The sequence below is a fragment of the Micrococcus sp. CS26 genome (assembly GCF_055522295.1).
This window is the reverse complement of sequence record NZ_JBVFVY010000015.1, coordinates 1-55,456: the sequence shown is the minus strand read 5'-3', so window position 1 is coordinate 55,456 and position 55,456 is coordinate 1. Positions and strand designations below refer to the sequence as shown.

Sequence of the window (55,456 nt, the reverse complement as noted above, 5' to 3'; positions counted from 1 at the left end):
CCGGCGGCCATCATCTCGAGCTCCACGAAGTTCAGCGAGTCGTTGTCGAACACGAGCGTCTTCACGGGCAGGTCGTTCTGCACGAACGACAGCAGCTCGCCGAGCATCATGGCCAACCCGCCGTCGCCGGCCATCGCCACCACCTGGCGGGTGGGGTCGACCGCCTGGGCGCCGACCGCCTGCGTGACCGCGTTGGCCATGGAGCCGTGGGACAGGGAGCCGATGATCCGGCGGCGCCCGTTCATCGTCAGGTACCGGGAGGCCCAGACCACCGGGGAGCCGACGTCGGGCAGGAACACCACGTCGTCGTCGGCCAGCTCGTCGAGGAGGCGGGCCACGTACTGCGGATGCACGCGTCCGCGTCCCGGGGAGGCCAGCTGGTCGAGGTCCTTGCGGGTCTTGGCGTAGTGCTTGAGCGCCTTGTCCAGGAACGCCGACGACGAGTTCCCGCGCAGCAGCGGCAGCAGGGCCTGGGCCGTCTCCTTCACGCCGCCCACGAGCGGCACGTCCACGGCCACCCGTCGGCCGATCTGCTCGCCGCGCACGTCCACCTGGATGACCGTGGCGTCCTCGGGGTAGAACTGCCGGTACGGCAGGGAGGAGCCGAGGATCAGCAGCGTCTCGGCCTCCTTGAGCGCGTGGTAGCCGGAGGCGAAGCCGAGCAGGCCGGTCAAGCCGACGTCATACGGGTTGTCGTACTCGATCCGGTCCTTGCCGCGCAGCGCGTGGACGATCGGGGCCTGCAGGCGCTCCGCCAGGGCCACGACCTCGTCGTGGGCGCCGGCCGCACCCGCGCCGGCCAGGATGGTGATCCGCTTGGACGAGTCCAGGGCCTCGGCGGCCTCGCGCAGCACGGAGTCCGCCGGGATGACGCGGGACGGCGTGTGACGGATCACCTCGGGCTTCGCGGAGAGCTCGGTGAGGGCCACGTCGCCCGGGATCACGAGCACGGCCACGCCCCGCTGCTCGACGGCGGCCCGCATCGCGGTGCGCAGCATGCGGGGCATCTGGTCCGCCGAGGAGACGTGCTCCACGTAGACGGAGCACTCGCGGAACAGGTCCTGCGGGTGGGTCTCCTGGAAGTAGCCCGAGCCGATCTCCTCCGAGGGGATGTGCGCGGCGATCGCGAGCACCGGAGTGCGCGAGCGCTGCGCGTCGAACAGGCCGTTGATCAGGTGGAGGTTGCCCGGACCGCACGAGCCCACGCAGACCGCGAGCTCGTCCGTGAGCTGGGACTCGGCGGAGGCGGCGAAGGCCGCGGTCTCCTCGTGCCGGGTGTGCACCCACTGGATGCCGCCGTGGGAGCGCAGGGCCTCGGTCAGCCCGTTGAGGGAGTCCCCGGGCACGCCGTACATGCGGCGCACGCCCGAGGCGTGGAGGGTCTCGACGATGTTCTGGGCGACGGTGGCCACGGTGGAACCTCTCTCTGGTCGGGAGGCGCCCGGGCCGGTTCGGCAGGGGCGCGGCATTCCCTTCCACGCTAGGGGTCGAGGTCCAGGCCCGGGGAGGGTCGGCCGCCCGCAGAGGGGGCGTCCGGCCTGGTCAGCGCAACAGGTCGCGCTCCACCCAGCGCAGCAGGGACTCGCCCGCCCGCTCGTGGACGTCGTCGGCGTCGCCGATGCCGCGTTCGGCGAGGATCGCCGCCGTCACCACGCCGTAGGGCTTCTCGGGGACGCCGTCGGCGGGCCGCACGTCCATGTGCTCCACGGCGAGTCCGCGCTCGTGCAGCCGGTCGGCCATGGCGTAGTCGCTGCGCGAGTCGCCCGCGGTGAGCCAGCGTTCGGGCACCGGGGTGCCCGCCTCCGCCAGCAGGTCGAAGCAGCGCTCGACGCCCAGGTCCTTGCCGGAGGAGCGGTGCTCGACGTCCACCGAGATCACCGAGGGGGCCACGCGCACCTCCTCGGCGAGTCCGCGCTCGGCGAGCAGATCCTCGACGCGCGCGGCGACGTCGTCGCGCACCCGCTCGTACTCCGTCTGGTCCGCGCCCACTGTCTTCTCGAGGGAGACCATGGCCAGCTTGGTGTGGTCCGTGAACTGCAGGTCCCCGGCGCGCTCATCGTTGAGGGCCCAGATTGCATCACGGGTGTCCGCGTCGATGGCCATGTCCGGGTCGGTGCGGAGCCAGTCCGGGGCGGTGCCGTCCACGGTGACGTCGGGCAGGTCCCCGGAGGGCACCGCGGAGAACGGGAACCACACGGCGCCCTTCTCGCAGATCGCGTGGAAGGGAGCGTCGTCCGGGAGGCCCGCGTCGCGCAGCGGGGCGATCAGGTTGTGCAGGAGGAAGTCCGTGGAGCGGCCCGTGTTGAAGCCGACCGGCACCCCGCGCCTCGCGAGGCGGACGAGCACGTCGATGATCCCCTCCGGCACGGTCCGGGTCTCGGTGGAGGCCACGGGGGCGTCCACGTCCAGCAGGAGTCCTATCGGGGAGGAAGTGCGCATGCCCCCACCCTAGGCCGCGGTGGCCCGTGCCCGCGATGGGCCCGGCGGCTACGCTGACCCTGAGACCCGCCCCGCCCGGGGCACACCCCCGACGATCACCCCACGGGAGCACCCATGAGCACCGCCACCGACCTCGGCCCGTCCCGCAGCCCCTTCGGCCCCGACGCCGCGGCGCGCGTCCCCAGCTCGGGGACGGGGCTGTCCTCGACGGGCGGCCGGGTGGCCATGCTCGTGGTCGTGATCCTCGCGGTCGTGGCCGCGTTCCTGGGCTCCGGCGTCGTCGGCGGCCTGACCCCCGTGGCCGAGGCCGCGGGCGGCTGGCTCGGCCCGGACGCCACCTGGGTCTCCCCGGCGACCCCCGCGTTCGGCATCTGGTCCGTGATCTACGCGGGGCTGCTGGCGTACGCCGTGTGGCAGTTCCTCGCCTCGGCCCAGTCCGCCCGTCACGACCGCCTGCGACCGTGGATCCTGGTCTCGGTGCTGCTCAACGCCGCGTGGATCTGGACGGTGCAGGCCGGGCTGCTGGGGCTGAGCGTCGTGGTGATCGCGCTGCTGCTGACGTGCCTGGCGTGGATCCTGGTGCTCCTCGAATCCGTCCGCGCGCACAGCTGGGGGGAGCGGATCCTCCTGGACGGGGTGCAGGGCCTGCATCTGGGCTGGGTCTCGATCGCCGCCGTGGCGAACCTGGCCGCGTGGCTGGCCTCGACCGGCGTCGTCGGCGATCCGGGGCAGTCGTCCTTCTGGGCGAAGGTGATGCTCGTGGTGGCCGTGCTGATCGGCGCGTTCACGGCCGTGTACAACGGCGGCCGCCCGGCTCCGGCGTTCGCGCTCGCGTGGGGTCTGGTGTGGATCGGCGTCGGCCGCGCGGACGGCACGGGGCTGCTCTCGGGCAGCCTCGCCCTCCTGGCGTGGGGCGGCGCCGCGATCGTCCTGCTGTGCTGGCTGGCCGCGCTGCTGCTCTCCCGCCGGTCCGCGACGGGCGAGGCCCGCGACCTCGTCCTCGACGCCCTCGACGGCGGCGGCGACCCCATCGACGGCCGCCGCTGACCCCCGTCGTCATTGACGGAACGGGGACCGATGTTGTCGTGACGTGCGGCAACACCTGTGCCTCCCACCTGCGATGATGTGGTGATCCGAAGGCCCCGCCTCACGGCGGGGCCTTCGTCATGTCCCCGTCCCTTCCCCTCCAGGATCCTCGTGCCCCTTGCCCGTCTGCGCGCGGCGCTCCCCGCGGCCGCACTGTCCCTGCTCCTGCTCACCGGCTGCACCGCCACCGACGACGGCGTCACCCCGGCGAGCGATGCCGACACCTCCGCGTCGGTCAGCACGATGCCGATCACGTCCACCCCCTCCGTCGACGCGGCTGCGACGAGCCGTGCCGCTGCGTCGTCGCTGGCCGCTTCCTCCTCCGCCGCGCAGAGCTCGCGCGCCGCAGCGTCGTCCTCGAGCGGGGCCGCCGAGTCGCGTGCCGCTGAGGGCTCCCGCAGTGCCGAGCCGGCGGCGCCCGCCGCCCCGGCCGACGTCGAGGGAGACGTGGTCACGGTCGAGTCGATCTCGGACGGCGACACGCTCCGCGTGACCCTCGGCGAGGTGTCCACGCGGGTGCGCCTGCTCAACATCGACACCCCCGAGACCCACCACCCCTCGAAGCCGGTCGAGTGCATGGGACTGGAGGCGACGGCGGCGCTGAAGTCGATGATCAGCCCCGGCGACACGGTGGTGCTGCGGTACGACCGCCGGCTCTACGACCGCTATGACCGCCTCCTCGCCGGCGTGTACGCCGACGGCGTCCTGGTCAACGCCGAGATGGCCCGCCTGGGCTATGGCGAGCCGGCGGTCTTCGACGGCAACGACCGTTTCCTGCCCGAGGTCGAGGCGGCGTGGGAGCAGGCCCGGGCGAACGGCGTCGGCAGGTTCTCCGGGGAGTGCGGCACCGCGGCCGAGCCCATCCCGGAGGCGGCCCCGGCCCCCGCCCCGGAGGCGGCCCCCGCGGCCGGCGACGCGGGGCCGGTGCGCGGAGCCGACTCCGTGTGCCCGGACTCCCACCCGGTCAAGGCCAACGACAACTCGGGCATCTACCACATGCCCGGTCAGCAGCACTACGGCAAGACCAACGCGCGCAACTGCTACGCCTCCGCCGCCGCGGCCCAGGCGGACGGCTACCGGGCGGCCCGGCGCTGAGGGCGCCGCATCGGGTGCGGTCAGCGGCCCTCGTGGACCGCCCGCAGCTCGTAGCCGCGCTCCTCCACGGCCGTCTGCTTCTCGGCGCGCTTCTCCACCCCGGCCACGTCCTTCGGGGGCAGCTGCACCCGAGCCTCGGCGGGCAGGCCGGCCTCGAGCTGGCGGGCACGCTCCACCTCGGCGTCGACCTCCAGGCCGAGCAGCAGCACGATGTTGAAGATCCACAGGGCGAACAGCAGCGCCATGATCGTGCCGATCGCGCCGTACGCCGAGTAGCCGGCGAACTGCGTGAAGTACACGGACAGGGCCACCGCGGCCAGCACCATGCCCACCAGCGCCACGATGTTGCCGGGGCCGAAGAGGTGGAAGCGCGGCTTCTGGACGTTCGGGGTGGTGTAGTACAGGGTCGCGATCAGCACCAGCAGGATCAGGACGACGACGGGCCACTTCACCCACGCCCACACCGGCAGGAACGTGTCCGACAGGAAGTTCACCACGCCGGTCATGCCGAGCGGGCCGGCGATCGGCTGGAGGAAGCCGTCCACGAGCGAGCGGTTCAGCGCCAGCGAGAGCAGCACGACCACGATGCCCACGATCAGGATGAGCGTGGTGAGCAGGTTGGTCAGCGTCAGCTTCACCAGGCCGCGGCCCTCCTCGTAGCCGTACACCGTGTTGGCCGAGCGATTGAACGCCTTCACGTACGCGGAGGCGGACCACAGGGCGGTCGCGATGCCGATGACGAGGGCGATGATCCCGCCGCCTGAGGCGGCCGAGTCGCTCATGGTGGTCACCAGGTTCGTGACGAGCGCCTGGTAGTCGCTCGGGACCAGACCGGTCAGCTGCCCCAGCAGATCGTCGATGGCTCCGCGGTTGGAGGCGAGCACGAGGGACAGGATGGAGAACACGGCCAGCAGCGAGGGGGCCAGCGAGAGCACCAGGTAGTAGGTGAGCTTCGCGGCCAGGTCGGTGCCGCCGTCGTTGCCGAACTCCTTGAGCGCGCGCGTGAGCGCGTACTTCCAGCCGGCGCCGTCGAGCTTCACCCCCTTGAGCCGCTCGGCACGCTGGTCGGGATCGATCTTCGCGGCCTCCAGGGTCGCGTCCACAGGATGAATGGCCACGTCGGTCCTCTCGCGCTCGGGGGCAGGGTGCGGATCGGGCCCCACGCTAGCGGACGGGTGCCCCGTCCGTCCCGACCGGGGCGGCGCTGGGCCGCGGACCCAGGCGATCAGCACTCGATGACGTTCACGGCCAGGCCGCCGCGCGAGGTCTCCTTGTACTTGGACTTCATGTCCGCGCCGGTGTCGCGCATGGTCTTGATGGCCTGGTCCAGGGTCACCCGGTGCGAGCCGTCCCCGAGCAGCGCCAGCCGGGCCGCGTTGATGGCCTTCACCGACGCGATCGCGTTGCGTTCGATGCACGGCACCTGGACCAGGCCGCCCACGGGGTCGCACGTCAGCCCGAGGTTGTGCTCGATCCCGATCTCGGCCGCGTTCTCCACCTGGTCCACGGTGCCACCGAGCACGGCGCACAGCGCGCCCGCCGCCATGGAGCAGGCCGAGCCGACCTCGCCCTGGCAGCCGACCTCGGCGCCGGAGATGGAGGCGTTGCGCTTGTACAGGATGCCGATCGCCGCCGCGGTGAGCAGGAACTCGACCACCTTGTCGTCCCGCTCCTGCTGCGTGGCGCCCTCGGGGAGCACGAAGCGCATGTAGTAGAGCATGACGGCCGGGATGATGCCCGCGGCGCCGTTCGTGGGCGCGGTGACGATGCGCCCGCCCGAGGCGTTCTCCTCGTTCACCGCGAGCGCGAAGAGGTTGACCCACTCCATGGCCCACATGGGGTCGGTGCGGTCGGTGGTCTGCAGCAGGTGCTCCCGCAGCGCGGGGGCCCGACGGCGGACCTGCAGTCCGCCGGGCAGGATCGGCTCGGTGCGGGTCACGCCGTTGTGGACGCATTCCTCCATGACGGCCCAGATGGCCAGCAGCCGGGTGCGCAGCTCGTCGAGGTCGTGCCGGGTGGCCTCGTTGGCGAGCATGAGCTCCGCGATGCTCAGGCCCGCCTCGTGGCAGCGGGCGGCGAGCTCGGCGCCCGTGGAGAAGGGGTACGGTTCGCCGGTGTCGCCGTCGTCGGCGCGGTTGACGTCCTTGGTGGCGTCCAGCTCGGCCTCGAGCTCGTCCGAGGTGACCACGAAGCCGCCGCCCACCGAGTAGTAGTCGCGGGTGTGGAGCTGTCCGCCGGCGTCGTCGTAGGCGGTCAGGCGCATGCCGTTCGGATGCCCGGGCAGGGACTCGCGCATGTGCAGCGTCAGGTCGCCCCGCCGGTCGAAGGCGATCTCGTGGCGCCCGTCCAGGGGCAGCCGACCGCCCGTGACGATCTCCTCCACGAGCCCGGTGCAGGCGTCCGGGTCGATGGTCTCGGGGTCCTGGCCGGCCAGGCCGAGCAGCACCGCGGTGTCCGAGCCGTGGCCCACGCCGGTGGCCGCCAGCGAGCCGAACAGCTCGGCGTGCACGCGGGCCGTGCGCTCGAGGACGCCGTGCTGGCCCATGCTGTCCGTGAAGCGGCGGGCGGCGCGCATGGGTCCCACGGTGTGGGACGAGGACGGGCCGATGCCGATCGAGAACAGGTCGAGGACGCTGAGCGCCATGCAGTGCTCCTAGGGTGCGAGCGGGACGCGCGGAGCCGGGGGTGCGGGCCGGACGCGCGGAGCCGGGTGATCCGGTGCAGACCAGACTAGGGGCACGGGGCCCGGCAGGCCATGGGGTCGCGGGTCGAGGTCCGCGGTGCTCTCCGGCCCGTCGCCCGCCGCACGGACCGGAGCCGGGAGCGCTCAGAGGATGTTGTCCTTGGACTCCTCCACCTGCGCGGCCGCACGGAACGCCGTCAGGTCACGCAGATACTCGTCCGCGTGGCGGAACACGGGCCCCTGCCCGGCCACGAGCATGACCCCCTCGAGGGGCTCGAACCGGGAGCGGCCCGCGTGGAGGTCCTCGCCGGCGTCGACCAGGGTGCGCAGCTGCCACCACGTGGGGGCCATCAGGTTGACCTCGCCGGCCCGGAAGCGGCGCAGCAGCTCGGCGGGCGACGCCCAGCCGTGGCTGGCCGCCTCGGAGGACATCCGCTCGGGGGACTGACCCTGCGGCAGGTGGACGGCGAAGAAGAACGTGTCGTAGCGGCGCGGGCCCCCGTGCGGGGTGATCCACCGGGACCACGGCACGAGCGCGCCGGCGTCGGGGCGCAGCCCCTCGCGGTCGAGCAGATCCCCGAAGTCCACCTCGTGGCGCTCGACGGCGTCGCGCAGCTCGTCGGGGAACGCGGCCACCCGGGCCGGGTCCACGGGGGTGCCGGTGGCGGCGTCCCGGGCCAGGAGCACTCCGGTCTCCTCGAACGTCTCGCGGACGGCGGCGGCCAGCACGCGGCCGGCGCCGTCGGCGGGGTCGAGTTCCGCGAGGGTGCCGTGGGCGTCCGCGGGCTCGTGCGGCAGCCCCAGGCGCCGGCCCCAGTCGGCCAGATCCGTGCCCTCCCACAGCCGGTCCGGCAGGTCGTCCGCGGGGTCCACGCGGCCGCCGGGGAAGGCCGTGGCGTGGGCGCTGAAGGCCATGGTCCCGGCGCGGCGGACCGTGAACACCGAGGTCTCGCCGTCGGCCCCGGGTCGGACCAGCACGAGGGAGGAGGCGGGCACCGCCGGGACCCGGGGCCGGTCCTCGGCGACCGGCGGCTCGGCGGACGGGGCGGCGGGGCTCACGGTGCCTCCTCGGTTCGGGCGATCATGGTCCGGACGCGCGGGCCGACGACGGCGGCCCCGGCCGCTCCCGCGCGGGGGTCATGCGGCCCGGATGTGCGCGGACCCGTAGTCTGTAGCGTAAGTCGCCGCGCTCGGGGCGGAGGCCCCGGGGCGAGACCGCGACCCAAGGAGGAGAGGCCGTGAAGATCCTGGTGCTGGCCAAGCAGGTGCCGGACACGTGGCAGGAGCGTGAGCTGAGCCTGGAGACCGGCTGGGTGGTGCGCGACGGCGCGGCCGAGCCCGTGCCGGACGAGATCAGCGAGCGCGTCATGGAGGTCGCCCTGGGCTGGCGGGACGCCGGCGCGGACATCGAGGTCGTGGCCCTGACGGTGGGCCCCGAGGACTCCTCGAAGACCCTGCGCAAGATGCTGGCCATGGGCGCGGACTCCGCCGTGCAGATCACCGACGACGCACTCGTCGGCTCGGACGCCGTGCAGACGGCTCGCGTGATCGCCGCGGCCGTCGAGAAGGAGGGCGCCGACCTCGTGCTCGCCGGCACGCTGTCCACGGACGGAGGCACCGGCGTGGTGCCCGCCATGGTCGCCGAGCTCCTGGAGCGGCCCTACCTGCCGCACGCCGAGGCCCCCGAGCTGGCCGACGGCGAGCTGACCGGCACCGTGGCGACCTCGGACGCGGACGTGCGCGCCGCCGTCGCCCTGCCCGCCGTGGCGGGCCTGACGGAGAAGACCGCGGAGCCGCGGTTCCCGAACTTCAAGAACATCATGGCGGCCAAGAAGAAGCCGCTCACCGTGCTGTCCCTGGCCGACCTCGGCATCGCCGCGGGCCCGGCCGAGGCCGCCTACCGCTCCGTGATGGTCTCGGCGGACACGCGTCCCGAGCGTGCCGCGGGCGAGAAGGTCACCGACGACGGCACCGCCGCCGAGCGGCTGGTGGAGTTCCTCGCGGGTCGGGGGCTCGTGTGAGCGCGAACGTGGAGGAGACCGAGATGACGACGCAGACCGACGCCGCGAACAGCGGCCAGACCGTGCTGGTGCACGCCGAGATCGGCGCGGACGGAGCGCTCCGCCCGATCGTGGCCGAGCTCCTCGGCGCCGCCGCCACCGTGGGCGTGCCCGAGGCCGTCCTCGTGACCGGCGCGGAGGGCAGGGACGCCGCCGTCGCCCGTCTGGGGGAGTACGGCGCCACGCGCGTCCACGTCCTCGTGGCCGACGACGCCGCCACCACCCTGGGCGACGCCGCCGTGCAGGCCCTCGCCGCCGCGACCGCCCGCACCGCGCCCGTGGCCGTGCTGCTCTCCGGCAGCCCCGAGTCCCGCGCGGTGGCCGGCCGCCTGTCCGTCCGCGCCCGCGGCCCCGTCTGCGCGGATGCCGTGGGGCTGCGCTGGGCCGACGACGAGGTCATCGCCCGCCACTCCGTGTTCGGCGGCGACTACCTCAGCGAGTCCACCGGCGAGGGCGGCCCCCGGATCATCACCGTGCGCCCCGGCGCCGTCGCGGACCGGGCCCCGGCCGTCGAGGCGCCCGAGGTCGTGGAGCTGGCCGCCGCCGAGCTCGGCCCGGTGACCGCCGGCGCCCGGGTGCTCGAGGTGAACGCCCGCACGCAGAACTCCGCCCGTCCGCCCCTGCGCGGCGCGAAGACCGTCGTCGCCGGCGGTCGCGGCGTGGGCTCCGAGGAGGGCTTCGCGATCGTCGAGCAGCTCGCCGACGAGCTCGGCGCCGCCGTGGGCGCCTCGCGTGCCGCCGTCGACTCCGGCTACACCGCGGCCGAGCGCCAGGTGGGCCAGACCGGCGTGATCGTGTCCCCGAACCTGTACATCGCCCTCGGCATCTCCGGCGCCATCCAGCACCTGGCCGGCATGAAGACCGCCAAGACCATCGTGGCGATCGACAAGAACGAGGACGCCGAGATCTTCGAGCACGCCGACTTCGGCGTGGTCGGGGACATCTTCCAGGTGGTCCCGCAGGTCATCGAGCAGCTGCGCACCCGCCGCGGCTGAACCGGTGCGGGCGCGGTCCGCTGCGGACCGCGCCCCTCGGACGAGGAGAAGCATGCCCAAGCAGCGAATGGCCGGCTACGTCCCCCTGAAGGGCGCCCCGGCCGAGACCGAGCCCGCCCCCGCCCCGGCGCAGGACACCACGACGGCGGCCCCCGCCTCGGCCGCGGCCGCCGTCCCGGTGGCGCCGACCGCGCCGACGTCGGGCCTCACGCCCCTGTCCGCGCGACGCCGCATGGCCGGGTACGTCCCGTTCGCCCGCGAGGCCGAGTGGCTCGGCGGCGCCCCCGCCCCGGCCGCGGGATCGATCCCGGCCGCCGCCCCGGCGCGGTCCGTCGCGCCCGAGCCGATCGCCGCCTCGGCGTCCCCGACGCGGGCCCCCGCACCCGCGGAGACCGAGCCCGTCGTGCCGGACGTGGCGGCCGTCGTCGCCTCCGCGACCGGTGCGCCGGCCGCGGCCGGGGTGGGCGCTCCCGTGGAGTCCGACCTCGTGCCGCTCGCGAAGCGGCGACGCATGGCCGGGTACGTGCCGTTCGCCCGGGAGGGGGAGTGGTTCACCGAGCTCGCCGCCGTGGGCGGCCCCACCGCGCCGGAGATGGTGGCGCAGGAGGTCGTCGCCGAGCCGGCCACCGCCGAGCCCGCCGCCGCGGAGCCGGCCGATGCGGAACCGGCCGTCGCCGCCCCCGTGGCCGCGGCGCCGGCTGCGGAGCCGGCTCCCACCGCGCCGGACACCCGTTCGGCCCCGCCGGCCTCCACCGCGCAGCCGCCCCGGGCCGTCCCCGGGGCCGCCACCGGCACGCCCGCTCGGGCCGCGGAGACGGACGCCGCCGAATCCGCCGCCCCGTCCCGCCTGCGCAAGGCGCTGCCGGCGGTGGCCGGCGTCGTCGTGCTGGCGCTGCTCGCAGTGCTGGCCGGACGCTGGCTGCGGAGCCTCGACCCGGTGGCGGACTTCATCGCGACCTACGACGGGCACCCGGTCCTGCCCGAGGGCACCCCCGAGGGGATGCCCTGGTGGATGGGCTGGCAGCACTTCCTGAACATGTTCCTGATGGTGCTGATCATCCGGACGGGCCTGCAGATCCGTCACGAGACGCGGCCTCCGGCCAACTTCACTCCGACGAAGGACGGCCTGTTCTCCGCGCGGGGCAACACCCCGAAGAAGTTCTCGCTCACCATCTGGACGCACCAGGCCCTCGACGCGCTGTGGCTGCTCAACGGCGTGATCTTCGTGGTGCTGCTGATCGTCACCGGCCACTGGGCGCGGATCGTGCCCACGGACCCGCACGTGTTCCAGCACGCCCTGTCCGCCGGCATCCAGTACCTGTCCCTGGACTGGCCCACGGAGAACGGCTGGGTGCACTACAACGCGCTGCAGATGCTCTCCTACGCGCTGGTGGTGTTCGTGGCCGCCCCGCTCGCCGCCCTCACGGGCTGGCGCATGTCCTCGTGGTTCCCCACGGAGGCCAAGGGACTGAACAAGGCGTTCCCCATGGAAGTGGCCCGCAAGGTGCACTTCCCGGTGATGGTCTTCTTCGTGGCGTTCATCGTGGTGCACGTGTTCCTCGTGGCCTTCACGGGCCTGCTGACGAACCTGAACCACATGTACACCTCGCGCGGCGGGGCCACCGACGCGTGGGGCCTCGTGGTGTTCCTCGTGAGCGTGGCGGTCACCGCCGCCGCGTGGTTCTTCCTGAAGCCCGCCTTCACGGCCCCCGTGGCCTCCCGGTTCGGCACCGTGGGCCGCTGAGCCGGCCGCACGACGACGGCCCCTCCTCCTCCCGGGACTTTCGAACGTGATGTCGGGGGAATGAGCGCTTTCGAACGTGAGATAGGCCCTTTCTCACGTTCGAAAGCGCTCGGGTGCTCGGGCGTGCGGGGCGTCAGCTCCGGGCGGCGCGGAAGGTGACCTGCACCTGGACCATCGGCTTGTCGGCCACGGGGACGCCGTCGGCGCCGACCGGCACGAGGTCCACCTCCACGAGGCGCAGGGACCGGCCGGCGTGTCGCACCCGTGTGAGGGCGACCATCTCGCCATGCCCCGGGCGCACGAACACCACGTGCACGGCCTGGACGTCGTAGCGCACGCGGTCCGGCATGGCCGCCTGCGCGGCGATGACCGCCCGCAGCGTCATGGCCCCGCCGTGGACCGCGCCCGACGGGTTGGCCAGCTCTGGCTTCGGGGCGAAGCGGGCGCCCGCGCTCGCCGCGGCAGCGACGGCGGGGCGCACGTCCGGATCGGCCGCCGGCAGCGACTCGGGGCGGGCGGCCAGCAGCCCCGGCATGGGCACGCGGGTCTCGGCCCCGCGGGGCAGCCGTCCGGCGGCGACGAACGCGGCCATCCGCTCCGGCGCTCCGGCGGGCACCGACTGGAACCAGCCGGTCGCCTCGACGACGCGACGCCCGTCCGCGTCCTCGAGCCACGCGCGGGCCACGCCACCGCCGGCATCCCAGGCCAGCGGGCGGGTCCAGCACTCCAGCAGCGGGCCGTCGTCCCCGGCCTTGACGGCCTCCGCGTCGAAGGCGGGCAGCGGGCCGAGCACGTTGACCTGCAGCTCGGTGGTGACCACGGTCTCGATGTCCCGTGCCGCGTGGTGCACGGCCACCGCGGTGGCGTTGTCCATGATCACGGTGGCCGCCGCGCCGGTGGGCCGGCCGTCCAGGTCGAGGCACCACGGGCCGACCTCGAACGCGGCCGGGTTGAGGGCGCCGTCCCGCTCGGTCATCAGCGCGTGGCGGCGGATGCCGAACAGCTGTTCCGTGCGGCCGGAGGGGTGGGAGCGGGGGCCGGTGGGCGAGTCCGCGGTGGGGCTGGTGGTGGTCTGCACGGGGAGCACGCTAGCCCACGGCCCGGCGGCGACACGGCTAATCATTGGATGTCCTATTATCATGGTGATGACAGTCACACCCTGTCGCCGCCCGCGGTGTCACCCCCGCACCACCCCGTCGTGGACCGCCCGCGCGGCCGGCCCGAGCCCCAGGAGGACGAACCCATGTTCCCCATCACCGACGACCAGAAGGCCCTGGTCGACGCCGTCCGCGACTTCGCCGAGCAGCGCGTCGCCCCGCACGCCCTCGACTGGGACGCCGAGTAGCATTTCCCGGTGGACGTCCTCGCCGAGGCCGGCGAGCTCGGCCTGGGCGGCATCTACGTGGGGGAGGAGCACGGCGGCACCGGCCTGGAGCGCACGGACGCGATCCTGATCTTCGAGGAGCTCGCGAAGGCGGACCCGGCCTTCGCCGCCTACATCTCCATCCACAACATGGTGGCCTGGATGATCGACTCCTTCGGCAGCGACGAGCAGCGCGCCCGCTGGATCCCCGATCTCGTGGGCATGGCGCACCTGGCCAGCTACTGCCTGACCGAGCCCGGCGCCGGCTCGGACGCGGCCGCGCTGAAGACCCGCGCCGTCCGCGACGGCGACCACTACGTCCTCAACGGCGTCAAGCAGTTCATCTCCGGCGCCGGCGCGTCCGACTGCTACGTGGTGATGTGCCGCACCGCGGACACGGGCGCCCGGGGGATCTCCGCCGTCGTGGTCCACAAGGACACCCCCGGCCTGTCCTTCGGCCCCAACGAGAAGAAGATGGGCTGGCACACCCAGCCCACGCGCCAGGTGATCTTCGAGGACGTCCGCGTGCCCGTGGCCGACCGCCTCGGCGAGGAGGGCGACGGCTTCCGCATCGCCATGAAGGGCCTCAACGGCGGCCGCCTGAACATCGGCGCCTGCTCGATCGGCGGCGGCCTGGCCGCCCTGGACAAGGCCACCCGCTACCTCAAGGAGCGCAGCGCGTTCGGCGAGCCGCTCACCACCAAGCAGGCCCTCGTCTTCGAGCTGGCGGACATGTCCGTGAAGCTGGAGACCGCCCACACGATGCTCATGCGCGCCGCGGACGCCCTGGACCGCAACGACCCGGACACCGTGCGCCTGTGCGCCATGGCCAAGCTCGTGGCCACCGAGTCCGGCTACGAGGCCGCCGACACCGCCCTGCAGCTGCACGGCGGCTACGGCTACCTGCACGAGTACGGCGTGGAGAAGCTCGTCCGGGACCTGCGCGTCCACCGGATCCTCGAGGGCTCCAACGAGATCATGCGCATGATCGTGGGTCGCGGCCTGATCGGCTGACGCCGGGGGGCCCGCACGGTCGCCCCCACAGCACGGCGCCCCGCGGTCACCACACGTGACCACGGGGCGCCGTCCGTCGGGGCGGGCTCAGCCGAGCTGCAGCGGGTCCACCCCGGTCACGGGCTCGAAGTGCCCAGCCACGTCCTCGGCCGAGACGTCCTCGAGCCGGGCCGGACTCCACGCCGGATCCTTGTCCTTGTCCACGAGCAGCGCACGGATGCCCTCGGCCATGTCCGGCTCGCGCATCAGGTGGGTGCCGATCGTGAACTCCTGACGCAGCGCGTCGGCCACGGTCAGGTCCGCCCCGCGTGCGGCCAGCCGGCGCTGGGCCTCGTGGGCCACGGCGACGGCGGTCGGGGACTTGGTGCGGATGGCCTCGGCGGCCTGCCCCGCGGCCTCGGCATGCTCCCCGCCCGCGGCGGCGCGCTCGTCCAGGGCGGCGAGGACCTCGGCGGCCGACTCCCGGCCGTAGGCGTCCTCGATCCACTCCCGGCCGGCCACCAGCGCGGACGCGGGCCGTGCGTCCTCGGCCACCGCGAACCGGGCCAGCACCTCGTCGGCGGCGGCGAAGGCGGCCTCGTCGCGCCCGCCCGCGTCCGCGGCCGAGCCGAGGGCGCCGAACGCCGCGGCGAGGGCCTGCTCGAGCTCGTCCAGCCGGGCGGACTCCACGAAGACGTCCGCCAGACCCAGGGCCACCGCGTCGGAACCGGAGGCGTGCGCCGAGGTCGCGGCCAGGTGCCGGCCCGCCTGGAAGGGTGCGCGGGCGAGGTGGAAGGAGCCGCCGACGTCGGGGGTGAACCCGATCGCCGTCTCGGGCATGCCGGCGCGGGTCCGCTCGGTGGCCACGCGATGCGAGCCGTGCGCGGACACGCCCATGCCGCCGCCCAGGACGATGCCGTCCATGAAGGCCACGTACGGCTTGGGGTAGGTGGCGATGCGCTCGTTCATCGCGTACTCGTCGCGGAAGAACTGCTCGGCCTCCGCGAACCGCCCGGCCAGGAGCGAGGAGCGCAGGGAGACGACGTCACCGCCGGCGCACAGTCCCTTCTCCCCGGCGCCGCGGATGAGCACGCCGCGCACGGCGGGGTCCGCGGCCCAGTCGGTCAGGGCCGCGTCGATCGCCCGGACCATGTCCTGCGTCAGCGCGTTCAGGGCGCGCGGACGGTTCAGCGTGATGCGGCCGAGGCCGTCGCGGACCTCGAGGAGCACCTCGTCCGCCGCGCCGTCCTGCCCAGCCGCGGGGGCCGTCGTCGCCGTGGTCTGCGCGTCGCTCATCGGTGCTGCCACCCCGCCTCGCGCTTGGCCGTGAACGCGTCCATGCCCTCCTTCTGGTCCGCCGTGGCGAACGCGGAGTGGAACACGCGGCGCTCGAAGGCGATGCCCTGGGCAAGCGTGGTCTCGAACGCGGCGTTGACGGCCTCCTTGGCCATCCAGGAGGCCGGCTTGGACTTGGACGCGATGGTCGCGGCCACCTCCAGCGCCTCCTCGAGGGCCTTCTCGTCGGCCACCACGCGGGAGACGAGCCCGATGCGCTCGGCCTCCTCGGCCCCGATCATGCGGCCGGTGAGGATCATGTCCATGGCCTTCGCCTTGCCCACGGCGCGGGTCAGGCGCTGGGAGCCTCCCATGCCGGGGATGACGCCGAGGTTGATCTCGGGCTGGCCGAACTTCGCGCCCTCGCCGGCCACGAGCACATCGGCCATCATGGCCAGCTCGCAGCCGCCGCCGAGGGCGTAGCCGGTCACGCACGCCACGATGGGGGTGCGGGCACGGGTGAGCCCGTCCCAGCCGGCGAACCAGTCGGCCGCGTACATCTCGGAGAACTCCTTGGTGGCCATCTCCTTGATGTCCGCGCCGGCGGCGAACGCCTTGGGGGAGCCGGAGAGCAGGATCGCCCCGATCTCCGGGTCGGTGTCCAGCTCCTGCACCGCCGCGACGACGGCACGCATCGTCGCCTCGTTCAGCGCGTTCAGGGCCTTCGGCCGGTTCAGGCGGATGTGGCCGACCCGGCCCTGCCGCTCGACGATGATCGGCGACTCGGCGCCGTCCGGGGTGGTCTGCTCGCTCATGCCTCGCTCCTGTCCGTGTGTGATGCTCGGATGTCCTCGATGATGCCGGAAAAGTCGCGGGCGGCGCCTTCTCCGGCGGCGTACTCGGCGTATTTGGCCTGCGCGAGGCGGCCCAGGTCGGCCGCCACGCCCTGCTCGTCCAGGGCCGCGAGCGCGAGCCCGAGGTCCTTGGCCATCAGGGCGCCGGCGAAGCCGGGCTGGAAGTCCCGGTTCGCGGGGGAGCCGGGGACGGGGCCGGGCACCGGGCAGTTGGTGGTCAGGGACCAGCACTGCCCGGAGGCCTTGCTCATCACGTCATACAGGGCCTGGTGCTGCAGGCCCAGGCGCTCGCCCAGGACGAAGGCCTCGGCGACGGCGATCTGCGTGACCCCCAGCACCATGTTGTTGCAGATCTTCGCGGCCTGGCCCAGGCCGGCGGCCCCGCAGTGCACGATCCGCGCGCCCATGACCTCGAGCAGCGGCAGCACCTCGGCGTACACCTCGTCCGAGGCGCCCACCATGAAGGCGAGGGTGCCGGCCTCGGCGCCCACCTGGCCGCCCGAGACCGGCGCGTCGGCCGCCCGCATGCCCGCCGCCTCCGCCGCCGCGGCCGCCTCGCGGGCCTCGGCGACGTCGATGGTCGAGCAGTCCAGGAACACGGTGCCGGGCCGGGCGGCGGCGAGCAGGCCGCCGTCGCCGTCCTCACCCCGGTAGACGTCCAGCACCAGGCGTCCGTGGGGGAGCATGGTCAGCACGACGTCGGCCTCCGCGGCCGCCGCGGCCGTGTCCGTGACGGTCTCGACGCCGGCCGCGCGGGCCTTCTCGAGGGCCTCGGGGACGAGGTCGAAGCCGAGCACGCGGTGACCCGCGGCGGCGAGGTTGGCGGCCATGGGGCCGCCCATGTGGCCGAGGCCGAGGAACAGAACGGTGGTCATGGGGTCCTCCTGGTCAGGACGGGCTGCGGGGCGGTCAGGAGCCGGCCGGCATCACGAAGCTGGCGCCCTCGCGCACGCCGGAGGGCCAGCGCGTGGTGACGGTCTTCGTCTTGGTGTAGAACTTCAGCCCGTCCGTGCCGTGCTGGTTCAGGTCGCCGAAGCCGGAGGCCTTCCAGCCGCCGAAGGTGTAGTAGGCGATCGGCACGGGGATCGGCACGTTCACGCCGACCATGCCGGTGTCCACGCGGGTGGAGAAGTCGCGGGCGGCGTCGCCGTCGCGGGTGAAGATGGCCACGCCGTTGCCGAACTCGTGCTCGTTCACGAGCGTGAGCGCCTCCTCGTAGTCCTTCGCGCGGACCACGGAGAGCACCGGGCCGAAGATCTCCTCGCGGTAGATGCTCATCTCCGGGGTGACGCGGTCGAACAGGGTGGCGCCCACGTAGAAGCCGTCCTCGTGGCCCTCGACGACGACGCCCCGGCCGTCCTCGACCAGGTCGGCGCCCGCCTCGACGCCGGCCGCGATGTAGCCCTCGATGCGCTCCTTCGCGTCCTTCGAGACGACGGGGCCGAAGTCCGAGGACGCCTCGAGCGACGGGCCGACCCTGAGGTCCTTCACGCGCTCGCGGAGCAGTGCGATCAGGCGGTCGGCGGTCTCCTCGCCGACCGGGACGGCCACGGAGATCGCCATGCAGCGCTCGCCGGCGGAGCCGAAGGCGGCGCCGACCAGGGCGTCGGCGGTCATCTCGAGGTCCGCGTCCGGCATGACCACGGCGTGGTTCTTGGCCCCGCCGAAGCACTGCGCGCGCTTGCCCATGCGGCCGGCGTGGGCGTAGATGGACTGCGCGATCGGGGTGGAGCCGACGAAGCCGACGGCCTTGACGCGCGGGTCCTCGATGAGCGCGTCCACGGCGGCCTTGTCGCCGTGCACCACGTTGAGGGCGCCGGCGGGCATGCCGGCCTCGAGGGCCAGCTCGGCCAGGCGCACCGGGACGGAGGGGTCGCGCTCGGAGGGCTTGAGGACGAAGGCGTTGCCCGCCGCCAGGGCGATGCCGGCCTTCCACAGCGGGATCATCGCCGGGAAGTTGAAGGGCGTGATGCCCACGGCCACGCCGAGCGGCTGGCGGATGGAGTGCACGTCGATGCCGGTGCCCGCGTCGGCGGTGAACTCACCCTTGAGCAGGTGCGGGGCGCCCGCGGCGAACTCCACGACCTCGATGCCGCGCTGGATGTCGCCCTGGGCGTCCGGGAAGGTCTTGCCGTGCTCCTGGGCGAGCACGGTGGCCAGCTCGTTCATGTTCTCGTTGATCAGGTCGACCCAGCGCAGCAGGATGCGGCCGCGGCGCTGCGGGTTCAGCCTCGACCACGCGGCGAAGCCCTCCTCGGCGGAGGCCAGGGCGGCGTCGATCTCCTCGGCGGAGGCCAGCGGCACGCGCCCCGCCACGCCGCCCGTGGCCGGGTGGTAGACGTCGCCGTGCCGGCCGGAGGCGCCTTCGCGCCGCTCGCCGTGCACGAAGTGGGGGATCACGGGGGCGGTCTCGGTGGGCGCGGTCTTCTCGGACATGGGGGCTCCTCGCGGGTCCAGGCGGAAGGGCGGACGTCGGTGGGCGCCGCCCACGGCGGGCGGGGCGGGCCCGGCCGTGCGTGTGATCTGGGTTACTCATCCGCTAATCTAAAATGAGAACGTAGGACATGCAACTATCGAACTCGGGGGGTATCCCGAGGAGGAAGGGAGGGTCCGCCCATGGACCTGTCGAACCAGAGCGCGATCGTCACCGGCGGGGCCTCGGGCCTCGGCCATGCCACCGCCCGCCGTCTGGCGGACGCGGGCGCCGCCGTCGTGGTGGTGGACCTGCCGGACCGCGAGGGCGAGACCGTCCGCGCGGACGCTGTGGCCGCCCTCGGTCCCCGTGCGCGCTTCGTGACGGGCGACGTCACCGCCGAGGACACCGCCCGGGAGGCCGTGGCCGCCGCGCTGGAGGCCGGGCCGCTGCGGGTGCTGGTCAACTGCGCCGGGGTGGCGACGCCGGGCAAGCTCGTGGGTCGCGACGGGCCGCTGTCCGCCGAGGTGCTGAGCCGGGTCCTGGCGATCAACGCGGTCGGCACCGTGTCGATGATGGCCCAGGCCGCCGCCGCGATGAAGGCGCAGGAGCCGCTCGGCGAGGACCGCGGCGTCATCGTGAACACCGCCTCCGTGGCGGCCTACGACGGGCAGATCGGCCAGATCGCGTACTCCGCCTCCAAGGGCGCCGTGGTTGCGCTGACCCTGCCCGCGGCCCGCGAGCTCGCCTCCTCGCAGATCCGCGTGGTCACGATCGCCCCCGGTCTGATGGAGACGCCCATGATGGCCGGCCTGCCCGAGGCCGCCCGCGAGGCGCTGTCCACCAAGACCCCGCATCCGGCCCGGCTCGGCCGACCCGAGGACTACGCGCTGCTCGTCGAGCAGATCGTGTCCAACCCGTTCCTGAACGGCGAGGTCATCCGGCTCGACGGCGCCGTGCGCCTCGAGCCCCGCTGAGCCGGACGGTCCGGAGGCCGGAGGGCGCGTCAGGAGGAGGTGTGCTCCGCCGTCGCGGGCGCGCCGGCGTCGGGGCCGTCGGCCTGGAAGTCGCCGGCCTCGGCGCGGAACCGGCCGAGGACGTCGATGAGGGTGTCCACGTCCGCCGGGTCGAAGCCGGAGCGGCCGAAGACCTCTGCGTTGAGCGTCTCCGTGGCGGCGACGGCGACGCGCCGGCCCTCGTCCGTGAGGGCGAGCACGAGCGCGCGGCGGTCCGACTCGTGGGGGGTGCGCTCCACCAGCCCGGCGGCCTCGAGCCGGTCCACCGCATTGGTCACCGAAGTGGGGTGGACCTGCAGGAGCGCGGACGCCTTGGACATCCGCATCCGCTTCTCGCGCGAGAAGTTCAGCAGCGCCAGCAGCTCGTACCGCGCGAAGGTGAGGCCGTAGGGCTTGAGCGCGGCCTGCGTACGACCCAGCAGGATCTGCTGGGCCCGCATGATGGAGGTGATGGCGGCCATCGGGCGGGCGACGTCACCCCATCCGTGACGCTCCCAGTTCCGGGCGGCCTCCCGGATGGGGTCCTGGGCGAGGGGTGGCTTCTTCATGGCGCTCCAGACTAGCGGCGCACCGGGGGTCCCCCGCCACCGCCGGACGAGGACGGGGCGGCGGCGAGGAACGGCCCGGTCAGCGCTGCAGGTCCAGGTCCTCTTCGCGGAACTCGGTGCCGTAGCCGTCCGGAGCGGCGCCCGTCTGGGCGCGCTCGACCTCGGCCTTGCGCAGCTCCACGCGGCGGATCTTGCCCGAGATGGTCTTCGGCAGCTCGAGGAACTCGATGCGGCGGATGCGCTTGTACGGGGGCAGCTGGGTGAGCGTGAACTGCAGGATCGCCCGGGCGGTCTCCGCGGTGGGCTCGTGGCCCGGGGCGAGGGTGACGAAGGCCTTCGGCACGGCCAGGCGCAGCTCGTCCGGGGTGGGGACGATCGCGCCCTCCATCACGGCCGGGTGCTTGACCAGCACCGACTCCAGCTCGAACGGGGACACCTTGTAGTCCGAGGACTTGAAGACGTCGTCCGCGCGGCCCACATAGGTCAGCACGCCGTTCTCGTCGCGGCGGGCGATGTCACCGGTGTGGAACACGCCGTCGCGGAACACCTCGTCCGTCTTCTCCTGGTTGCCGTAGTAGGACTTCAGCAGGCCCACCGGACGCGGGTCCAGGCGCAGGCAGATCTCGCCCTCCTCGGCCTCCTGGCCCGTGAGCGGGTCGAGCAGGGTGACGTCCATGCCGGGCAGCGGGCGGCCCATGGAGCCGATGACGACCTTCTGGCCCGGGGTGTTGGCGATCTGCAGGGTGGTCTCGGTCATCCCGAAGCCGTCGCGGATCGTGGTGCCCCACGCCTTGTGCACCTGGTCGATCACCTCGGCGTTGAGCGGCTCGCCCGCGGAGATGGTCTTGGTCGGCGGGGTCGTCAGCTGCGCCAGGTCCGCCTTGATGAGCATGCGCCACACGGTGGGCGGGGCGCAGAAGCTCGTGACGCCGTAGCGCTCCATGTTGGCCATCAGGGCCGCGGGGTCGAACTTGCGGGCGTTGTGCACGAAGATCGTGGCCTCCGCGATCCACGGGGCGAAGAAGTTGGACCACGCGTGCTTGGCCCAGCCCGGGGAGGCCACGTTGAGGTGCACGTCGCCCGGCTCCAGACCGATCCAGTAGAGCGTCGTGAGGTGGCCGACCGGGTACGAGGTGTGGGTGTGCTCCACGAGCTTCGGCTTCGAGGTGGTGCCCGAGGTGAAGTAGAAGAGCAGCGTCTCGTCGGCGGGGGTCGGCTCGGCCGGGGTCAGCTCGGTGGCGGCGTCGGCGGCGTCGTCGTAGGAGAGCACGGTGTGGCCGGCGACCTCGGGGGCGCGGCGCGCCGGGCCCTCCGCGAAGACGCCCGGCACGTGCACCAGGTGCAGGCCCTCGCCGACGCCGGCGAACTTGGCCAGGTCCTCGGCGCCGGCCACGGCCCACGCGGCGCCGGCGCGCGTCACGCGGTCCTCGAGGTCCCCGGAGGTCATCTGCGTGGTGGTGGGCACCATGACCACCCGCAGCTTGATGCAGGCGAGCATGAACTCCCACAGCTCCACCTGGTTGTTCAGCATCAGGATGAGGCGGTCGCCGCGGCGCAGGCCCTGCGCGGAGAGCCAGTTCGCCACCCGGCTGGAGGCCGCGGAGAGCTCGGCGAAGGTGCGTTCGGTGCTGCGCCCGTCGTCCTCGGCGATGATCAGCGCCGGCACGTCCGCGCGGGCCGGGTCCTGGGCCAGGCGGTCGAACCAGTCGAAGCCGAAGTTGAAGTGCTCGAAGCGGGGCCACTCGAACTCGGCGCGGGCGCGCTCATAGTCGGTCTGGCACTCGACCAGCAGGTCGCGGGCCGCGCGGAACACCTCCGTCGGTGACGGGGCGGCGACGGCGGTGGGGTCCTGGACGGTCATGGGTCCCTCCTCGGGATGGCTGCTGAACGGATCCTTGGCCGGGGGCCTGTGATCTGGAACACTACTGGCAGACCTGGATAGTTGGAAGTCCTACAGTCGGATTCGCGGCGAAACCGCCCGCCGTCGTCGGACCGCCCCCGAAGGAGAGCCATGACCGCCATCGCCGACCGCCCCGTCCCCGACTCCGGCGCGCCCGCCGCCCCTCCCGGCCTGCCCCACGTGGACCTGCTCCGTCTGCGGGACCGCCTCGAGCCGGCCGAGCGTGCCCGGCTCGACGCGATCGAGGACCACCTGCAGACCCGCGTGCGGCCGCACCTGACCCGGTATTGGGACGCCGAGGAGTTCGCGTTCGACCTGCTGCCGGGCCTGGCCGAGCTGGGTCTGGGACGCCTCGTCCTGGACGGCTCGTCCTCGCTGTTCCAGCAGCTCGTGCACGCGGAGATCGCCCGTGTGGACCTGTCCCTGTCCGCCCTCGTGGGCATCCACAACGAGCTCAACCTCGGCATGATCGCCGGCCTGGGCTCAGAGCGTCAGAAGGCCACGTGGCAGGGGCGCCTCGAATCCTTCGACGCCCTGGGCGCGTTCTGCCTCACCGAGCCGGACCACGGCTCGGACATCGCCGGAGGCCTCGCCACCACCGCCACCCGCGACGGCGACGAGTGGGTCATCCGCGGCGCCAAGCGCTGGATCGGGGCCGGCACGATCGCCGACGTCGCGCTCGTCTGGGCGCGCGACACCGCCGACGGCGAGATCAAGGGCTTCGTGGTGCCCACCGACACCCCCGGCTACGAGGCCACCAAGATCAGCGGGAAGATGGGCCTGCGGATCATGCAGAACGCGGACATCACCCTGGACGTGCGCCTGCCCACGGACGCGATCCTGCCCGGCGCCACCACCTTCGCCGCCACCCGCGCCCTGCTGCGCGACTCGCGCATGTGGGTCGGCTGGCAGGGCGTCGGCGCGCAAATGGGCGTGCTGGACGTGCTGCGCTCCTACGCGCTGCGGCGGCAGCAGTTCGGTCGCCCGCTGGCCGCGTTCCAGCTGATCCAGGCCCAGATCGCCGAGGTCGCCGGCAACCTGGCCGCCTCCGCCGGGATGATGCTCCAGGTGGACGCCCTGCGGCAGGAGGGGCGGATGGAGATGATGCACGCGGCGATGGCCAAGGCCACCTCGACCCGGCTGGCCCGGTCCTCGGCGGCGCTCGCCCGCGACGCCCTCGGCGGCAACGGCCTGCTCACGGAGCACGAGATCGCCAAGATCATGGGGGACGTGGAGGCCATCTACTCCTACGAGGGCTCCTACGGCATGAACACCCTGATCGTGGGGCGTGCCCTCACGGGCGTCTCGGCCTTCGTGTGAGCCACGCGTCCTGCAGGTCCTGGATCAGCGGGCGGTGGGCGATGAGCAGCAGCACGCCGGCCACCGGGATGACCACCTCGAAGCCCAGCCAGAGGTAGCCGGCCGCGCCCGCCACCCCGCCCAGGAAGAACAGGGCCACGAGCAGCGCCAGCAGTCCCACGCGCCGCGGTTCCCCGACGACGGGGGCCGCGGCCGCGGGCGCGTTGCGGTACAGGATCTTGCCGAGCTCGACGCCGATGTCCGTGACCATGCCCGTCACGTGCGTGGTGCGGATCGGCCACGCCCCGATGCGGGTGATCAAGGCGTTCTGCAGGCCCATGGTGAAGCACAGCACGGCCACCACGACCAGCGGCCGGTGCGCATCGCGGACGTGCTCGGCGAGCAGGCCGAACACCAGCATGCCGACGCCCTCGAGCAGGAGGATGTTGGCGTAGCGCGAGCGGAGGCCGTTGACCCGGCCCCAGTTGAACACCAGCGCGCAGACGACCGCGCCCAGGATGAACATGGCCAGCGCGAGCAGGCCCGTGCCGACCAGACCCGGGGCGTGGAGGACCGCCGCGTCCGCCATGGACGCCACGATCCCCGTCATGTGGGACGTGTACGTGGCCACGGCGACGAAGCCCACGGAGTTGAGGATCCCCGCGATCGCGGTCAGCACCAGCGCCAGGTGGGTGTTGCGGCGCACGGTGCGCTCGGGGGCGCACAGGTTGAGCACCCCGCCACCCTACGACCGGACGCCGCCGTCGGCGCCGACGCGGGAGGCGCTGTCGTCGACGCCTCCCTCACCGTGCCCGGGCTCAGTAGCTGGAGTAGCCGTCCTCCGACAGGGTGTGCTTCTCGTCGCCGGTGATGGCGGGGTTGAACACCGAGATCAGGTGCATGTCCTCGGTGCCGCCGCGCAGGTCGTGCGGCTCGTGGTCCGGCAGGACGTAGATGACACCCGGCGTGATCTCGTGGACGGTGCCGTCCGGCTCCACCACGGAGCCGTTGCCCGCGATGCAGTAACAGGCCTCCTTGTGGTTGCGGTACTGGAGCTTCGAGGACGATCCGGCGCGCACGATCGTGTGGGCGACGGCGAAACCCATCTCGTCCTTCGCGGTGATGAGGCGTTCGGAGGTGCCTCCGCCCCACTCGACCTTCTCGACGTCGTTCCGGCTACGGGTGTACATGGCGTTCCTTTCGGCGAGCTCTGCGGGTCGGGCAAAGGGCCGTAGCCCTGGCTCCATCGTAGGGATGCCCGTCTCAGACCATAAGGGGCAACACGTGGGGGCTCATATGGGATGAAATAGTCCAGATCCACTATGATGTGCATCATACCCGGCATACGCTTCATCTTGACCCATGCGGGCCGGAGATGGAGGAGACGCGATGGCAACGCAGGCGAGGGATGGCCGGTTCTCCAATGAGGTGTTGCCCCAAGACGAGAGGCCTAGTCGTTTCGGTCCGGGGCTAATCATCGCCGCGTCCTTCATCGGGCCGGGGACCATCACAACCTCCATCGTTACCGGAGCCGAGCAGGGATTCGTCCTGGCCTGGGCTGTCGTCTTCTCAATTTTGGCCACCATCGTCTTGCAGGAGATGTCGGGACGGTTGGGCCTCGCGACCCGCATGAGTCTCGGACACGCTCTGCGCGAGGTGTTCTCCTCGGTGCCGGCACGACTTGTCATGGCGATCCTCGTCGTCGCGGCGATCGGCATCGGAGGGGCGTCCTACGCCGGTGGTGACACAGTCGGCACCGCCCTCGCCTTAACTAGTGTGACCGGACTCAGTCAGCCCGTGGTCGTCATCGGGATCGTCCTCACGATCGGCATTCTGCTCTGGACAGGCAGCTACAAACTGATCGAGCGGGTGCTGACCGTCATGGTCGGGTTATTGGGGCTGCTGTTCATCGTCACTGCAGTCCTAGTTCAGCCTCCGATCGGCGACCTCTTGATGGGCATGTTCATTCCCCGGCTGCCACCCGGCACGGCGTTGCTGGCGGTCGCACTGATCGGGACCACCGTGGTCCCTTACAACCTCTTCCTGCACGCGAGTTTGGTGCAGGAGAAATGGGGGCCGGGTCTGGATTCGCGGGAATCTCTCCGAGCGGCGAGAACGGACACGGCGGTGTCGATCTCCGTCGGAGGTGTAATCACTCTGGCCGTGATGGCGACGGCGTTCGGTGGGATGTACGTCAAGGGCATGCAGGCCGAGACCGGTCGGGACCTCGCCTCCGCCCTGGAACCCCTCCTCGGGGACGCGGCTGGCTGGGTGTTCGCGGCGGGCATGTTCGCGGCCGGGTTCACGTCCGCCGTAGCTGGCCCGCTCGGCGCGGCGTACGCGATTGCCGGCACACTGGGCCAGGACACCGATCTGCGCAGCGTCCCTGCTCGCATCGTGTGGGGCGCAGTCCTTGCGATCGGTGCCCTCATTGCCCTGACGGGAACGAATCCCACGGAGGTCATCGTCATCGCACAGGCGGCGAACGGGCTTCTCCTGCCCATCGTGGCCGTATTCCTGATGGTCGTGATGAACAGTCGTCGGCTGATGGGCTCGCATCGGAACGGCCCACTGGCCAACGCCCTGGGAGGGCTTGTCTGTCTTGTCGTCATCGGGCTCGCGGTTTACCAGCTGGGCGGGCTTGCCGGGCTGTGGGATTGAGGCCCGGCGATGACGCGCGCCGCCGAATGACGTCCCTTACCGACTGTCGTGAGCCGACGGCATGCGACTGAGTCATTCCTCCCGTCACCCGTTTCCTGAACGAAAGCGCTTCGACACGCCGCCGTTTCATCAACGAAAGACCTCGACACGCCCCGTCCGGCCCCTCCCGGTCGCCCTGTGACGCGGCCTACACGTGTGGGATACTGGCGGCACGCCGCATGCCCCGCGCGGGAGAGCGTCGGCGCGCGTCCTGCCCCGGCCGGCCGCGTGAGCAGGCCGCCGAAGGAGCAAACCCTCCCCGGGAATCTCTCAGGCATCCGTACCGCGTGGGGTCAGGCGCTCTGGAAAGCGTCTCACTCCGTCGCGCCCGCGTCCGGACCGAGACCACCGACGGTGCAAGCCGCCCACCCGGGCGTCGGAAACTCTCAGGTCCATGACAGAGCGGGGAGGAGCAGACCCACGCCGTGACCACGGCAGGATCCCCCCGGAGGTACCCCGTGACCAGCCCCCAGACCACCGAGAGCACGACCGCGCTGCCCCACGAGCGCGTCGAGCCCAAGGACACCGCCTCGGCCCCCTTCGTGGCCCGCCACATCGGCCCGCGCCCCGCGGACGTCGAGCACATGCTGCAGACCCTGGGCTACGACTCGCTCGAGGCCCTCGTGGACACCGCCGTCCCCGCCGGCATCCGCCAGCCGAAGCCCCTCGAGCTGCCCGCCCCGCTGACCGAGTCCGCGGTCCTGGAGCAGCTGCGCGAGATCGCCGGCCGCAACGTCATGAAGACCCAGATGATCGGGCAGGGCTTCTCGGACACCGTCACCCCGGGCGTCATCCTCCGCAAGGTGCTGGAGAACCCGGCCTGGTACACGGCCTACACGCCGTACCAGCCGGAGATCTCCCAGGGCCGCCTCGAGGCCCTCCTGAACTACCAGACGATGGTCCAGGACCTCACCGGCCTGGACATCGCCAACGCCTCTCTGCTGGACGAGGCCTCCGCCGCCGCCGAGGCCGTGCTCCTCATGCACCGCGCCAACCGCCGCAGGACCGACGGCGTCACCCTCCTCGACGCGGACCTCTTCCCGCAGACCCTCTCCGTGGTGCGCCTGCGCGCCGAGGCCGTGGGCATCGACGTGCGCGTGGCCGACCTCTCCGCAGGCATCCCGGAGGACGTCCGCGCCGAGGTCGAGGAGAAGGGCCTGTGCGGCGTCGTGCTGCAGCAGCCCGGCGACTCCGGCCGCATCCACGACCACGCCGCCGTCATCGCGCAGGCCAAGGAGGCCGGCGCCCTCGTGACCGTCGCGGCGGACATCCTCTCCCTCGCCCTGATCACCCCGCCCGGGGAGCAGGGCGCGGACATCGCCGTCGGCTCCACGCAGCGCTTCGGCGTGCCCCTGTTCTTCGGCGGCCCCCACGCCGCCTACATGGCCGTGAAGGAGGGCCTGCAGCGCAGCATGCCGGGCCGCCTCGTGGGCGTCTCCCACGACGACGCCGGCAAGCCCGCCTACCGCCTCGCCCTCCAGACGCGCGAACAGCACATCCGGCGCGAGAAGGCCACCTCCAACATCTGCACCGCCCAGGCGCTGCTCGCGATCGTCGCCTCGATGTACGCCGTCTACCACGGCCCCCAGGGCATCGCCCGCATCGCGCGCCACGCCCACGCCCAGGCCGTCCGCCTGGCGGAGGCGCTGCGGGCCGGTGGCGTCGAGGTCGCCGAGGAGCACTTCTTCGACACGGTCACCGTCCGCGTGCCCGGCCGGGCCGAGCAGGTCCTGCAGGCCGCCGAGGAGAACGGCGTGAACCTGCGCCTGGTGGACGCGGACACCCTGCGGATTGCCGCCGATGAGACCACCGTCGACGCCGACCTCGTGGCCGTCCTGACGGCGTTCGGCCTGGACGCGGGCTCCCTGCCGGCCTCCGCGCACGAGGGCGCCGTGGCCACCCCGGCCGTGCCGGAGTCGCTGCGCCGCTCCTCCGCGTTCATGACGCACCCGGTGTTCAACACCCACCACTCGGAGACGAAGATGCTGCGCTACCTGCGCCGCCTCTCCGGCTACGACCTGGCGCTGGACCGCACCATGATCCCGCTGGGCTCGTGCACCATGAAGCTCAACGCCACCGCGGAGATGGAGGCCATCTCCTGGCCCGAGTTCTGCTCCATCCACCCGTTCGCGCCCGACCACCAGACCGAGGGCTGGCGGTTCCTGATCGCGGACCTGGAGGCCAAGCTCGCCGAGATCACCGGCTACGCGGGCGTCTCGGTGGCCCCGAACGCCGGCTCGCAGGGTGAGTTCGCGGGCCTGTGGGCCATCCGCCAGTACCACCTGGCCCGCGGCGAGGGCGAGCGGGACATCTGCCTGATCCCGGCCTCCGCCCACGGCACCAACGCGGCCTCGGCCGTGCTGGCGGGGCTGAAGGTCGTCGTCGTCGCCACCGCCGACGACGGCACGATCGACGCCGCCGACCTGGACGCCAAGATCGCGGCGAACGAGGGCCGCATCGCGGCCATCATGATCACCTACCCCTCCACGCACGGCGTCTACGACGCCGACGTCAAGGAGGTCTGCGCCACGGTGCACGCCGCGGGCGGCCAGGTGTACATCGACGGCGCCAACCTCAACGCGCTCGTGGGCCTGGCCCAGCCGGGCGAGTTCGGCGGAGACGTCTCCCACCTGAACCTGCACAAGACGTTCTGCATCCCGCACGGCGGCGGGGGCCCGGGCGTGGGCCCCGTGGCGGTGGGCGAGCACCTGGTGCCGTACCTGCCCTCCCGCGAGGCCCTGATGACCGCGGCCCCGCACGGCTCGGCCGGCGTGCTGCCCATCTCCTGGGCCTACATCCACCTGATGGGCGCCGAGGGTCTGCGCTCCGCCACCGCGCACGCGCTGCTGGGCGCCAACTACATCTCCCGCCGCCTCGCGCCCCTCTACCCGACGCTGTACACGGGCAACGACGGCCTCGTGGCGCACGAGTGCATCCTCGACCTGCGCGAGCTCACGGCCCGCACGGGCGTGACCGCCGAGGACGTCTGCAAGCGCCTCATCGACTACGGGTTCCACGCCCCGACCCTGGCGTTCCCCGTGGCCGGCACGCTCATGGTGGAGCCCACCGAGTCCGAGGACCTCGAGGAGATCGAGCGGTTCATCGAGGCCATGGAGGCCATCCACGCCGAGATCACCGCCGTCACCCCGGAGACCGTGGCGGACTCCGTCCTGCGCCGCGCCCCGCACACCCTCAACGTCCTGATGGCCGACGAGTGGGATCGCCCCTACTCGCGCGCCCAGGCGGGCACGCCGGTGCCGGGCCTGCGTCTGGACAAGTACCTGCCGCCGGTGGGCCGCATCGACGGCGCCTACGGCGATCGCAACCTCGTGTGCTCGTGCCCGCCGCCCGAGGCGTTCGAGGGCGCCGTGGCCGACACCGCCGACGAGGACTGAGAGGATCACCCCCATGAGCGATTCGACGCGCAACTCCCCGCTGCACCCGGTCCACGAGGCCGCGGGCGCCACGTTCACGGACTTCGGCGGCTGGAACATGCCCCTGAAGTACGGCTCCGAGCTGGCCGAGCACAAGGCCGTGCGCACCTCCGCAGGCCTGTTCGACCTCTCCCACATGGGCGAGATCCGGGTCACCGGCCCGGAGGCCGGGGCCATGCTGGACCACGCCCTCTCGAGCGTGCTCTCCACGTTGAAGCCCGGCCGCGCCAAGTACGCCCTGTGCCTGACGGACGCCGGCACCATCCTCGACGACACGATCGTCTACCGGATGGACGACGGCGAGGCCGGCTCCGAGCCCGACTACCTGGTGGTGCCCAACGCTGGCAACATCGCCGCGGTCCACACCGCCCTGAACCAGCGGGCGTCGGGCTGGGACGCCGTCGTCGAGGACGAGTCCTCGACCACCGCCCTCGTGGCCGTGCAGGGCCCGCAGGCCGAGAGGATCCTCGCCCGGGCCATGCCGGAGGCCGCGGCGCAGCTGGCCGAGCTGAAGTACTACGGCCACCTGACCCTGACCGTGCCCACGGACGCCGGTGACGTCATCGCCGTCGTCGCCCGCACCGGCTACACCGGTGAGGACGGCTTCGAGCTGTTCCTGCCCGCCGCCTCCACCGCCGAGGCCGGCGACCGCGGCTCCGCCGTGTGGAACACGATGCTCTCGGCCGCGGACGAGGCGGGCGTGGAGCTGACGCTGTGCGGGCTCGCCTCGCGGGACTCGCTGCGCCTCGAGGCGGGCATGCCGCTCTACGGCAACGAGCTGGACACCGGGCACCAGCCGCACGCCTCTGGCGTCGGCTTCGCGGTGCCCGCGAGCAAGGAGGCCGACTTCGTCGGACGATCCGCGCTGGTCGGCAGGGACGACGTCGAGGAGGTCCTCGTGGGGCTGCAGGGCGCGGGTCGGCGTGCCGCCCGGCACGGTTACGCCGTGCTGGACGAGTCCGGCGAGCGGGTGGGCGAGGTGACCTCGGGCGCCCCCAGCCCGACCCTCGGACACCCCATCGCCCTGGCCCGTGTCCGCCGCGACGTGGCCGCCGAGGGCACGTCCCTGCAGGTGGACCTGCGCGGCCGCGGCGAGCCGTTCACCGTGGTGGCCACGCCGTTCTACCGCCGGGAGCGCTGAGCCCGACGCAGCCGTCCCTCGGCCCGCCGCTCGGCGGTCCCGGGGCCCTTCGCTAGACTCGGGCTCCGGGCCGTCGTCGCGGCCCCCCGTCCCGCCGTCCACCTGCAGGAAGTCCGCATGACTCACGTCGCCGCCCGTGCCCGGGTCCCCCTGAAGGGGCTGCTGGTCTTCCTCGCCGTCGCCGCCGTCCTGCTCCTGCTGGGCATCGTCACCGTCCTCCGCGGCGTGGCCGCCGACGCCGCCCGCGTGGACATCGTCACCGTGCTGGACGGCAACACCGTGGTGGTGAACCAAGGCGGCACCGAGCGGACCGTGGTCCTCGCCGGCGTCACGAGCGCGGGCCGCAACCCCGAGGGCCTCAAGGTCGGCCCCAACCTCTGCATGGGGGAGGAGTCCTACGCCTGGCTGCGTGATCGGCTCCCGCAGGGGGCGACCGCGAGCATGACCACCTCGGACGAGGGCGCGCCCGAGGGGATGGAGAGCGCGGTCATCTCGATCGGCGGCGGCACCGTCAACGTGGCCATGGCGGAGGCCGGCATGGCCGCCCCCACGGAGGTCGCCGTCGGCAAGCGCCTGGCGGAGGAGATCGCCCAGGCCAATCAGGAGGCCGTGGGTCGCGGCGTGGGGCTCTACGACATCGAGGAGCCCTGCACGTACCAGAACCGGCTCTACGAGGCCCAGTTCGCCCTGGAGCAGATCCCGGAGGACGCGGAGGCGTCCCTGACGAAGATCGACGAGCGAGCGGTGGAGTACGCGGCCGGCCTGGACCAGGTGCGCCTGGTGCAGCAGGAGATCCGGGCCCTCGACCCGGAGAACGGCACGTTCGCCGACCTCGCCTACGGGCCGGCCAAGGAGTCGCTCCTGGCCGAGGCGGACCCGGTGGTGGAGCACGGGATGCAAGTCCTGAAGGACCTCAACACGCGGCGCAACGAGATCGCGGCCCGTGGCTGACCCCGCCGCGCTCAGTCCAGGGCGAGGGTGACGAGCCCGAGCTGGGCCGCCCGGATGATCAGCTGGACGCGGTCGCGGACCTCCAGCTTGGCCATGATCCGCGTGAGGTTGGCCTTGACCGTGGACTCGGAGACGAAGAGGTTCGCGGCGATCTCCGGGTTCGACTGACCCCTGGCCAGCAGCCGCAGCACGCCCAGCTCCCGCTCGGTGAGGTCGGAGCCGTCGGGGCTGCCGGGCTGCACCGAGGTGGGGCCCACCGTCGGCCGGTCCCGCTCGATCGAGGCGAGCAGCTTGGTCGCCACGGCGGGGGAGAGCACGGACTCGCCGCGATGGACGGCCTGAATGGCGCCCAGGATGGCCGGCGGCTCCGCGTCCTTGAGGAGGTAGCCGCCCGCTCCGGCGCGCAGGGCCGGCACGAGGTAGTCCTCGGACGTGAACGTGGTGATCGCCAGGACCCGGATCGCGGGGTGGGTGTCCTTGATCCGGCGTGTGGCCTCCACCCCGTCCATCAGGGGCATCTGCATGTCCATCAGGACCACGTCCGGCTCGATGGCGGCGCACGCCTCCACGGCTTCGACGCCGTTGGCGACCACACCCACGCAGGTCATGCCGGGGGCAGAGTCGACGAGCACGCGGAGCGCGCCGCTCATGAGCGGCTGGTCGTCGGCGATCAGGATGCGCAGCTCTTCGGACACGCAGGTCAGCGTAACCGGTGCTGTGGCGCATGCCACCTTGTCGGCGTCGGGGCGAGGCCGGGGTGCCCGCCGGCCGTCATCTGCGCCATGCCGCGGCGCGGCCTGTGCGCGGCGTGCACCATTTGTGACGGGCGTCATACATACTGGGGCCATGAAGACTCGCGCTCTCCTCGCTTCCGCTCTCCTTCTCGCCTCCACCCTCGTCGGCGCTCCGGCCGCCGCCGCCTCGGCGGCCTCGGCCGAGGACGACGTCGTCACGACCCTGGGCCTCGGCAAAGGCACTGCGGAGTGGACGTGCCGCCACTTCGGCATCTGGTGCGACTGACCCCGGGGCGGTCCGCCCCCGATGCCTGATTCGAGCCCATCGACCCCCTCCGTCCGGAGCGGCGCGCCCTCCCGGGCGCGCCGCTCTTCGGCGTGGCGTCAGGCGCGCAGCCTGCGGTGGCGCGCGTTCTGGGCCGCGGCGCCGCTGAGCCGCGTCTATCTCGCCTTCGGGTCGGCCTTCCTGCTCGCCTCGACCGCGTCCGACATCGGTCTTTTTGGCCCGGGCCACGGCGCCATCCCGGTCCTGGACGGGATCGCCATCGCGTCGGCGACCAGCGCCTTCCTCGCCCAGTGGTGGCGCAGCACGGTGGGCTTCGCCCTGCTCCTGCCCGGGGCCGTCGCGACCGTCGTCGGCGGTTCCGAGGTGCTCTTCGCCGTCGTCGCGCCCGTGGTCCTCGGGGCCGTCGCGGCGACCGCCCGTTCCTGGGGGTTCGTCGTCACGGCCGCCGTCCTGGCACTGACCTGGGGCGTCGCCCAGCCGTTCGCGGTGGGTCAGTCGAACGCGACGTGGTTCATCCTGCTGCTCATGTCCATGGGCCTCGGCGGCGGGCTCTTCATCCGCGAGAGCTTGGCCCGGCGGGAGCGGGATCGCCGCCGGGTGTTCGAGGCGGAGGAGCGGGCCCGGCTGGCCGCCGAGGCCGAGCGTCGCTCCCTGGCCCGCGACCTGCACGACGTGGTCGCGCACAACCTCACGATCATCTCGATGCAGGCTCGGACGGCACGCTACCTCGGCGCCCCGGAGGCGGCTCAGGGCGTGCTGGACGTGGTGGGGGACTCCGCGAAGGACGCGCTGCGGGACCTGCGGCGCATGCTCTCCATCCTCCAGGAGGACGGGATCGTGGACCCGAGCGGTGAGCCGGGCGCCGCGGGGGGCGCGGACGGGGCGACGTCCGCGGATCCGGTGCTGTCCGTGGCCCAACTGGCCGAGGAGCTGCGCAGTCTCGGAATGACGGTGGAGACGGACGTCCGCTGCGACCAGAACGCGATGCCGATCTCCGTGCGCTCCACCCTGCACCGGGTGCTCCAGGAGGCCACCACGAACGTCGCCAAGCACGCCGGCGAGGGCGCGCGCGTGTGCATCGAACTCCGCGACGCGGGGCCGGACGTGGTGCTCGAGGTGGAGAACACCGTCACCGAGCGGTCCGGCCCGCCGCAGTGGAACTCCTCCGGTGTGGGCCTGAACTCCATGCGGGATCGCGTGGCCACCTTCGGCGGCACGATCGAGGCCGGGCCGGGGGGCTGGGGGTGGCGGGTGCGCGCGGTGCTCCCCAGGTCCGTCTGACGAGGCCGACGCCGTCGCAGCGGCGGACCAGACCCATGTGACCTGCATCACATCAGGGCCCGAAAGTCTGCACCTTCCGCCACTGTCGGGGGCGCCGTCGTCCCTCCTAGAGTGGGTCATGCCCCATTGAGACGGTGCACAGTGCGAATCACGAGCCGGGATACATGCCTGAGGGGATGCGGGCCCCGGACGCGGTTCCGAGAAGGACGATGGCCATCCGGCCATCGTCCTTTTCGTTGTCGGGCGTGCTCAGGCCGGCTCGGCGGGCGACGGCTCCGGGGTGACCGTGCGGACGAGGGGACGGGCCGCCGTCCGGCCCAGGGCCATGAGCACGGCGGCCGGGAAGCCGATCACCGGGATGAGCATCGGCAGGATGCCCGCAGCGCCCTGCGTGAGCACCACCAGGCCGTAGAGCATGCCGATCAGCGCGTATGCCAGCACGTGGACCCACTGGTTGAGCACGTGCCGGAACGCCCAGTTCACGAGCAGGCACAGCGGCAGCCCCACCACCAGCCCGGCGACCCCGACCACCGTCAGCAGCGGTGTCAGGCTGCCGAAGGCCTGCAGGCCCGGGACCACGGCCAGGATCGCCACCACGGCGGCCATCACGAGGTTGGGCAGCAGCCAGGCCACGAGGAACCCGTTCAGTCCCATGCGCAGCTGCGGGCGGGGGCCGGAACGGGCCGCGCGGCGACGGGCACGGGCGGCGGACGCGACCGGGGCGGGGGTGGTCATGGCGGGAACTCTCCGGGAGGGGGATCGACGACGTCGGGCGGGTCCCCACTGTAGTGGGCCGGGCTGGACGGGCCCCGGGAGAGTTCCCGGTCAGGCGCGCCGGTCGCCGTCCACGTGGAAGGCCAGGTCCTCGACGCCGGGGAAGGACTCGATCTCCTGGAACGCGTCCCAGGCGTCGCTGTCCGCCTCGGCGTCCGCGGGCAGGGTCACCGTCAGGGCGCCGATCTCCCCGTCGATCACCTGCAGGCGCAGCTCGAGCTCGTGTCCTCCGGCGGATCCGGAGGCGAAGCGGCCGCGGACGGGCCAGACGCAGTCGTTCGGCACCGCGCGCCGGACGTCGTCGTCGGTCTGGACGACGAGCGGCACCCAGTCCGGGACCTCGCCGGCTTCACGGATGGCCTCGGCCACCGATGCGACGGTGCGCGCGTGCGGCAGCTGGGAGCGCAGCGCCTCAGCCCCGGGCAGGTCCCGGCCCTCGGCCAGCGCCGGGTCGAGCAGGGTCTCGAGCAGCACGCGCACCTCGACCGGCAGCTCGGCGGTGGCCTCCGGCTCGACCTCGTCGACCGGGTCCTCGTCCAGGCCGGCGGGTCCGGTGACGGCGAGTTCGACGGCGTCGCGGCGGGTCCGGCGGGCGTCCTCGTTGGCCAGCAGCATCGCCAGGGAGGCCGCTGCGGCCAGCGCGACGCGCGGGGCGGGGACGCCGACCCGCTGGAGCCCGCGCACCAGGGCAGCGTCGATCCGGTCGTTCAGGCCGGTGGCACGCAGCGTGACCGCCGCGACCGCGCCGCCGACGGCCAGCCCGCCGAGCCCGCGCAGGGCACGCGCGGCGGGGGAGGGGGCCACCTCGCCGTCGGCGATCGCGGCGGTGTGGAGGGCGTTGGCGGTCTCGGCCGCGAGGACCGTGCCGCTGACGGCGGCCTCGAGCTCTGCGAGGGCCCGACGCTCGCGCCCTCGGCGGGCGTGCGGATCCAGCAGGGTGAGCCCGCCGACCGCGGCCGCCGCCGCCAGCCCGTAGAGCCGGCCGCCCGGGGCGAGGGCGCGCTGGCGCAGCGCGGGGAAGACGGCCTCGACGCCGTCGACGGGAACGGACGACGCCGAGTGGTGGACCTCGCCGGGGGCGGAAGGGGCGGGGGAGGGGAGCTTCATGCCCCCAGTGTGGCGCACCGCCCGGCTCAGGACGAGTCAGCGGCCCACGTGCGCGCTCAAGCGGAGCGCAGGCCGCCCTGCCACAGGGCGGCGAACGGCGTGCGGCCCTCCACCGCCTGCGCGATGCCGGCTCGCACGAACTCCTTGGCGCGGCGCGCGGCCTCGAGCGTGGTGGCACCCTTGGCCAACTCGGCGGTGACGGCGGCGGCGAGCGAGCAGCCCGCACCAGAGACGCCGGACTGGCCGATCTTCGGGGCGGAGAGCACCTCCACGGTGTCCCCGTCCACGAACACGTCCACGGCGTCCGGGCCGGGCAGGTGCATCCCGCCCTTGGCCAGGACGGCCGCGCCGGAGATCTCGTGGATGCGCCGAGCGGCCGCCGTCAGGTCCTCGACCGAGCGCACGGTCATGCCGGAGAGCTGCTCCGTCTCGAAGTGGTTCGGGGTGGTGAAGGTGGCCAGCGGCAGCAGCTCGGCCTTGAGCGCCTGGTCCGTGTCCAGGGCGTGGCCCGGCTCCTGGCCCTTGCAGATGAGCACGGGGTCCAGGACCACGTGGTCCCACTCGGCGCGGCGCAGGGCCGCGGCCGAGGTGCGGATGACCTCCGGGGAGCCCTGCATGCCCAGCTTCACGGTGCGCAGCCGCTCCGGGTAGTCGCCCTGGATGGCGTCGAGCTGCTGCTGGAGGATCTCGGTGGGCACGGGGAAGAAGCGGTGGTTCCAGTCGTCCTCCGGGTCGAAGGAGACGATGCAGGTCAGCGCCACGATGCCGAAGACGCCGAGTTCCTGGAACGTCTTGAGGTCGGCCTGGGCGCCGGCGCCGCCGGTGGCCTCGGACCCGGCGATGGTCAGGGCGAGCGCGGGGGCGGAGGCGGAGTGCTGGGGGGAGTGAGCGGTCTGGGGCATGCGCCCATGGTAGGACCGACCCCGGACGGGAAGCGCCCGACGGCCGGCGGTGTTCACCGGGGAACGAGGGTCCTCGGACCCGGAGCGTCCGCCCGGGCGCCCCGAGCGACCCGCGAAGGACGGGGACGGACGTGCTCGAGTTCCTCACCGGCACGGGCCTGGCCACCTCGGCCGGGCTCAACGCCTACATCCCCCTGCTCGCCCTGGGTCTGCTGGACCGGTTCACGGGGCTCGTCGACCTGCCCGCGGGGTGGACGTGGCTCTCCGCCGACGCCTCCCTCTGGATCCTCGGCGCCCTGCTCGCGCTCGAGCTCGTCGCGGACAAGATCCCCGGGGTGGACGCGGTCAACGACGTCGTCCAGACGGTCTTGGGAGCCGACACGGTCACGGTGGGGGCCGCCGCGCCCGTGCTCTCGGCGGCCGAGGACGTCTCGGCGGCCGGCCTCGTCGCGGCCGCGCTGTTCCTGCCGGTGCTGGTCGCCGTGCTGGTGGTCGCCGTCGTCGTGGGCCTGTGGCTGCTGGCCCGGCGGTTCCGCGCGCGGCGGACGCGAGGCCGTGCCGCGGCCGTGCCGGGTGGACCAGAATGGACGGCATGATCCTCATCAACCTGAAGTTCACCGTCCAGCCCGAGCGTGCCGACGAGTGGATGGACGCCGTCGCGAAGTACACCGCGGACGTGCGCTCCGAGCCCGGCAACCTGTTCTTCGAGTGGTACCGCCCGGTGGAAGGCGGCCCGAACGAGTACTTCCTGCTCGAGGGGTTCACGGACGAGGGTGCGCAGGCCCACGTCGCGTCCCCGCACTTCCAGGAGGGCCTGGACGCGATGCGCCCGCTGCTGGCGAGCACGCCCCAGATCATCTCCGAGCAGGTCGGTGCGGAGGGCTTCGGCCCGATGGGCGAGCTGCAGATCGACTGAGCCCGCCCCCGGCCGGAGGAGGCGACGGCGCCCGCGTCACGAGCGTGACGCAGGGCGCCGTCCCTGTATCCGGGGTCACACCCTGGCTACGGTGAGCGCATGAGCGCCGAGCAGAACAGCATCCAGACCCCCGGCTACCGCGCCGCCCACGTCCCCGCCGGCCAGGATCTCGGTCACCGCTGGTCCACCCGCGAGGCCGATCACGACGATCCGGCCGACCGCCGCGCCGTCCGCCAGATCGCCGAGCTCGCCTTCGCGTCCACGGCCGAGGCCGACCTCGTCGAGGCGCTCGCCGGCGGCGCGGAGGGCTGGCTGCCCCAGTACTCCCTCGTGGCCATGACCGCCGCGATCCCCGGCACGGACCTGCAGTCGGACCCGATGGGCTACGGCACCCTGGTCCGGGCCCACATCGACGACGCCGAGGTGCTCGCCCTCGCCCCGCACGGCGTCCTGCCCGAGCATCAGGGCGAGGGCGCCGGCACCGCGCTCGTCAACGCCCTGCTGCAGAAGGCGCAGGCCGACGGCGAGGAGGTCGTGGTGGTCTACGGCTGGCCCGAGTACTACGCGAAGTTCGGCTTCCACCGGGCCTCCGAGCACGGCGTGCACGCGGCCTTCGCCCGGCAGCCCGAGGCGCTGCAGGTCCTCACGCTCCAGGACGGGGCCGAGGTGCCGGCCGGCGAGTTCCGCTACCCGCCCGCGTTCGGGGCGGAGAACGCGCAGGTCGCCGGCCGCTGAGGGCGGGGCGTCAGCCCAGGAGTCGGCGCACGGCGGCGAGCGTTCGTTCGGCCTCGGCCGGCTCGGCCGTGAGCCGCGCGATGACCTCCGCGAGGTCCGCGCGCAGGCCGGCCTCGGCGTCGTCGGCCGGGGCGTGGAGCCACGCCCGCAGGGCGCGGTTGTGGACGGCCACCACGGCCGCCGCCAGCCCGACGGCGACCCCGCCGCGCGCAGGCGTGTCCGGCAGGGCCGAGGCGAGCCAGCCGGAGAACAGCTCCGTGTAGCGGTGCGAGGTGAGCAGCTCGCGTGTGCGCAGCGCCTGGGAGCCGCGCAGCAGGCGGGAGCGCGCCCGGGCCCGGCCCGGATCGGCGGTGTGATGCCGGAAGACCTGGAGGACCGCCTCCTCCAGGGCCTCCCGCACGCCGAGGGAGGTGCCGCGCAGGAAGTCGTCCAGGCGGGCGAGCAGCGCCGCGTGGTCGGCGAAGACCACCTCCTCCTTCCCGCCGAGGTGGCGGAAGAAGCTGGCCCGGCTCATGCCGGCCTGGCGGGCGAGCTGGTCGGCCGTGACGGCGTCGTAGCCCTCGCGGTCCAGCAGGTGGATCAGGGCGGTGAGGGTGTCCTCGGCGGGCGTCGTCATGCGGGCCATGGTGCCACGGGCGCGGAGAGGAGGTGAGACTGCGTCTGATTCTGTGAGATGGCGTGTCAGTCGGTGTAGGGTGATGACGGACACACCCATCTCTCCGACCCCGCCCGGGAGGCCACCATGACCGAGACCCTGCCCACCGTCGAGCCCGAGTACGACGTCGCCACGCCGCTGGACACCGACTTCTACCTCGCGCTCGCGGACGTCTCCGACGCCGAGAAGGACGTGTGGCGTCGGGCCCGCGCCTTCGCGCTCGAGCCGGACGTGCTGCCCCGGATCCGGGAGGCGTGGGACCGTCACGAGTACCCGCTCGACCTCGTGGCCCGCCTGGGCCAGGCCGACCTGCTGCGCGACGGCGTCCCCGTGGACGGGCTGCCCGACGTCTCCCGCGTGGCCGCGGGCCTGGCCATGATGGAGCTCTCGCGCCTGGACGGCTCAATCGCCACGATGACGGGCGTGCAGGGCGGTCTGGCCATGCGCTCGATCCAGCTGTGCGGCAGCGAGGAGCAGCGTGCCGAGCACCTGCCGGCCATGGCGCGCGGCGAGCTCTACGGCGCCTTCGCGCTCACGGAGCCGACCCACGGCTCCGACTCGGTCTCGCTGGAGACCCGCGCCGAGCGCGTCGACGGCGGCTGGCGGCTGCACGGGCACAAGAAGTGGATCGGCAACGGGGCCGCCGGCGGGGTGACCGTGGTGTGGGCGCGCAGCGCCGAGGACGAGAAGGTCCGCGGGTTCATCGTGCGCCAGGAGTCCGAGGGCTACACGGCCGAGGTCATCAAGGGCAAGGTCGCGCTGCGGGCCATCGACCAGGCCCACATCACCCTCGACGGCGTGTTCGTGCCCGACGCCGACGTCCTGCCCGAGGCCCGCTCCTTCAAGGACACCTCCCGCGTCCTCTTCGCCACGCGCGTGGGCGTCGCGTGGTCCGCCCTCGGGAAGGCCGTGGGCTGCTACGAGGCGGCGGTGCAGTACGCGGGGCAGCGCGTCCAGTTCGGCCGGCCGCTGGCCGCCGCACAGAGCGTGCAGACCCGCCTGGCCGAGATGCTCTCCCAGCTCACCCAGGTGCAGCTGCTCGTGCTGCGTGCGACCCGGCTCGAGGACGAGGGGCGGCTCACCGGGCCGATGGCGTCCATGGCCAAGTACTCGGCGACGCGCACCGCGCGGTCCATCGCCGCGAACGCGCGCGACCTGCTCGGTGGCAACGGCATCCTCATCCAGAACGAGGTGGCCCGCCACTTCGCGGACATCGAGGCGATCCACACCTACGAGGGCACCGAGACCGTGCAGGGGCTGATCATCGGCCGCGAGATCACGGGGGTCGGCGCGTTCGTGTGAGATGACGCGAGCGGGGGGCGGCGGCGTGAGCCAGAGATTTCTGCTGGTACGCACGCCCCCCCTGCCGCCGATTCGTCTGGCTCGGCGGCCGATTCATCTGGCTCACGCACGCAGAGGGAGCCGCAGGTGGGCGGCGAGGTCGCGCAGCAGGGCGTCGAGGCCCCGCTGGGTGAAGACGCTGGCGGTCACGCGCAGCACGATCCACCCCTCGGCCTGCATCCGGCGGTCGCGCTCGATGTCACGGCGCCACTGCTGCGGGTCCGTCCGGTGATGATCGCCCTCGTACTGCACGCAGACACGGGCCTCCCGCCACACCAGGTCTGGCCGGACGGTGGACCCGTCGCTCAGCATCAGCAGCGGGTTCACCTCCGGCTCCGGCACACCCGCGTCGGCCAGCGCCAGTCGCAGGAGTGTCTCGGCCCTCGAATCCGCGCCGTTCCTGAGCAGCGGCAGGGCCGCTCGCAGGGTCCGCGTCCCTCGCCGCCCACGGACCCGCAGCACCTCCGCCTCCAGATCACGCACGGTGCACCGTGGATGCTCGCCGGGGCGACGCCGGCCCGCCGGGCCGTCAGCCCGTTGCAGCAGGCTGTCCCCGGCGGCGACGACGTCGTCCAACGGCAGACCCAGCTGCGCCAGCGCCGCCCAGGTGGCGGCCGGCGTCGTGAGTCGCACCCCGGCACGCACCAGCACGGGGTCCTGCGGGTGCAGCTCATGCCCGACGACGCCGCTGCGGCGCGGCGCCCCGCCCTCGGCCCGCGTGCGCGCCAGATGGATGGGGCCGCGCTCCCACTGCCGCGGCAGCCACATCTCCCAGAGGCGAGCGGCGGTGGCGTGGGTGGCCGCGGTGCCGGGGTTCGTCCGCTGGAGGGCGCGGACGACGTCGGCCAGCGAGGGCTGACCCCCGGCGGTGTGCCGCAGCCCGTGGTGCGGGGCGTCGAACCGGGGGCCGCGCAGCTGCGAGGCCGTCAGGCCGGCCTGCAGCCCCGCGGCGACCGGGAAGACGGGGCTGAGGGCGGCGTCGTCGTGCGGAGGAGGGGCGACCATGCTGCCACCCTCTCCTTCCATGGGCGGACCCGGTGCCGCGACAGCGAGGGCCGTGGAGGGCGAGCCGGGTCGGCGGCCCTGTGCAGGAGCCGCTGAATCGTCTGGCTCACGTCTTCCACGCGTCCGAGCGGCGCTGAGCCAGACGAATCTGTCGTGATAGCCCCCTCAGAACAGCAGAAACGTCTGGCTCGCGCCGTCGCAGCGTGCTGGCGCGTGCCCGTCACAGCGTGCTGGCGTGTGCCGGCGCACCCAGCACCCCTCAGCCCTTCGGGGCGTAGTACCGGCCGAGGGTCTCTGCCTTGAGCTCCGCGAGCGTGCCGTCCTGCATGGCCGCGCGGATCCGGTCCACGAGCGAGACCGTGAACCGCTCGTTGTGGATGGAGAGGAGCGTGTGCGCCACCATCTCCTTCGCCTTGAACAGGTGCCGCAGGTACGCGCGGGAGTAGTGGGCGCACGTGTAGCAGTCGCACTCGGGGTCCAGCGGGCCGAAGTCGCGGCGGTACTTCGCCCCGGGCAGGTTGTAGCGCCCGTCGCGGGTGTAGAACGCGCCGGTGCGGGCCACACGGGTGGGGGAGACGCAGTCGAAGGTGTCGGCGCCGTTCTCGACGGCGGTGAACAGGTCATCGGGTTCGGAGATGCCCAGCAGGTGGCGCGGCTTGTCCTCGGGCAGCTCCTGCGCGCACCAGCCCACGATGGTCCCGAGGTTCTCCTTCTCCAGGGCCCCGCCGACGCCATAGCCGTCGAAGCCGGAGGTCACGCCGTCGAGCTCCCCCGCGGCCGGGAACTCGGCCCGCATCCCCGCGAGGTCGCGGCAGGCCTTGCGGCGCAGGTCCTCGTACTGGGCCCCCTGGATCACGCCGAACAGCGCCTGGTACGGCCGCGCCGCGCGGACCCCGGTGAGGCGGGCGTGCTCGTCGAGGCAGCGCTGGGCCCAGCGGCGGGTGCGCTCGAGCGCCTCCTCCTGGTAGCCGCGGGAGTTGTGCAGGGTGGTCAGCTCGTCGAAGGCGAACATGATGTCCGCGCCGAGGTTGTGCTGGATGCCCACGGACACCTCGGGGGTGAACCGGTGCCGGTCCCCGGTCAGGTGGGACTTGAACCAGACGCCGTCGTCGTCGACGTTGGCCAGGCGCTCCTTGCCGGGGGCGACGGCGTCGTCGGCGCCCTGCCCCTCGGGCGCGCCCGGGCCCTTCATGTCGATGACCTTCTTGAATCCCGAGCCGAGGCTCATCACCTGGAAGCCGCCCGAGTCCGTGAAGGTCGGCCCGGGCCAGTTCATGAACGCGCCGAGGCCGCCGGCCTCGTCCAGGAGGTCGTCACCGGGCTGCAGGTACAGGTGGTACGCGTTGGCCAGCAGCGCCTGCGCGCCGAGGTCCTTCATCGACTCCGGCAGCACCGCCTTGACCGTGGCCTGCGTGGCCACCGGGATGAACGCCGGGGTCTGGATCCGCCCGTGCGGCGTGGTGATGACGCCCGTGCGGCCCAGCGGGGCGCCGTCGTGCCCGGGGGTCTCCAGGCGGTGGGTCACCTCGAAGCCGAAGTGGTCCGGGTGCGCGGGAACGGCGGGGGGCTGCGGGGTGTCGGGCATGGGATCCAGGGTAGTGGGGGCGTCCAAGCGGGGAGGCGGGGTGGAGCGGCGTGGTCCCGAACGGGATGTCCCTGTCGGGAGTCCTCAGAGGCGAGTACACTGGACATCACGGGACGCGCTTCGGCGTCTTCCGTCCAACCGGACCCCCGCCTTCGAGCGGGGGTTTCGTGTGTCTGCGTTCAAGGGGTCCAGACGTAAGAGTGCTGACGGATCTTGTTCAGCGATCGGCCGATGGCGTTCATTCGGCGAACGGCATCGCGGTGGCGCTCAGTGACATGGCGGCGGCGCTGCTCGAAGTACGTCAGGACGTCCACGGCCTGCAGCAGGCGGCTCTGGTTCGAAGGGCCGAAGTACATCGTGTCCAACAGGTGGTCGAGTGCTCCGTCGGAGAGGCCCTGGACCGAGGCGGCTCGCATGCGTCGGTAGGTCAGACGGCTGTCATCGCGGAGGTGGTGGTCATCGGCGATCACCAGGAGGCCGTCCGCACGCAGGGACGTCCTCCGGTGCACGCGGTTCAAGAGCTGAGCGGACACCACGATGTGCGGTTTGGCGTCTTCCCATCCAGGCCGCTGACGCAGCCTGTCGACGTCGACACCCTGGAAGCCGAACCACGGGGTGTGCGCGGCGATGAGTTCGACGGCGCGTTGGCTGGCCCATGCGCGGACGCCGACGGGGGCGGCAGTCCAGTCGTCCTTGCCGTTAAACACCGCAGGCCATGGAACTCGAGCTGCTCCGGCACCGCCTGCGGGTGGTCGGCTCGGAGCTGTGCATGGAGCTGGTCCAGGTCCCTTGCCTGCCTGTCCCTCAATCAGTCGCTTCAGACTCTTTCCCACTTGTCGCTGAGAGCCGACCCTGGTGGTCGCGGGACCAGCGGTCGCCAGCGGCGTCGGTGAAGGTGAAGGCGGTCACCCGGAACCGTTCGGCGTTGGTCAGCGGCCGGGGGACCACGTCCAGTTCATCCGCCTGGACGCCGTAGCCCCACTCGTTCTTGCTCAGTTCGAAGTAGGTGCGTCCTGGAGGCAGCATGGCGGCGGTGAGATCGGGAACGGGATACTTCGACGCCACCGTGGCCCGTGCCCCGTAGACCGGGACCTGGGAGGAGTTCTCCACGGCGAGGAACCAGCGCCGCGTGGGTGGGGCGCCGAACTCGTCATTGATCCGGGCGGCGACGCACATCCACGCGGCGACCTGGCGTGCCTGTTCCTGCTTTTCGCGCAGGTCCTGCCGCTCGTCGCGGCCCTTCTCGATCTGGCGCAACCGCCACGACTCCACGGCGGACCATGCCGCGGCCAGGAGCGCCAACACGGAGACCACGAGGGCGATGACGTTCGCAGCGTCCATCAGAACATCTCCTCCTGCGCAGTGGAGAAGTCCCGCTTGATCGTCTTGGGAACCTTCCGTTCGGCCGGGGTCGGTTCGGGGAGTTCGTTCGCCGGGATCAGGTCTCCGGCGAGGATCTCGTCCAAGAGGTCTGCCTGGTCACCGCCCAGTGACACGGTCTCGGTCAGCACTCGGAGCAGATCGAGCAGCTCGTCGTTCCACTCGTCTGCCCACTCAGTGGGGCGGATACGGTCCAGCGGGGTGGCCGCCTTGCCGGCGGCGCGGCCGATGCCGGTGGCCGTCCTGGCGCCGAGCCACTTGTCCAGGATGTTCATGCCGGACACGGTGAAGGCCCTGACCTCCGGGCTCACGCCGGTGACGACGCCGTCCCCCACCGTCAGACGCTGGGTGGCAGGGTCGTAGGACACGGCCCGCGGGGAGGCAGGCAAGGCCGTCACGGGGGCTTCCCAACCCAGGCCAGGAATGCGGGGTACGCGGCCGGCGGGGCGGTCTACACCAGTGAACCGCTCCCCGTAGGTCTGCAGCCACAGCAGACGTTCACCCAGCTCCACGGCACGGGCGAACAGGGCCGGGTCGACCGTCAGCGGCACGTGGACGGGGCTGCCCTCCAGGGCTTCGTCGAACCGCTGGACGTAGGCGTCATGGCCGGCGATGCCCATGACGTAGGCGGCCAGGTCTTCCGGCGTGACCTCTCGGCCGTAGCGCTCCCCCAGCAGCGGGAGCAGCCCGCCGGTGACGTTGGGCTGGGCGGCTTCAGCGTCCCGGTAGAGCGGAATGACGTCCTTGCCACCACGGTTGTTGTAGTAGTGCAGATCCGGCACCGCCGTCGCCACGGTCACGGCGGGGCCACCGCTGATGCGGGCTGTCCTAGGGGAGACAAAGAACAGCTGGCGGTCCGACAGCGCTTGCCAGAGTGCGGGGCTGTCCGTCTTCGCCAACCGGGGGTCGTCGAAGGTCCACTGGCGGTCGAAGGAGCGCCACGCCACCCGTGTGATCGGCCGGTGCTCAGCGTCGGCGGGCAGCGCCGCCAAGGGGGTCAGGCCGCTCACGGCGGTGTGGATGGTGCGCCCAGAGTGGCCCGTCACATACTTCTCCGCACGGGCGTCCGCGGACGGGTCAGCCAACAGCTCTCGCCACCGCCGTTGCAAGGTGTCCTGATCCGGGGCCACGGGCCAGGCGCGGTTGTACTTGATCCCGGGCTGCTGCCAGGGGAAGAGGTCCGCCAGGGCGGGCATCGCCGCCCAGTCCTCCCCGCCGCTGGCCGGTGCCAAGGGGTCGCCCGCCCCACCGGGCAGGCACTCCCATGTGCCGTCGTCGGGATCCAACCGGGCCACCTCGTCCAGGGCCGCGAACTTCTCCGCGCGCGTGCCCCGGAAGCGCCGGTAGTACACGGACGCTTCCCGGGCGGCCTTGCCGGTGCGCACCAGAGTCACGATCGCCACCGGGGTCTGGATGTCGAAGACGTTCTCCTCCTGGCGTGCCCCGCGGCCCTCGCCGCCAAGGTCCATCACCCAGATCTCACTGGCCGTCCGACGGGCCAGATCGCGCAGACCCACAAAGGCCGGGCCGGTCAGCCACGAGGACGCCGTGATGAAGGAGATGATCGCCTGGTCCCCGGGGTCCTGCTGGAACGCCTTCCAGATGGCCCACCGCCAGAAATACACGTACAGGTTGTACAGCGAGGCCTGGGCGGAGAAGATCACTCCCTGCTCCTGGGCGGGGCCGATCACGTCGTCGAACAGCGCGTCCTCGCCGTCCCCGTGCTCCACCCAGCCGCCGGTGCCGGAGGTCACCCGGTCATAGGGCGGGTTGCCGATGGCCACGGTGATGCGCCGGTCCCGCTTGATCCGGCGGGCCGCCTCGGCGGCCTCGGCGAGGACTCGCGCGTCGCCGAACAACCCCTCCGCCATGCCCGCCGACGGGTCCTCCAGGGTGTCCGTCAGGTACACGCCGATCTCCTCCGCCTGGAAGGCGTGACCCTGAGCCTCAGCGAGCCGCTGGCCGATGCGCAGGTGCGCCACCGAGTATGGGCCGGGCAGCAGCTCGAAGGCCAGCAGGTTCTTCGTGAGGTTCTTGGCCACCTGGGCCACCCCCGCCGGGCCGCGTTCCTCCCGGGCCGCTGCCTCCGCGCGGTCGATGACCGCCAGCGGGTAGGTGCCGGAGCCCGTCGCGGGGTCCAGCGTCACCACCGAGGGGGCGCCGAAGCCCAGGGTCTGACCGAAACGTTCCCGCAGCAGCGCGTCCACCACGCGCACCTGGCACTGCACCACACTGATCGGCGTGTAGTAGACACCCGCGCGGTTACGGGCGGCCGGGTCGTAGCGCTGGAGGAAGTCCTCGTAGAACCACAGCCACGGCTCACCACGGGAGTCCGTGGAGCGCTCGATGGCGGCCACGTCCATGCTGGACACCAGCCGCATGATGGCCCCGACCTCCGGGGCGATGTACTCCATGAGCGCCGGGATGCCGATGATCGGTCCGAGGGACGCCGCCAGAACATTGCGGTGGGCCGTCTCCAGGGCGTGCTTGGCCTCCTCAAGCGTCACCACGCCGTCGGCGTTCCGGTCCGCTTGGCCGGAGAGACCGGCGATGGCCATGGAGTAGGCCACGACCTGGGCGACGTCGCCGGCGAACTGGGCGTCCGTGGTTGTGTGGTGCACCGTGTGGTCCCAGGCCGCCTTCGCCTCCCGCACCGAGCGGTAGTTGTTGGACAGGCCTTCCTGGAGGCGCTCTCGAAGGAAGCGGGCCAGCGGGGCCAGGCGGTCCGCGAGCTGGCTCACTCGGGTGATCGGCCGGGGCTGGGCCAGGGTGAACTGTTCCAGGACGGTGCGCAGGCGGTCCGCGTCCCAGCCTGCGACGCCGTCGACGGGCAGGAACGCGGTGTCCACAAGGGAGCCGGAGACATAGAGGGCGATCTCGTCTCCGTTCGAGACGAGCAGCGCGTCCAGCTGGGAGAGCAGGTCCCACTGGCCCTTCTCCCGGCCGCGCCACTTCTCTCCGATGACCGTGTGGCCGGGTGCCTTGAGTTCCACCCATCCGCAGGGGCGACCGTCGATCAGGGCGGCGAAGTCCGGGCGCACGCCGTCGAGCTGGGCCTCTCGCAGCAGGCTGAGGTCCCCAAGCCCGGTGACGAAGGAGAACGCGCGCAGGAACTCGGAGACCGGGACCGTCAGCTGCGCCTCCGGCTCGGCGGAGACCCCGCTCGTGGAGGCGAGCCGCACGTCACGGGCGTACGTCTCAGCGAGCTGGGCGAGGGGTGCGTCGATCATGTGTCCTGCCTTGCAGTGAAGAGGGTGGCGCGAGTCACTCTATCCAGACGGGGTGTGCTCGACTGGGCCGACACCGCGGAGGCCGGCCTCACCCCGCTCGTGGCGAGAAATCTGGTCGGGCTCGCCGGCGCCCTCGTCCTCCTCGCCGTCAGTCGCCGGGACACGCCCTCGGTCCGGCAGCCGGACCCGGCCGCCCCGGCTCAGCCCAGCACCTCCCGCGCCACCGCGCTCGCCACCACCAGGTCCTGCCAGGGCATGCCGGTGGTGACGAACAGGGCGGGCGCGCCCTCCCGACGATGCGCGGTCCCGGCCACGAGCTCGGCCAGCGTCACCGTGTCCTCGATCCCGGCCAGCGCGCCGGAGGCCACCGCGAGGGTGACGTCCCCGGCCTCGCGGGCGGCCGAGTCCCGCGACTCCACCGCCACGGTCGCGCGGCGGGCCAGGGCGTCGTCGGTCTCGCGGGCGTCCGTGGTGTGCGAGCCCATCGCCACGACCGTCGCGTGCTCCGGCACGAGCGTCCCGTCGAACAGCGGGGCCGTCGCGGCCGTGCACGTCACCACGACGTCCGCCTCCGCCACGGCCTCCGGGCCCGCGGCGCTCGCGGTCACGCCCAGCTCCGCTTCGATGCGCGCGGCCAGGGCGGCGGCCCGGTTGGCGTCGCGGCCCACCACGGACACCCGTTCCAGCCCGAACACGTCCTGGAAGGTGAGCGCGTGCTCCCACGCCTGCACGCCCGTGCCGACCACGACCAGGTGCCGGGGCGAGGCGTCCGCGAGCAGCCGCACCCCGAGCGCGGACACCGCGGAGGTGCGCAGGCCCGTCAGCTCGACGCCGTCCAGCACGGCCCGCGGTGCCTGGCCGGGGGTGCCCGGGGCGCCGAACAGCACGTAGACGCCCTGGATGACGGGCAGACCGCGCTCGGGGTTGTCCGGCGTGAGGGTGAGCAGCTTGGCGCCGACCTCGGTTCCGCGCGTCGAGGGCATCTGCAGCAGCTGCCCGGCGGCGGTGGGCACGCGGGTGCGGGGGGCGTCGGCCTCCGGGTCCAGGCCGGCGGCGAGAGCCGCCTCCAGCGCGTCGACGGCGGCGCTCGGGCTCAGGGCGTTGCGCACGGCGGGGCCGTCGATCCAGGGCAGGGAAGCGGTGGCGAGGAGTGTGTCCATGCGGCCACGCTACGGGGTGGGCCGGGCGGCTCAGCCGAACAGCGTGCGGAAGTTCGCCAGGATCCGGCGCGGGTGTTCGGGGTCGACGGCGGCCAGCCCCGCCACCGTGGGCTCGTACTCGCCCGGCGCGAAGTACCCGTGGTCGCGGTAGATCTCGAGGCGCTCGAGGATCCCGACCTGGTCCAGCTCCGGGTGGAACTGGGTGGCGTACTGGCGGGTGCCGAGCCGGAACATCTGCACGGGACAGTCGGCGCCCGCGGCGAGCAGCACCGCGCCGGGCGGCAGCGCGCTCATCGCCTCCTTGTGGCCGACGTACGCCGCGAACGTGCGCGGCACCCCGGCCAGCAACGGATCCGCGGCGCCCTCGTCGGTGAGCGTGACCTCGACGGGCGCGGCCGATTCGCCGTACGCGTTGTCCACGACGCCGCCGGCGTGCCGGCCCAGCGTGCCGACGCCGTAGCAGCAGCCGAGGAACGGCAGGTCGCGACGCCGGACGACGTCGAGCATCCGGGCCAGCTCCGCCTCCACGGCGCGCTGCACGGGGGACTTGGTCTCCTCGGGATCGGTGCCCGTGAACGGGCTGCCGGGCAGGATCACGGCGGCGACGTCCGCGAGCTCCGCCTCCCAATCCAGACCATGCGTGGCCGCGTCGGGGCGCTGCACGACGCGGTCGAGGCGCAGCACCCGCAGCCGGCCCTCCGGATAGCCGCCCAGGCGCTCGACGGCCTCGACCTCGGCAGCCGCGGCGTCGTCTTCGGGGCGCGTCTGGACGAGGAGGAACGGCCGCGGATGCGGGCTCGGGATGGCGCCGGTCGGGGTGGTCATCTCGGCAGACTAGCGGGGCATCGGGCCGGGATGGCGTGGCGTCGTCGTGGGGCGTCGTCGGGGGCGGGCCGCGGTCAGCGGTCGGCCCAGGGGCGGGCGTCGGAGGCCCACGGCAGGGGACGGACGCGTTCCTCGGGCAGCGGGTCCGCGGCCAGCCGGCCGTAGCGGTGCACGTCGAGCCGCCGCCCGCCCGCGCGGAGGCGGCCGCGCTGCGTGCCTTCGTGTCGGAGCCCGGCGGCCCGGGCGACGGCCCCCGCCGTCGGGCTGTCCGCCCGGTGGGCCAGTTCGATCCGCTCGAGGCCGCCCTCGGCCAGCTCGGCGTCCGTCACGGTGGTCGCCGCACGCGACATGATCGCGTCCCCGCGCCAGCCCTGATGCAGCCAGGCGGTGAGCGCGCCGGTGCCGTGCGCCTCGTCGCGCACGACGGCGACCAGGCCGATGAGCGTGTCCGTCCCGCGCTCCACCACGGCGACGGCGTCCGTCCCCTCCGCCTGGACCAGTCCGTCGACGTAGGCGCGGGCGGAGGCCTCGTCGGTGACCTCTGCGGGATCGGCCATGCCGACGGTGCCCGCGTGGAAGGCCGCCAGGACGGCGGGCGCGTCCGTGGCGCGGAGGAGGCGGAGCTGGGCGGGTGCGGAGCCGGTCATGCCGGGAGCATAGCCCCGACAGGGGCTGGAAAGTGAGGTGCGCCACACGAACCGCACCCCGGAGGGCGTGTCACCGGGGACGGGGCCGGCTCCCGACGCCCGTCCCGCGGCTGGGCCTCACCGGCGCGTGGCGGCCTTCGCCTCGAGCTCGTCGGCGAGGGTGCGCAGCGTGCCGAGCTCCCGGGCGATCCGGGAATCCAGGTCGGCGTCCGTGAGCGTCTCCGAGCCGCCGCGGGCGCGCAGGTAGAGCAGCTGGTCGAACCGGGCGCGGCGCCACTGATACTCGGCCTCGGCGTCGCGGGCCTGCAGGGCGCGGGAGATCTCCCGGTCGTAGAGCGGCGGCTCGTTGAGCTGGCGTTGGCGCACCTCGAGCACCCGGGCCGCCCGGCCCGGCTCGGAGGGGACCTCGTCCGCCTCGAGCAGGCGCCGGCCGAGGTTGGCGGCGGCGATGTGCTCGCCCTCCTCGCGCAGGATCAGCGACGCCAGGGACAGCGCGGCCTGGATGGACTTCCACCGCCCCACGGCCCCGTCCCACGGCAGGTTCGTCAGCAGGCCCAGGGTGGCGAGCGTGCCCTCGGTGTCCTCGTGCAGCAGGTAGAGCCGCTCGGCCATGCCGAACACGTCCTCCAGCTGGGAGCCGGAGCGCAGGTTCAACCCGTGCGAGAGCCGGGCCGCGGTGGCGGTCAGCTCGGTGTCCTCGAGGTGGCGCTTGCCGACGGCGACGATCCGCTCCTCGGGGGAGCCCGCGTCCACGGGGGAGAAGGTGGTGTCCGGGACGGCCCTGCGCTCCTCCGGGCGGTCCGTGCGGACCCGGATCACGGAGCCGTGGGCGATCTTGACCTCGCGGCCGCCCTCGAGGGTGGCGATCACGAGCGCGGGGGTGCCGAAGTCGTCCCGCATCACCCGGGTCGAGGCCACCGGCGGGGCGGGCTCGCCGCGGCGGGTCAGGAAGCTGTCCCCGGGCTGCACGTCCTGGGACTTCAGATGGCGGAGGTAGCCGCCGACGACCGGTGCCATGCTCAGCGCCCCCATCCCACGTGGGCGAGGGCCTGGCGCACCAGGTCCCCGCGGCCGCCGATGAACTCGGCCTGGATGTCCTCGCCGAGGGCCTCCTCGGGGGTGAGCCAGGTCAGCTCGAGCGCGTTCTGGCGCGGCTGGCACTCACCCGTCACCGGCACCACGTAGACCAGGGCCACGGCGTGCTGGCGGTCGTCCGTCAGCCCGGTCTCGGACGGCGCCGGGAAGTACTCGGCGACGGTGCAGGGGACCACCGACGGCGGCAGCTGCGGGAAGGCGAGCGGGCCGAGGTCCTTCTCCAGGTGGCGCATCAGCGCGGCGCGGATGGTCTCCCGATACTGGACACGGCCGGAGACGAACGTCCGCTGGAACGTACCGGTCTCGTCCGCCACGTAGAGCAGGCCGATCTCGGTGACGTAGCCGAGGGAGTCCAGCCGCACCGGGATGGCCTCCACATACACCATGGGCAGCCGGCGCCGGGCCTCGTAGAGGTCCTCGTCGGACAGCCAGCCCGGATTCGGGTCGGGGGTGCGCACGCTCATGGTTCTGTTCTACCGGAGTTCCGCGCCGGGGGCACACCGGGTCCCGCGTGTTCCGCTCACCACTTGGCTCGGAAGTACTGCCGGGCCATCGGCACCTGCTCCGAGGGGACGTCGAGCGCGAGGGCGGCCGCGGTCGGCCAGTTCGGGTTCGCCAGGGCGGCGCGGCCCACGCAGACGGCGTCGGCGCGGTCCTCGTCCACCACGGCCGCGACCTCCTCGGCGCCGGTCAGCGAGCCGACGGCGGACACCACGATCCCCTCGGTGCCCTCCTTCACGGCGGTGGCCAGCGGCACCTGATAGCCCGGGCCCTGGGGGCCCTCGTAGGTGTCGCCGATGCCCGCGGAGGACAGGTCGAACCAGTGCACGTGCCCCTGCAGCTCCTGCGCCAGGCGGACGGTCTCCTCGATGCTCCAGCCGCCCTCGATCCAGTCCGAGCCGGAGATGCGGATGCCGAGGACCTTGTCCGCGGGCCACACCTCGCGCACGGCCGCCACGACCTCCTTGAGGAAGCGGGTGCGGCCCTCGAAGTCCCCGCCGTACTCGTCGGTCCGGGTGTTGGTCAGCGGCGAGAGGAACTGGTGGATGAGGTAGCCGTGGGCGGCGTGCAGCTGCACGGCGCCGAAGCCGGCACGGTCGGCGCGCTCGGCGGCGTCGGCGAAGGCCTGGACGGTCTCCCGGATCTCGTCCACCCGCATCGCGTGGGTGCGGATCTCCATGGAGTTGGTGGCCACGCCGGAGGGGGAGAGGGTCTCCCAGGAGTCGGGGCCCTCGAGGATCGGCTGCCCGGCGGGCGCGCCCGGGTGCATGGGGACGGTGGAGGCCTTGGCGCCGGCGTGGCCGAGCTGGATGGCGGGCAGGGCGCCCTCGGAGGCGATGTACTCGGCGATCGGCGCCCACGCGTCCCGCTGCTCGTCGTTCCACAGGCCGGTGTCCCACGGGGAGATGCGCCCCTCGGGTGTGACGGCGGTGGCCTCGGCCACCACGATCCCGAAGCCGCCGGCCGCGCGGGCGCCCAGGTGCTGGAACTGCCAGCCGTGCGGGACGCCGTCGCGCGCCTCGCACGAGTACTGGCACATCGGCGGCAGGATCAGGCGATTGCGCACGCGCACGCCGTTGATCTCGATCGGTTCGAAGATCGCGGGCACGGCGGGGGCGTCGGTCTGCGGGGTGGCGGTCTGAGTCATGCGCCCCACCCTACGAGCGGGTCCGGACACGGGAGGGCACGCGTCCGCGGCGGGCGGAAGGGGCCCGGCCCGTGCGACGAGGGAAGTCGTCACCGTTGCTGCGGCCACCCCTACCCTGGGCCCATGCCCTCCTACCGTGCCCGCCTGCAGATCGGCGACCTCCTGCCCGGCCACCGGCCCGACGAGGTCATGGACCTGGCCGAGGCGGCCGTCCAGGCCTCGCACGTGCTCGCGGCCAAGGACATCGAGGTCGTGGCGCGCGTCCCGCGGATCGTGCTGCGCTTCACGGTGCACGGCTCGCACCGGGCCGGCGAGGACGCCGAGGCCGCCGAGGTGGCGCGGCGGATGGCGGAGGCGGTGTCCGGCGTCGCCGTGACGGGCCGGCTGGACGTGCTCCGGCGCGACGGCGGTCGGTGGGTCCCGGTGCCCGCTGGGCCCGGGCGCTGAACGGGGCCGGGCTCAGGCGCCGGCCGGGTGCGGCCGGCGGGCGGCGTCGCGCTCGATCTGGCGGGCCCAGGAGCGGCGCACGGCCGCGGCCGTGACCAGCAGGAGCGCCCCGAAGGCGGCCGCGAGACCCACCCATGCGCTCTGCTGCGCCCCGAGCGGGCTGGGCAGCAGGCGGGGCAGGGCGAGGCAGAGCAGGGTCCAGGCCATGCCCAGGGCCACACCCAGGCGGCCGCGCCCACCGAGCACGAGGCGCAGGGCCGCCAGCAGCAGGGCCATCAGCACCAGCAGGGCGAGCAGCTCGGTCGGGAACCAGTCGACGTGCACGCCCCAGGCGTGGAGGGCGGCGCCCACCGCAGTGGGCGCGCCGGCGAGGAGGGTGCCCAGCAGCACGCCGAGCGCGCCGTCCTCGGCCACCCGTGCGAGGCGGCGGGCCGCCGGGCGGGCGCCGAGCCGCCGGACCACACGGAGCATGAGGACCAGGGCGAGCAGCCACGGGACGACGTCGAGGCCCCCGGGGGCCAGGACGGCCAGGGGGAACCACAGCGCCAGCGCCAGCAGGGTCCCCGCGACCGCGCCCCGGATGCGGCGGTGCCGCGGCGACGCGCCCTGGCCAGGCCCCCACTGCCGGAGCACGTACATCCCGGTCAGCAGCCACAGCACCGGCCAGATCGCCGGGTGCAGCGGGGACAGCCCGAACACGCTCGCGCCGGGGCCGTGTCGGCCGTCGGCGGTGAGCGGGTACGCGCCGGCATCGAGGGCGCCGAGCCCCGGGACGCGGCCGGCCAGACCGAGGCCCCACGCACCGGAGAGCACGAACAGCGCCCACGCGACGGTCAGCAGCGTCTGGCCGCGCCGGTCCGCGCGGGTCGGTGAGCCGGCCGGCTCCTCGGGCGGGGCGGGGGTGTAGCCGGGGATCAGGGGAAGGGCGCCCGTGACCGGCCCCGCCGAGGAGTGGGCGGTGGCCTCGGCCTGGACTGCCTGCGCCTTCGTGGAGAGCCGCTGCCGCCGCCGCCACTCGGGCAGGGCCACCCGGGCCCGGGCGAACAGCTCCTCATCGGTGAGCCGCTCCTCCGGGTCGGACAGCAGCGGCCGGTCGGCGGCGGCCGGGAAGACCTCGGGGCCCTCGAGCTCGCGCGCAGCCCGGGCGAGCGCGCGGGACTCCCGCTCCTCGTGCTCGCGACGGCGGCGGGCGGCGTCCTCCGCCGCACGGCGCTCGGCCTCCCGGGCGCGGTCCTCGAGGAGCCGGGCCTGGGCGAGGGCGCGTTCGGCGTGCAGCACGGTGTGGGCGCGGACGCGGGCGGCCTGGCGACGACGTCGCTCGGCCTCGAGGCGGGCGGCCTCCTCCGCCTCCCGACGGCGCCGCTCGGCCTCCTCGGCCCGACGGCGCCGCTCGGCCTCGACGCGTTCGGCCTCGAGGCGACGGCGTTCGGCCTCGGCCGCCTGCCGACGGCGCTCCGCCTCCGCCTCCGCCTCGAGCCGCAGCCGCTCCCGCTCGGCGAGCGCGGCCTCCTCGCGGGCCCGCCGCTCCGCCTGCACGCGGGCGCGCTCGGCGGCGACCTCCGCCTCCCGGCGGCGCCGTTCCTCCCGCTCCCGGCGGCGGGCCTCCGCCTCGGCGGCGGCACGTGCCTTCTCCTCGGCCGCCACCCGACGGCGCCGCTCGGCTTCACGCCGACGGCGCTGCTTCTCCTCCTCGCGGCGGCGGCGGGCCACCCGC

Annotated in this window: 49 protein-coding genes, 1 pseudogene and 1 riboswitch (1 of these 51 cut by a window edge); of the genes and pseudogenes, 19 read left to right on the top strand and 31 right to left on the bottom strand. The window is 73.2% G+C overall.

Features of this window, described 5'->3' with window-relative positions; translation table 11 throughout:
• Positions 1 to 1,412, bottom strand: partial view of a ubiquinone-dependent pyruvate dehydrogenase gene (poxB, locus tag ACZ1IK_RS08035; RefSeq protein WP_041102769.1) — the 5' portion only. It extends 304 nt beyond the left edge of the window; 1,412 of the gene's 1,716 nt are visible here — the first part of the coding sequence; the start codon lies at positions 1,410 to 1,412; the stop codon falls past the left edge of the window.
• Positions 1,413 to 1,542: 130 nt separating this feature from the next.
• The gene (locus ACZ1IK_RS08030; protein WP_101965625.1) at positions 1,543 to 2,439 is read right to left on the bottom strand and encodes an HAD family hydrolase; all 897 of its coding nucleotides are present in this window, start codon (positions 2,437 to 2,439) and stop codon (positions 1,543 to 1,545) included.
• A 114-nt stretch (positions 2,440 to 2,553) separates the two neighbouring features.
• Between ACZ1IK_RS08030 and ACZ1IK_RS08025 the strand changes: the two genes are divergently transcribed.
• Together ACZ1IK_RS08025 and ACZ1IK_RS08020 are read left to right on the top strand one after the other, a co-directional pair.
• Positions 2,554 to 3,486, top strand: a complete 933-nt coding sequence (locus tag ACZ1IK_RS08025) for a TspO/MBR family protein (protein ID WP_070709071.1) — start codon at positions 2,554 to 2,556, stop codon at positions 3,484 to 3,486.
• Between the two features lie 150 nt (positions 3,487 to 3,636).
• A complete protein-coding gene (locus tag ACZ1IK_RS08020; RefSeq protein ID WP_144818582.1) occupies positions 3,637 to 4,620 on the top strand; it encodes a thermonuclease family protein in 984 nt (327 codons plus the stop codon).
• Positions 4,621 to 4,640: 20 nt separating this feature from the next.
• On the opposite strand, the gene ACZ1IK_RS08015 is transcribed toward ACZ1IK_RS08020, so the two are convergent.
• The 3 genes from ACZ1IK_RS08015 to ACZ1IK_RS08005 form a co-directional block, all read right to left on the bottom strand.
• A complete protein-coding gene (locus ACZ1IK_RS08015) occupies positions 4,641 to 5,738 on the bottom strand; it encodes a YihY/virulence factor BrkB family protein (protein WP_246830380.1) in 1,098 nt (365 codons plus the stop codon).
• 107 nt (positions 5,739 to 5,845) lie between these two features.
• Positions 5,846 to 7,264 (bottom strand): L-serine ammonia-lyase, encoded by a 1,419-nt coding sequence (locus ACZ1IK_RS08010; RefSeq protein ID WP_070709614.1) that lies wholly within the window; start codon positions 7,262 to 7,264, stop codon positions 5,846 to 5,848.
• A 183-nt stretch (positions 7,265 to 7,447) separates the two neighbouring features.
• A complete protein-coding gene (locus tag ACZ1IK_RS08005) occupies positions 7,448 to 8,362 on the bottom strand; it encodes an NUDIX hydrolase (protein WP_101965623.1) in 915 nt (304 codons plus the stop codon).
• Positions 8,363 to 8,541: 179 nt separating this feature from the next.
• Between ACZ1IK_RS08005 and ACZ1IK_RS08000 the strand changes: the two genes are divergently transcribed.
• The 3 genes from ACZ1IK_RS08000 to ACZ1IK_RS07990 are packed head-to-tail and all read left to right on the top strand — an operon-like array spanning position 8,542 to position 12,102.
• Positions 8,542 to 9,324 carry an electron transfer flavoprotein subunit beta/FixA family protein gene (locus ACZ1IK_RS08000; protein ID WP_063189076.1) on the top strand — a complete coding sequence of 261 codons (783 nt, stop codon included), beginning with the start codon at positions 8,542 to 8,544 and terminating at the stop codon, positions 9,322 to 9,324.
• The gene (locus ACZ1IK_RS07995; RefSeq protein ID WP_063189078.1) at positions 9,321 to 10,358 is read left to right on the top strand and encodes an electron transfer flavoprotein subunit alpha/FixB family protein; all 1,038 of its coding nucleotides are present in this window, start codon (positions 9,321 to 9,323) and stop codon (positions 10,356 to 10,358) included. Before ACZ1IK_RS08000 ends, ACZ1IK_RS07995 begins: the two co-directional genes overlap by 4 nt.
• Positions 10,359 to 10,410: 52 nt before the next feature.
• A complete protein-coding gene (locus ACZ1IK_RS07990; RefSeq protein WP_240756390.1) occupies positions 10,411 to 12,102 on the top strand; it encodes a cytochrome b/b6 domain-containing protein in 1,692 nt (563 codons plus the stop codon).
• A 133-nt stretch (positions 12,103 to 12,235) separates the two neighbouring features.
• Here the strand turns inward: ACZ1IK_RS07990 and ACZ1IK_RS07985 are convergent, their stop codons facing one another.
• A complete protein-coding gene (locus ACZ1IK_RS07985) occupies positions 12,236 to 13,180 on the bottom strand; it encodes a PaaI family thioesterase (RefSeq protein ID WP_101965691.1) in 945 nt (314 codons plus the stop codon).
• 165 nt (positions 13,181 to 13,345) lie between these two features.
• Here ACZ1IK_RS07985 and ACZ1IK_RS07980 point away from each other — a divergent pair.
• Positions 13,346 to 14,479: pseudogene (locus ACZ1IK_RS07980) on the top strand (acyl-CoA dehydrogenase family protein).
• An 87-nt stretch (positions 14,480 to 14,566) separates the two neighbouring features.
• On the opposite strand, the gene ACZ1IK_RS07975 reads toward ACZ1IK_RS07980, so the two are convergent.
• The 4 genes from ACZ1IK_RS07975 to ACZ1IK_RS07960 are packed head-to-tail and all read right to left on the bottom strand — an operon-like array spanning position 14,567 to position 19,023.
• On the bottom strand, positions 14,567 to 15,754 hold the full coding sequence (locus tag ACZ1IK_RS07975) for an enoyl-CoA hydratase/isomerase family protein (protein WP_144818580.1): 1,188 nt from the start codon (positions 15,752 to 15,754) through the stop codon (positions 14,567 to 14,569).
• On the bottom strand, positions 15,751 to 16,548 hold the full coding sequence (locus tag ACZ1IK_RS07970) for an enoyl-CoA hydratase (protein WP_036316152.1): 798 nt from the start codon (positions 16,546 to 16,548) through the stop codon (positions 15,751 to 15,753). The genes ACZ1IK_RS07975 and ACZ1IK_RS07970 overlap by 4 nt, the downstream gene beginning before the upstream one ends.
• Positions 16,545 to 17,462: a 3-hydroxyisobutyrate dehydrogenase gene (mmsB, locus tag ACZ1IK_RS07965; RefSeq protein ID WP_041102792.1), complete on the bottom strand. Its 918-nt coding sequence runs from the start codon at positions 17,460 to 17,462 to the stop codon at positions 16,545 to 16,547. The genes ACZ1IK_RS07970 and mmsB overlap by 4 nt, the downstream gene beginning before the upstream one ends.
• Positions 17,463 to 17,496: 34 nt before the next feature.
• Complete coding sequence (locus tag ACZ1IK_RS07960) at positions 17,497 to 19,023, bottom strand: CoA-acylating methylmalonate-semialdehyde dehydrogenase (protein WP_101967244.1); 1,527 nt, start codon at positions 19,021 to 19,023, stop codon at positions 17,497 to 17,499.
• A gap of 180 nt (positions 19,024 to 19,203) precedes the next feature.
• Between ACZ1IK_RS07960 and ACZ1IK_RS07955 the strand changes: the two genes are divergently transcribed.
• Positions 19,204 to 19,977: an SDR family NAD(P)-dependent oxidoreductase gene (locus ACZ1IK_RS07955; RefSeq protein WP_070708774.1), complete on the top strand. Its 774-nt coding sequence runs from the start codon at positions 19,204 to 19,206 to the stop codon at positions 19,975 to 19,977.
• A 29-nt stretch (positions 19,978 to 20,006) separates the two neighbouring features.
• On the opposite strand, the gene ACZ1IK_RS07950 is transcribed toward ACZ1IK_RS07955, so the two are convergent.
• Positions 20,007 to 20,564 carry a MarR family winged helix-turn-helix transcriptional regulator gene (locus tag ACZ1IK_RS07950; RefSeq protein WP_070708773.1) on the bottom strand — a complete coding sequence of 186 codons (558 nt, stop codon included), beginning with the start codon at positions 20,562 to 20,564 and terminating at the stop codon, positions 20,007 to 20,009.
• Between the two features lie 79 nt (positions 20,565 to 20,643).
• On the bottom strand, positions 20,644 to 22,425 hold the full coding sequence (locus tag ACZ1IK_RS07945) for an AMP-binding protein (protein ID WP_070708772.1): 1,782 nt from the start codon (positions 22,423 to 22,425) through the stop codon (positions 20,644 to 20,646).
• Between the two features lie 150 nt (positions 22,426 to 22,575).
• Here ACZ1IK_RS07945 and ACZ1IK_RS07940 point away from each other — a divergent pair, with 150 nt between their 5' ends.
• Entirely contained in the window at positions 22,576 to 23,784 is a 1,209-nt protein-coding gene (locus ACZ1IK_RS07940) for an acyl-CoA dehydrogenase family protein (RefSeq protein ID WP_070708771.1), read from the top strand.
• Here ACZ1IK_RS07940 and ACZ1IK_RS07935 read toward each other — a convergent pair.
• Entirely contained in the window at positions 23,759 to 24,499 is a 741-nt protein-coding gene (locus ACZ1IK_RS07935; RefSeq protein ID WP_036383960.1) for a YoaK family protein, read from the bottom strand. The two genes, ACZ1IK_RS07940 and ACZ1IK_RS07935, sit on opposite strands and share 26 nt — an antisense overlap.
• A gap of 82 nt (positions 24,500 to 24,581) precedes the next feature.
• Positions 24,582 to 24,953 (bottom strand): ectoine synthase, encoded by a 372-nt coding sequence (locus ACZ1IK_RS07930; RefSeq protein ID WP_036338798.1) that lies wholly within the window; start codon positions 24,951 to 24,953, stop codon positions 24,582 to 24,584.
• Between the two features lie 199 nt (positions 24,954 to 25,152).
• On the opposite strand from ACZ1IK_RS07930, the gene ACZ1IK_RS07925 reads away from it, so the two are divergent.
• The 4 genes from ACZ1IK_RS07925 to ACZ1IK_RS07910 all read left to right on the top strand — a co-directional run bounded on the left by ACZ1IK_RS07925 (position 25,153) and on the right by ACZ1IK_RS07910 (position 31,989).
• On the top strand, positions 25,153 to 26,424 hold the full coding sequence (locus tag ACZ1IK_RS07925; protein WP_080694971.1) for an Nramp family divalent metal transporter: 1,272 nt from the start codon (positions 25,153 to 25,155) through the stop codon (positions 26,422 to 26,424).
• 218 nt (positions 26,425 to 26,642) lie between these two features.
• Positions 26,643 to 26,759, top strand: a riboswitch (glycine riboswitch).
• 162 nt (positions 26,760 to 26,921) lie between these two features.
• Positions 26,922 to 29,858 (top strand): aminomethyl-transferring glycine dehydrogenase, encoded by a 2,937-nt coding sequence (gene gcvP, locus ACZ1IK_RS07920; protein WP_465098455.1) that lies wholly within the window; start codon positions 26,922 to 26,924, stop codon positions 29,856 to 29,858.
• 13 nt (positions 29,859 to 29,871) lie between these two features.
• Positions 29,872 to 31,038, top strand: a complete 1,167-nt coding sequence (gene gcvT / locus ACZ1IK_RS07915; protein WP_044659070.1) for a glycine cleavage system aminomethyltransferase GcvT — start codon at positions 29,872 to 29,874, stop codon at positions 31,036 to 31,038.
• A gap of 117 nt (positions 31,039 to 31,155) precedes the next feature.
• Positions 31,156 to 31,989 carry a thermonuclease family protein gene (locus tag ACZ1IK_RS07910; protein ID WP_002856692.1) on the top strand — a complete coding sequence of 278 codons (834 nt, stop codon included), beginning with the start codon at positions 31,156 to 31,158 and terminating at the stop codon, positions 31,987 to 31,989.
• Between the two features lie 11 nt (positions 31,990 to 32,000).
• Here the strand turns inward: ACZ1IK_RS07910 and ACZ1IK_RS07905 are convergent, their stop codons facing one another.
• On the bottom strand, positions 32,001 to 32,684 hold the full coding sequence (locus ACZ1IK_RS07905; protein ID WP_002856693.1) for a response regulator: 684 nt from the start codon (positions 32,682 to 32,684) through the stop codon (positions 32,001 to 32,003).
• Positions 32,685 to 32,835: 151 nt separating this feature from the next.
• Here ACZ1IK_RS07905 and ACZ1IK_RS07900 point away from each other — a divergent pair, with 151 nt between their 5' ends.
• The gene (locus ACZ1IK_RS07900; RefSeq protein ID WP_002856694.1) at positions 32,836 to 33,009 is read left to right on the top strand and encodes a hypothetical protein; all 174 of its coding nucleotides are present in this window, start codon (positions 32,836 to 32,838) and stop codon (positions 33,007 to 33,009) included.
• A gap of 21 nt (positions 33,010 to 33,030) precedes the next feature.
• On the top strand, positions 33,031 to 34,290 hold the full coding sequence (locus ACZ1IK_RS07895) for a sensor histidine kinase (protein ID WP_078025375.1): 1,260 nt from the start codon (positions 33,031 to 33,033) through the stop codon (positions 34,288 to 34,290).
• 249 nt (positions 34,291 to 34,539) lie between these two features.
• On the opposite strand, the gene ACZ1IK_RS07890 is transcribed toward ACZ1IK_RS07895, so the two are convergent.
• The 3 genes from ACZ1IK_RS07890 to ACZ1IK_RS07880 all read right to left on the bottom strand — a co-directional run bounded on the left by ACZ1IK_RS07890 (position 34,540) and on the right by ACZ1IK_RS07880 (position 37,073).
• A complete protein-coding gene (locus tag ACZ1IK_RS07890) occupies positions 34,540 to 35,025 on the bottom strand; it encodes a hypothetical protein (RefSeq protein WP_020624818.1) in 486 nt (161 codons plus the stop codon).
• Between the two features lie 90 nt (positions 35,026 to 35,115).
• Positions 35,116 to 36,171 (bottom strand): hypothetical protein, encoded by a 1,056-nt coding sequence (locus tag ACZ1IK_RS07885; RefSeq protein WP_465098454.1) that lies wholly within the window; start codon positions 36,169 to 36,171, stop codon positions 35,116 to 35,118.
• Between the two features lie 56 nt (positions 36,172 to 36,227).
• Positions 36,228 to 37,073, bottom strand: coding sequence for a hydroxymethylpyrimidine/phosphomethylpyrimidine kinase (locus ACZ1IK_RS07880; RefSeq protein ID WP_020624820.1), 846 nt, complete (start codon positions 37,071 to 37,073; stop codon positions 36,228 to 36,230).
• A gap of 131 nt (positions 37,074 to 37,204) precedes the next feature.
• Here ACZ1IK_RS07880 and ACZ1IK_RS07875 point away from each other — a divergent pair, with 131 nt between their 5' ends.
• From ACZ1IK_RS07875 to ACZ1IK_RS07865, 3 genes are all read left to right on the top strand, one after another.
• Positions 37,205 to 37,669, top strand: a complete 465-nt coding sequence (locus ACZ1IK_RS07875; protein WP_465098453.1) for a DUF4126 domain-containing protein — start codon at positions 37,205 to 37,207, stop codon at positions 37,667 to 37,669.
• On the top strand, positions 37,666 to 37,989 hold the full coding sequence (locus ACZ1IK_RS07870) for a putative quinol monooxygenase (protein WP_010079505.1): 324 nt from the start codon (positions 37,666 to 37,668) through the stop codon (positions 37,987 to 37,989). The genes ACZ1IK_RS07875 and ACZ1IK_RS07870 overlap by 4 nt, the downstream gene beginning before the upstream one ends.
• A gap of 99 nt (positions 37,990 to 38,088) precedes the next feature.
• A complete protein-coding gene (locus tag ACZ1IK_RS07865) occupies positions 38,089 to 38,724 on the top strand; it encodes a GNAT family N-acetyltransferase (RefSeq protein WP_020624823.1) in 636 nt (211 codons plus the stop codon).
• A gap of 10 nt (positions 38,725 to 38,734) precedes the next feature.
• Here the strand turns inward: ACZ1IK_RS07865 and ACZ1IK_RS07860 are convergent, their stop codons facing one another.
• Complete coding sequence (locus ACZ1IK_RS07860) at positions 38,735 to 39,340, bottom strand: TetR/AcrR family transcriptional regulator (protein WP_465098452.1); 606 nt, start codon at positions 39,338 to 39,340, stop codon at positions 38,735 to 38,737.
• A 126-nt stretch (positions 39,341 to 39,466) separates the two neighbouring features.
• On the opposite strand from ACZ1IK_RS07860, the gene ACZ1IK_RS07855 reads away from it, so the two are divergent.
• Complete coding sequence (locus ACZ1IK_RS07855; RefSeq protein ID WP_465098451.1) at positions 39,467 to 40,681, top strand: acyl-CoA dehydrogenase family protein; 1,215 nt, start codon at positions 39,467 to 39,469, stop codon at positions 40,679 to 40,681.
• Positions 40,682 to 40,783: 102 nt separating this feature from the next.
• On the opposite strand, the gene ACZ1IK_RS07850 is transcribed toward ACZ1IK_RS07855, so the two are convergent.
• The 11 genes from ACZ1IK_RS07850 to ACZ1IK_RS07800 form a co-directional block, all read right to left on the bottom strand.
• Positions 40,784 to 41,725, bottom strand: coding sequence for an endonuclease domain-containing protein (locus ACZ1IK_RS07850; RefSeq protein WP_465098450.1), 942 nt, complete (start codon positions 41,723 to 41,725; stop codon positions 40,784 to 40,786).
• A 259-nt stretch (positions 41,726 to 41,984) separates the two neighbouring features.
• The gene (gene tgt, locus ACZ1IK_RS07845; RefSeq protein ID WP_078025372.1) at positions 41,985 to 43,310 is read right to left on the bottom strand and encodes a tRNA guanosine(34) transglycosylase Tgt; all 1,326 of its coding nucleotides are present in this window, start codon (positions 43,308 to 43,310) and stop codon (positions 41,985 to 41,987) included.
• A gap of 179 nt (positions 43,311 to 43,489) precedes the next feature.
• Complete coding sequence (locus tag ACZ1IK_RS07840; RefSeq protein ID WP_012750724.1) at positions 43,490 to 44,017, bottom strand: DUF3800 domain-containing protein; 528 nt, start codon at positions 44,015 to 44,017, stop codon at positions 43,490 to 43,492.
• A 97-nt stretch (positions 44,018 to 44,114) separates the two neighbouring features.
• Positions 44,115 to 44,651 carry a hypothetical protein gene (locus ACZ1IK_RS07835; RefSeq protein ID WP_036316098.1) on the bottom strand — a complete coding sequence of 179 codons (537 nt, stop codon included), beginning with the start codon at positions 44,649 to 44,651 and terminating at the stop codon, positions 44,115 to 44,117.
• On the bottom strand, positions 44,651 to 47,920 hold the full coding sequence (locus ACZ1IK_RS07830; protein WP_465098449.1) for a type ISP restriction/modification enzyme: 3,270 nt from the start codon (positions 47,918 to 47,920) through the stop codon (positions 44,651 to 44,653). The genes ACZ1IK_RS07835 and ACZ1IK_RS07830 overlap by 1 nt, the downstream gene beginning before the upstream one ends.
• A 200-nt stretch (positions 47,921 to 48,120) precedes the next feature.
• Positions 48,121 to 49,080, bottom strand: a complete 960-nt coding sequence (locus ACZ1IK_RS07825; protein ID WP_465098448.1) for an ornithine cyclodeaminase family protein — start codon at positions 49,078 to 49,080, stop codon at positions 48,121 to 48,123.
• A gap of 30 nt (positions 49,081 to 49,110) precedes the next feature.
• Entirely contained in the window at positions 49,111 to 49,905 is a 795-nt protein-coding gene (locus ACZ1IK_RS07820) for a glutamine amidotransferase (protein ID WP_465098447.1), read from the bottom strand.
• A 74-nt stretch (positions 49,906 to 49,979) separates the two neighbouring features.
• Positions 49,980 to 50,552, bottom strand: coding sequence for a GNAT family N-acetyltransferase (locus ACZ1IK_RS07815; protein ID WP_060774482.1), 573 nt, complete (start codon positions 50,550 to 50,552; stop codon positions 49,980 to 49,982).
• Positions 50,553 to 50,669: 117 nt separating this feature from the next.
• A complete protein-coding gene (locus tag ACZ1IK_RS07810; protein WP_225941407.1) occupies positions 50,670 to 51,569 on the bottom strand; it encodes a DUF6707 family protein in 900 nt (299 codons plus the stop codon).
• 2 nt (positions 51,570 to 51,571) lie between these two features.
• Positions 51,572 to 52,111 carry an NUDIX hydrolase family protein gene (locus ACZ1IK_RS07805; protein ID WP_036316089.1) on the bottom strand — a complete coding sequence of 180 codons (540 nt, stop codon included), beginning with the start codon at positions 52,109 to 52,111 and terminating at the stop codon, positions 51,572 to 51,574.
• A gap of 56 nt (positions 52,112 to 52,167) precedes the next feature.
• Positions 52,168 to 53,295 (bottom strand): oxidoreductase, encoded by a 1,128-nt coding sequence (locus tag ACZ1IK_RS07800; protein ID WP_044659058.1) that lies wholly within the window; start codon positions 53,293 to 53,295, stop codon positions 52,168 to 52,170.
• Between the two features lie 123 nt (positions 53,296 to 53,418).
• Between ACZ1IK_RS07800 and ACZ1IK_RS07795 the strand changes: the two genes are divergently transcribed.
• The gene (locus ACZ1IK_RS07795) at positions 53,419 to 53,742 is read left to right on the top strand and encodes a hypothetical protein (protein WP_044659057.1); all 324 of its coding nucleotides are present in this window, start codon (positions 53,419 to 53,421) and stop codon (positions 53,740 to 53,742) included.
• A 12-nt stretch (positions 53,743 to 53,754) separates the two neighbouring features.
• On the opposite strand, the gene ACZ1IK_RS07790 is transcribed toward ACZ1IK_RS07795, so the two are convergent.
• Positions 53,755 to 55,456: hypothetical protein (locus ACZ1IK_RS07790; RefSeq protein ID WP_465098446.1), on the bottom strand; the 1,702-nt coding region annotated here is incomplete at its 5' end.

Excerpts from the sequence above, each read along its gene's own strand:
- ACZ1IK_RS08030 (WP_101965625.1), bottom strand. The coding sequence starts at position 2,439 with ATGCGCACTTCCTCCCCGATAGGACTCCTGCTGGACGTGGACGCCCCC.
- ACZ1IK_RS08025 (WP_070709071.1), top strand. The coding sequence starts at position 2,554 with ATGAGCACCGCCACCGACCTCGGCCCGTCCCGCAGCCCCTTCGGCCCC.
- ACZ1IK_RS08010 (WP_070709614.1), bottom strand. The coding sequence starts at position 7,264 with ATGGCGCTCAGCGTCCTCGACCTGTTCTCGATCGGCATCGGCCCGTCC.
- ACZ1IK_RS07990 (WP_240756390.1), top strand. The coding sequence starts at position 10,411 with ATGCCCAAGCAGCGAATGGCCGGCTACGTCCCCCTGAAGGGCGCCCCG.
- ACZ1IK_RS07975 (WP_144818580.1), bottom strand. The coding sequence starts at position 15,754 with ATGAGCGACGCGCAGACCACGGCGACGACGGCCCCCGCGGCTGGGCAG.
- ACZ1IK_RS07970 (WP_036316152.1), bottom strand. The coding sequence starts at position 16,548 with ATGAGCGAGCAGACCACCCCGGACGGCGCCGAGTCGCCGATCATCGTC.
- mmsB (WP_041102792.1), bottom strand. The coding sequence starts at position 17,462 with ATGACCACCGTTCTGTTCCTCGGCCTCGGCCACATGGGCGGCCCCATG.
- ACZ1IK_RS07960 (WP_101967244.1), bottom strand. The coding sequence starts at position 19,023 with ATGTCCGAGAAGACCGCGCCCACCGAGACCGCCCCCGTGATCCCCCAC.
- ACZ1IK_RS07955 (WP_070708774.1), top strand. The coding sequence starts at position 19,204 with ATGGACCTGTCGAACCAGAGCGCGATCGTCACCGGCGGGGCCTCGGGC.
- ACZ1IK_RS07950 (WP_070708773.1), bottom strand. The coding sequence starts at position 20,564 with ATGAAGAAGCCACCCCTCGCCCAGGACCCCATCCGGGAGGCCGCCCGG.
- ACZ1IK_RS07945 (WP_070708772.1), bottom strand. The coding sequence starts at position 22,425 with ATGACCGTCCAGGACCCCACCGCCGTCGCCGCCCCGTCACCGACGGAG.
- ACZ1IK_RS07940 (WP_070708771.1), top strand. The coding sequence starts at position 22,576 with ATGACCGCCATCGCCGACCGCCCCGTCCCCGACTCCGGCGCGCCCGCC.
- ACZ1IK_RS07930 (WP_036338798.1), bottom strand. The coding sequence starts at position 24,953 with ATGTACACCCGTAGCCGGAACGACGTCGAGAAGGTCGAGTGGGGCGGA.
- ACZ1IK_RS07925 (WP_080694971.1), top strand. The coding sequence starts at position 25,153 with ATGGCAACGCAGGCGAGGGATGGCCGGTTCTCCAATGAGGTGTTGCCC.
- gcvT (WP_044659070.1), top strand. The coding sequence starts at position 29,872 with ATGAGCGATTCGACGCGCAACTCCCCGCTGCACCCGGTCCACGAGGCC.
- ACZ1IK_RS07910 (WP_002856692.1), top strand. The coding sequence starts at position 31,156 with ATGACTCACGTCGCCGCCCGTGCCCGGGTCCCCCTGAAGGGGCTGCTG.
- ACZ1IK_RS07900 (WP_002856694.1), top strand. The coding sequence starts at position 32,836 with ATGAAGACTCGCGCTCTCCTCGCTTCCGCTCTCCTTCTCGCCTCCACC.
- ACZ1IK_RS07895 (WP_078025375.1), top strand. The coding sequence starts at position 33,031 with ATGCCTGATTCGAGCCCATCGACCCCCTCCGTCCGGAGCGGCGCGCCC.
- ACZ1IK_RS07890 (WP_020624818.1), bottom strand. The coding sequence starts at position 35,025 with ATGACCACCCCCGCCCCGGTCGCGTCCGCCGCCCGTGCCCGTCGCCGC.
- ACZ1IK_RS07885 (WP_465098454.1), bottom strand. The coding sequence starts at position 36,171 with ATGAAGCTCCCCTCCCCCGCCCCTTCCGCCCCCGGCGAGGTCCACCAC.
- ACZ1IK_RS07880 (WP_020624820.1), bottom strand. The coding sequence starts at position 37,073 with ATGCCCCAGACCGCTCACTCCCCCCAGCACTCCGCCTCCGCCCCCGCG.
- ACZ1IK_RS07870 (WP_010079505.1), top strand. The coding sequence starts at position 37,666 with ATGATCCTCATCAACCTGAAGTTCACCGTCCAGCCCGAGCGTGCCGAC.
- ACZ1IK_RS07865 (WP_020624823.1), top strand. The coding sequence starts at position 38,089 with ATGAGCGCCGAGCAGAACAGCATCCAGACCCCCGGCTACCGCGCCGCC.
- ACZ1IK_RS07860 (WP_465098452.1), bottom strand. The coding sequence starts at position 39,340 with ATGACGACGCCCGCCGAGGACACCCTCACCGCCCTGATCCACCTGCTG.
- ACZ1IK_RS07855 (WP_465098451.1), top strand. The coding sequence starts at position 39,467 with ATGACCGAGACCCTGCCCACCGTCGAGCCCGAGTACGACGTCGCCACG.
- ACZ1IK_RS07850 (WP_465098450.1), bottom strand. The coding sequence starts at position 41,725 with ATGGTCGCCCCTCCTCCGCACGACGACGCCGCCCTCAGCCCCGTCTTC.
- tgt (WP_078025372.1), bottom strand. The coding sequence starts at position 43,310 with ATGCCCGACACCCCGCAGCCCCCCGCCGTTCCCGCGCACCCGGACCAC.
- ACZ1IK_RS07835 (WP_036316098.1), bottom strand. The coding sequence starts at position 44,651 with ATGGACGCTGCGAACGTCATCGCCCTCGTGGTCTCCGTGTTGGCGCTC.
- ACZ1IK_RS07830 (WP_465098449.1), bottom strand. The coding sequence starts at position 47,920 with ATGATCGACGCACCCCTCGCCCAGCTCGCTGAGACGTACGCCCGTGAC.
- ACZ1IK_RS07825 (WP_465098448.1), bottom strand. The coding sequence starts at position 49,080 with ATGGACACACTCCTCGCCACCGCTTCCCTGCCCTGGATCGACGGCCCC.
- ACZ1IK_RS07820 (WP_465098447.1), bottom strand. The coding sequence starts at position 49,905 with ATGACCACCCCGACCGGCGCCATCCCGAGCCCGCATCCGCGGCCGTTC.
- ACZ1IK_RS07815 (WP_060774482.1), bottom strand. The coding sequence starts at position 50,552 with ATGACCGGCTCCGCACCCGCCCAGCTCCGCCTCCTCCGCGCCACGGAC.
- ACZ1IK_RS07810 (WP_225941407.1), bottom strand. The coding sequence starts at position 51,569 with ATGGCACCGGTCGTCGGCGGCTACCTCCGCCATCTGAAGTCCCAGGAC.
- ACZ1IK_RS07805 (WP_036316089.1), bottom strand. The coding sequence starts at position 52,111 with ATGAGCGTGCGCACCCCCGACCCGAATCCGGGCTGGCTGTCCGACGAG.
- ACZ1IK_RS07800 (WP_044659058.1), bottom strand. The coding sequence starts at position 53,295 with ATGACTCAGACCGCCACCCCGCAGACCGACGCCCCCGCCGTGCCCGCG.
- ACZ1IK_RS07795 (WP_044659057.1), top strand. The coding sequence starts at position 53,419 with ATGCCCTCCTACCGTGCCCGCCTGCAGATCGGCGACCTCCTGCCCGGC.